The 56,196-nt window shown below is 69.5% G+C and carries 52 protein-coding genes (2 of these 52 only partly in view); 21 read left to right on the top strand and 31 right to left on the bottom strand.

Annotated elements, in window-relative coordinates; all coding sequences use genetic code 11:
* Positions 1-221, top strand: the 3' portion of a protein-coding gene (locus BKK79_RS29660; protein WP_084085325.1) for a carbon-nitrogen hydrolase family protein. The gene continues 616 nt to the left of window position 1, outside the view; only the last 221 of its 837 coding nucleotides appear in the window; the start codon falls outside the window, past its left edge; it ends in the stop codon at positions 219-221.
* A 66-nt stretch (positions 222-287) separates the two neighbouring features.
* On the opposite strand, the gene BKK79_RS29655 is transcribed toward BKK79_RS29660, so the two are convergent.
* Positions 288-686 carry a DUF488 domain-containing protein gene (locus BKK79_RS29655; RefSeq protein WP_071021387.1) on the bottom strand — a complete coding sequence of 133 codons (399 nt, stop codon included), beginning with the start codon at positions 684-686 and terminating at the stop codon, positions 288-290.
* A gap of 203 nt (positions 687-889) precedes the next feature.
* Here BKK79_RS29655 and BKK79_RS29650 point away from each other — a divergent pair, with 203 nt between their 5' ends.
* From BKK79_RS29650 to BKK79_RS29640, 3 genes are all read left to right on the top strand, one after another.
* A complete protein-coding gene (locus BKK79_RS29650) occupies positions 890-2,203 on the top strand; it encodes an MFS family transporter (RefSeq protein ID WP_071021389.1) in 1,314 nt (437 codons plus the stop codon).
* 133 nt (positions 2,204-2,336) lie between these two features.
* Positions 2,337-2,771, top strand: a complete 435-nt coding sequence (locus BKK79_RS29645; RefSeq protein WP_198173341.1) for a VOC family protein — start codon at positions 2,337-2,339, stop codon at positions 2,769-2,771.
* A gap of 168 nt (positions 2,772-2,939) precedes the next feature.
* A complete protein-coding gene (locus BKK79_RS29640; RefSeq protein ID WP_071021392.1) occupies positions 2,940-3,899 on the top strand; it encodes a tripartite tricarboxylate transporter substrate binding protein in 960 nt (319 codons plus the stop codon).
* Positions 3,900-3,921: 22 nt separating this feature from the next.
* Here the strand turns inward: BKK79_RS29640 and BKK79_RS29635 are convergent, their stop codons facing one another.
* Positions 3,922-5,730, bottom strand: a complete 1,809-nt coding sequence (locus BKK79_RS29635; RefSeq protein WP_071039596.1) for a SulP family inorganic anion transporter — start codon at positions 5,728-5,730, stop codon at positions 3,922-3,924.
* Positions 5,731-5,919: 189 nt separating this feature from the next.
* Positions 5,920-6,099, bottom strand: a complete 180-nt coding sequence (locus BKK79_RS29630) for a hypothetical protein (protein ID WP_071021398.1) — start codon at positions 6,097-6,099, stop codon at positions 5,920-5,922.
* 392 nt (positions 6,100-6,491) lie between these two features.
* Here BKK79_RS29630 and BKK79_RS29625 point away from each other — a divergent pair, with 392 nt between their 5' ends.
* Positions 6,492-7,115: a glutathione S-transferase family protein gene (locus BKK79_RS29625; RefSeq protein ID WP_071039595.1), complete on the top strand. Its 624-nt coding sequence runs from the start codon at positions 6,492-6,494 to the stop codon at positions 7,113-7,115.
* Positions 7,116-7,190: 75 nt separating this feature from the next.
* Here the strand turns inward: BKK79_RS29625 and BKK79_RS29620 are convergent, their stop codons facing one another.
* From BKK79_RS29620 to BKK79_RS29585, 8 genes are all read right to left on the bottom strand, one after another.
* Positions 7,191-7,910: a GntR family transcriptional regulator gene (locus BKK79_RS29620; protein WP_071021403.1), complete on the bottom strand. Its 720-nt coding sequence runs from the start codon at positions 7,908-7,910 to the stop codon at positions 7,191-7,193.
* A 118-nt stretch (positions 7,911-8,028) separates the two neighbouring features.
* Positions 8,029-8,751, bottom strand: coding sequence for a GntR family transcriptional regulator (locus tag BKK79_RS29615; protein WP_084085323.1), 723 nt, complete (start codon positions 8,749-8,751; stop codon positions 8,029-8,031).
* 94 nt (positions 8,752-8,845) lie between these two features.
* Complete coding sequence (locus BKK79_RS29610) at positions 8,846-9,856, bottom strand: 2Fe-2S iron-sulfur cluster-binding protein (protein WP_071021405.1); 1,011 nt, start codon at positions 9,854-9,856, stop codon at positions 8,846-8,848.
* A gap of 133 nt (positions 9,857-9,989) precedes the next feature.
* Positions 9,990-10,469, bottom strand: coding sequence for a GlcG/HbpS family heme-binding protein (locus BKK79_RS29605; RefSeq protein WP_071021408.1), 480 nt, complete (start codon positions 10,467-10,469; stop codon positions 9,990-9,992).
* Between the two features lie 47 nt (positions 10,470-10,516).
* Positions 10,517-11,977 (bottom strand): aldehyde dehydrogenase family protein, encoded by a 1,461-nt coding sequence (locus BKK79_RS29600; protein ID WP_071039594.1) that lies wholly within the window; start codon positions 11,975-11,977, stop codon positions 10,517-10,519.
* Positions 11,978-12,063: 86 nt separating this feature from the next.
* Positions 12,064-12,795, bottom strand: a complete 732-nt coding sequence (locus tag BKK79_RS29595; RefSeq protein ID WP_071021413.1) for a TenA family transcriptional regulator — start codon at positions 12,793-12,795, stop codon at positions 12,064-12,066.
* Between the two features lie 194 nt (positions 12,796-12,989).
* Positions 12,990-13,913 carry an ornithine cyclodeaminase family protein gene (locus BKK79_RS29590; RefSeq protein WP_071039593.1) on the bottom strand — a complete coding sequence of 308 codons (924 nt, stop codon included), beginning with the start codon at positions 13,911-13,913 and terminating at the stop codon, positions 12,990-12,992.
* 123 nt (positions 13,914-14,036) lie between these two features.
* Positions 14,037-14,792, bottom strand: coding sequence for a TSUP family transporter (locus BKK79_RS29585; RefSeq protein WP_071039592.1), 756 nt, complete (start codon positions 14,790-14,792; stop codon positions 14,037-14,039).
* 278 nt (positions 14,793-15,070) lie between these two features.
* On the opposite strand from BKK79_RS29585, the gene BKK79_RS29580 reads away from it, so the two are divergent.
* The 6 genes from BKK79_RS29580 to BKK79_RS29555 all read left to right on the top strand — a co-directional run bounded on the left by BKK79_RS29580 (position 15,071) and on the right by BKK79_RS29555 (position 20,737).
* Positions 15,071-16,606, top strand: coding sequence for a hypothetical protein (locus tag BKK79_RS29580; protein ID WP_071021420.1), 1,536 nt, complete (start codon positions 15,071-15,073; stop codon positions 16,604-16,606).
* A 73-nt stretch (positions 16,607-16,679) separates the two neighbouring features.
* Positions 16,680-17,012 (top strand): 2Fe-2S iron-sulfur cluster-binding protein, encoded by a 333-nt coding sequence (locus tag BKK79_RS29575; protein ID WP_071021426.1) that lies wholly within the window; start codon positions 16,680-16,682, stop codon positions 17,010-17,012.
* An 88-nt stretch (positions 17,013-17,100) separates the two neighbouring features.
* The gene (locus BKK79_RS29570) at positions 17,101-17,394 is read left to right on the top strand and encodes a ferredoxin (RefSeq protein ID WP_071039591.1); all 294 of its coding nucleotides are present in this window, start codon (positions 17,101-17,103) and stop codon (positions 17,392-17,394) included.
* A 36-nt stretch (positions 17,395-17,430) separates the two neighbouring features.
* Positions 17,431-17,733 (top strand): 2Fe-2S iron-sulfur cluster-binding protein, encoded by a 303-nt coding sequence (locus BKK79_RS29565; RefSeq protein WP_071021435.1) that lies wholly within the window; start codon positions 17,431-17,433, stop codon positions 17,731-17,733.
* A gap of 52 nt (positions 17,734-17,785) precedes the next feature.
* Positions 17,786-19,249, top strand: coding sequence for a gamma-glutamyltransferase family protein (locus BKK79_RS29560; protein WP_071021438.1), 1,464 nt, complete (start codon positions 17,786-17,788; stop codon positions 19,247-19,249).
* Between the two features lie 279 nt (positions 19,250-19,528).
* Positions 19,529-20,737, top strand: a complete 1,209-nt coding sequence (locus BKK79_RS29555) for a globin domain-containing protein (protein ID WP_071040439.1) — start codon at positions 19,529-19,531, stop codon at positions 20,735-20,737.
* Between the two features lie 232 nt (positions 20,738-20,969).
* Here BKK79_RS29555 and BKK79_RS41265 read toward each other — a convergent pair whose 3' ends face one another.
* The 3 genes from BKK79_RS41265 to BKK79_RS29545 all read right to left on the bottom strand — a co-directional run bounded on the left by BKK79_RS41265 (position 20,970) and on the right by BKK79_RS29545 (position 22,928).
* Positions 20,970-21,137: a hypothetical protein gene (locus tag BKK79_RS41265; RefSeq protein WP_167366694.1), complete on the bottom strand. Its 168-nt coding sequence runs from the start codon at positions 21,135-21,137 to the stop codon at positions 20,970-20,972.
* A gap of 536 nt (positions 21,138-21,673) precedes the next feature.
* Positions 21,674-22,093: a hypothetical protein gene (locus tag BKK79_RS29550; protein ID WP_071021441.1), complete on the bottom strand. Its 420-nt coding sequence runs from the start codon at positions 22,091-22,093 to the stop codon at positions 21,674-21,676.
* Between the two features lie 361 nt (positions 22,094-22,454).
* A complete protein-coding gene (locus tag BKK79_RS29545) occupies positions 22,455-22,928 on the bottom strand; it encodes an Lrp/AsnC family transcriptional regulator (RefSeq protein WP_071021446.1) in 474 nt (157 codons plus the stop codon).
* Between the two features lie 384 nt (positions 22,929-23,312).
* On the opposite strand from BKK79_RS29545, the gene hppD reads away from it, so the two are divergent.
* From hppD to BKK79_RS29530, 3 genes are all read left to right on the top strand, one after another.
* Complete coding sequence (gene hppD / locus BKK79_RS29540; RefSeq protein ID WP_071021449.1) at positions 23,313-24,392, top strand: 4-hydroxyphenylpyruvate dioxygenase; 1,080 nt, start codon at positions 23,313-23,315, stop codon at positions 24,390-24,392.
* Between the two features lie 204 nt (positions 24,393-24,596).
* Positions 24,597-25,988: an amino acid permease gene (locus BKK79_RS29535; protein WP_071021452.1), complete on the top strand. Its 1,392-nt coding sequence runs from the start codon at positions 24,597-24,599 to the stop codon at positions 25,986-25,988.
* Positions 25,989-26,176: 188 nt separating this feature from the next.
* A complete protein-coding gene (locus BKK79_RS29530) occupies positions 26,177-27,376 on the top strand; it encodes an amino acid aminotransferase (protein ID WP_071021454.1) in 1,200 nt (399 codons plus the stop codon).
* Between the two features lie 117 nt (positions 27,377-27,493).
* Here the strand turns inward: BKK79_RS29530 and BKK79_RS29525 are convergent, their stop codons facing one another.
* Entirely contained in the window at positions 27,494-27,838 is a 345-nt protein-coding gene (locus BKK79_RS29525) for a hypothetical protein (RefSeq protein WP_071021457.1), read from the bottom strand.
* Positions 27,839-28,090: 252 nt separating this feature from the next.
* Between BKK79_RS29525 and BKK79_RS29520 the strand changes: the two genes are divergently transcribed.
* Positions 28,091-29,176 carry an alpha/beta fold hydrolase gene (locus tag BKK79_RS29520; protein ID WP_071039590.1) on the top strand — a complete coding sequence of 362 codons (1,086 nt, stop codon included), beginning with the start codon at positions 28,091-28,093 and terminating at the stop codon, positions 29,174-29,176.
* 9 nt (positions 29,177-29,185) lie between these two features.
* On the opposite strand, the gene BKK79_RS29515 is transcribed toward BKK79_RS29520, so the two are convergent.
* The 3 genes from BKK79_RS29515 to BKK79_RS29505 all read right to left on the bottom strand — a co-directional run bounded on the left by BKK79_RS29515 (position 29,186) and on the right by BKK79_RS29505 (position 32,509).
* Complete coding sequence (locus BKK79_RS29515; RefSeq protein WP_071039589.1) at positions 29,186-30,103, bottom strand: DMT family transporter; 918 nt, start codon at positions 30,101-30,103, stop codon at positions 29,186-29,188.
* Between the two features lie 131 nt (positions 30,104-30,234).
* Positions 30,235-31,437, bottom strand: a complete 1,203-nt coding sequence (gene ampC, locus BKK79_RS29510; RefSeq protein ID WP_071039588.1) for a class C beta-lactamase — start codon at positions 31,435-31,437, stop codon at positions 30,235-30,237.
* Between the two features lie 151 nt (positions 31,438-31,588).
* On the bottom strand, positions 31,589-32,509 hold the full coding sequence (locus tag BKK79_RS29505) for a DMT family transporter (protein ID WP_071039587.1): 921 nt from the start codon (positions 32,507-32,509) through the stop codon (positions 31,589-31,591).
* Positions 32,510-32,578: 69 nt separating this feature from the next.
* Here BKK79_RS29505 and BKK79_RS29500 point away from each other — a divergent pair, with 69 nt between their 5' ends.
* The 3 genes from BKK79_RS29500 (at position 32,579) to BKK79_RS29490 (ending at position 35,291) form a co-directional block, all read left to right on the top strand.
* Positions 32,579-33,406 (top strand): AraC family transcriptional regulator, encoded by an 828-nt coding sequence (locus tag BKK79_RS29500; protein WP_071039586.1) that lies wholly within the window; start codon positions 32,579-32,581, stop codon positions 33,404-33,406.
* A 151-nt stretch (positions 33,407-33,557) separates the two neighbouring features.
* Entirely contained in the window at positions 33,558-34,253 is a 696-nt protein-coding gene (locus tag BKK79_RS29495; RefSeq protein ID WP_071039585.1) for a type 1 glutamine amidotransferase domain-containing protein, read from the top strand.
* A 120-nt stretch (positions 34,254-34,373) separates the two neighbouring features.
* Positions 34,374-35,291, top strand: a complete 918-nt coding sequence (locus BKK79_RS29490) for a cytochrome c (RefSeq protein WP_071039584.1) — start codon at positions 34,374-34,376, stop codon at positions 35,289-35,291.
* 168 nt (positions 35,292-35,459) lie between these two features.
* On the opposite strand, the gene BKK79_RS29485 is transcribed toward BKK79_RS29490, so the two are convergent.
* The 13 genes from BKK79_RS29485 to BKK79_RS29425 all read right to left on the bottom strand — a co-directional run bounded on the left by BKK79_RS29485 (position 35,460) and on the right by BKK79_RS29425 (position 50,370).
* Positions 35,460-37,718, bottom strand: a complete 2,259-nt coding sequence (locus tag BKK79_RS29485; RefSeq protein ID WP_071039583.1) for a phospholipase effector Tle1 domain-containing protein — start codon at positions 37,716-37,718, stop codon at positions 35,460-35,462.
* Entirely contained in the window at positions 37,715-38,077 is a 363-nt protein-coding gene (locus BKK79_RS42175; protein WP_335582924.1) for a DUF3304 domain-containing protein, read from the bottom strand. The genes BKK79_RS29485 and BKK79_RS42175 overlap by 4 nt, the downstream gene beginning before the upstream one ends.
* Positions 38,074-38,535 (bottom strand): hypothetical protein, encoded by a 462-nt coding sequence (locus BKK79_RS42170; protein ID WP_335582923.1) that lies wholly within the window; start codon positions 38,533-38,535, stop codon positions 38,074-38,076. The genes BKK79_RS42175 and BKK79_RS42170 overlap by 4 nt, the downstream gene beginning before the upstream one ends.
* Positions 38,532-39,353, bottom strand: coding sequence for a DUF3304 domain-containing protein (locus tag BKK79_RS29475; RefSeq protein WP_232346350.1), 822 nt, complete (start codon positions 39,351-39,353; stop codon positions 38,532-38,534). Before BKK79_RS29475 ends, BKK79_RS42170 begins: the two co-directional genes overlap by 4 nt.
* On the bottom strand, positions 39,350-40,639 hold the full coding sequence (locus BKK79_RS42165; RefSeq protein ID WP_335582922.1) for a DUF3304 domain-containing protein: 1,290 nt from the start codon (positions 40,637-40,639) through the stop codon (positions 39,350-39,352). Before BKK79_RS42165 ends, BKK79_RS29475 begins: the two co-directional genes overlap by 4 nt.
* 289 nt (positions 40,640-40,928) lie before the next feature.
* A complete protein-coding gene (locus BKK79_RS29460; RefSeq protein ID WP_071039582.1) occupies positions 40,929-41,756 on the bottom strand; it encodes a M55 family metallopeptidase in 828 nt (275 codons plus the stop codon).
* Positions 41,744-42,835 (bottom strand): DmpA family aminopeptidase, encoded by a 1,092-nt coding sequence (locus tag BKK79_RS29455; protein ID WP_071039581.1) that lies wholly within the window; start codon positions 42,833-42,835, stop codon positions 41,744-41,746. The genes BKK79_RS29460 and BKK79_RS29455 overlap by 13 nt, the downstream gene beginning before the upstream one ends.
* A gap of 10 nt (positions 42,836-42,845) precedes the next feature.
* On the bottom strand, positions 42,846-43,754 hold the full coding sequence (gsiD, locus tag BKK79_RS29450) for a glutathione ABC transporter permease GsiD (protein ID WP_071021483.1): 909 nt from the start codon (positions 43,752-43,754) through the stop codon (positions 42,846-42,848).
* Positions 43,755-43,766: 12 nt separating this feature from the next.
* On the bottom strand, positions 43,767-44,687 hold the full coding sequence (gene gsiC, locus BKK79_RS29445; protein ID WP_071039580.1) for a glutathione ABC transporter permease GsiC: 921 nt from the start codon (positions 44,685-44,687) through the stop codon (positions 43,767-43,769).
* Positions 44,688-44,874: 187 nt separating this feature from the next.
* Entirely contained in the window at positions 44,875-46,428 is a 1,554-nt protein-coding gene (gene gsiB, locus BKK79_RS29440; RefSeq protein WP_071021489.1) for a glutathione ABC transporter substrate-binding protein GsiB, read from the bottom strand.
* Between the two features lie 62 nt (positions 46,429-46,490).
* Positions 46,491-48,383: a dipeptide ABC transporter ATP-binding protein gene (locus BKK79_RS29435; protein WP_071039579.1), complete on the bottom strand. Its 1,893-nt coding sequence runs from the start codon at positions 48,381-48,383 to the stop codon at positions 46,491-46,493.
* 50 nt (positions 48,384-48,433) lie between these two features.
* Entirely contained in the window at positions 48,434-49,402 is a 969-nt protein-coding gene (locus tag BKK79_RS29430) for an isoaspartyl peptidase/L-asparaginase family protein (protein ID WP_071021494.1), read from the bottom strand.
* Positions 49,399-50,370 (bottom strand): MurR/RpiR family transcriptional regulator, encoded by a 972-nt coding sequence (locus BKK79_RS29425; protein WP_071021497.1) that lies wholly within the window; start codon positions 50,368-50,370, stop codon positions 49,399-49,401. The genes BKK79_RS29430 and BKK79_RS29425 overlap by 4 nt, the downstream gene beginning before the upstream one ends.
* A 928-nt stretch (positions 50,371-51,298) precedes the next feature.
* On the opposite strand from BKK79_RS29425, the gene pgaA reads away from it, so the two are divergent.
* The 3 genes in view from pgaA to pgaC are tightly spaced (at most 36 nt apart) and all read left to right on the top strand, a layout consistent with a single transcriptional unit that may run on beyond the window.
* Positions 51,299-53,320 carry a poly-beta-1,6 N-acetyl-D-glucosamine export porin PgaA gene (gene pgaA / locus BKK79_RS29420; RefSeq protein WP_232346349.1) on the top strand — a complete coding sequence of 674 codons (2,022 nt, stop codon included), beginning with the start codon at positions 51,299-51,301 and terminating at the stop codon, positions 53,318-53,320.
* An 18-nt stretch (positions 53,321-53,338) separates the two neighbouring features.
* Complete coding sequence (pgaB, locus tag BKK79_RS29415; protein WP_071039577.1) at positions 53,339-55,378, top strand: poly-beta-1,6-N-acetyl-D-glucosamine N-deacetylase PgaB; 2,040 nt, start codon at positions 53,339-53,341, stop codon at positions 55,376-55,378.
* A gap of 36 nt (positions 55,379-55,414) precedes the next feature.
* Positions 55,415-56,196, top strand: the 5' portion of a protein-coding gene (gene pgaC / locus BKK79_RS29410) for a poly-beta-1,6-N-acetyl-D-glucosamine synthase (RefSeq protein WP_071039576.1). It continues 535 nt past the right edge of the window; only the first 782 of its 1,317 coding nucleotides appear in the window; its start codon is at positions 55,415-55,417; its stop codon lies beyond the right edge, outside the window.

Raw genomic sequence — 56,196 nt, 5'->3', positions numbered from 1 at the left:
CCGCCGCGCAGATCGGCGGACCGGGGCCGGGCCTGCCCTGCCTGGGCCGCAGCATGATCATCGACCCCTGGGGCACGGTGCTGGCCTGCATGCCCGACACCACCGGCCACATCACGGCCGAACTGGACCCTGCCCGCGTGGCGCGCCTGCGCGGCGCGCTGCCGGCCTGGGATCACCGCCGCACCGATCTGTACTTCGGCGGCCTGCCCGAGCGCGGCTGAAGCCGCCGAAGCCAAGCGACGCCGGCCCCGCTGCGCGCGGCGAGGGACGGCACCGCCCGCACCGGCTCAGTCCACCAGCGCCGCCCCGCGCCCGGCCAGCAGCACACGCAGCACCGAGCGGTGGCAATGGGCCTCGTCCTCGCAATAGCAGCCGATGGCGACATCGCTGCGATGCGACAGCGCGGCCAGCAGATCGAGGTCGTGCGTGGGTCCCGGCTGCGCCATCTCGGCGCGGAACTGCCTGACGAAGCCGGCCCAGCCCTTCTCGTCGTGGTTGCGCTGGGCTTCCAGCGCCTGCTTCATCAGCTCCGCGCTGGGCGCCAGGTTCGGAAACCATACGTCGTACCAGTCCTGCGCCGCGAACTCGGTCTTGGGCACGCCGCGCGGCGGGCGCCGGACCGTGCCGATGCGCAGGCCCTCGCCGGGCGCGCGCGGCGTGCCCAGCCGTACGATGCGGATTGCCATGTCTTGCTCCTCCTGTCCCTGTCGATCGGATGGCGCGGCGCAACATCCGTTCCACCCGTTGCGCGCACCGCCCGCAGATTATGCCGTGCGGCGCACGCTATGCCTGCGCCATCGCGCCGATCGCCTCCTATAATCGACTGGAACCAGCGCCAACCGGCCTCTCGCCGTGGCGTGCGACGGCAAGACATTGCAGCGCGACCGACATGACCATCGCGGACAGCCAGACCAGCGCCCCCGGCCACTACAGCGCCGAGGAAGTGCGCAAACGTGTCTTCGCCATCGTGGCGGCCTCGTCGGGCAATCTCGTCGAGTGGTTCGACTTCTACGTCTACGCCTTCTGCGCGATCTACTTCGCGCACGCCTTCTTCCCCAAGGACGATCCCACCGTCCAGTTGCTCAACTCGGCCGGGGTGTTTGCCGCCGGCTTCCTGATGCGGCCGATCGGCGGCTGGATGTTCGGCCGCATCGCCGACCGCCACGGCCGCAAGATCGCGATGGTGATCTCGGTGACGATGATGTGCGGCGGCTCGCTGCTGATCGCCTGCCTGCCCACCTACGCCAGCATCGGCGTGATGGCGCCCGCGCTGCTGCTGGTCGCGCGCCTGATCCAGGGCCTCTCGGTCGGCGGCGAGTACGGCACCACCGCCACCTATATGAGCGAGGTGGCCCTGCGCGGCCGGCGCGGCTTCTTCTCCTCCTTCCAGTACGTCACGCTGATCGGCGGCCAGCTGCTGGCGGTGCTGGTGGTGGTGATCCTGCAGCAGTTCCTCGACGAGGCCGAGCTGAAGGACTGGGGCTGGCGCATTCCCTTCGCGGTCGGCGCGGCCACGGCGGTGGTGGCCTTGTTCCTGCGCCGCTCGCTGCACGAGACCACCACCGCGGCCACGCGCGAGAGCCGCGAGGCGGGATCGCTGGCGAGCCTGCTGCGCAACCACACGGCGGCCTTCCTCACCGTGCTCGGCTTCACCGCCGGCGGCTCGCTGATCTTCTACACCTTCACCACCTATATGCAGAAGTACCTGGTCAACTCGGCCGGCATGACCATCAAGTCCGCCAGCTATGTGATGACCGCCTGCCTGTTCTTCTACATGTGCATGCAGCCGCTGTTCGGCTCGCTGTCGGACCATATCGGCCGGCGCGCCAACATGCTGCTGTTCGGCGCGCTGGGCGCCATCTTCACCGTGCCGATCCTGACCTGGCTGCAGCAGGTGCACAATCCCTTCCTGGCCTTCATCGTGATCAGCGTGGCGCTGGCCATCGTCAGTTTCTATACCTCGATCAGCGGCATCGTGAAGGCGGAGATGTTCCCGCCCGAGGTGCGCGCGCTGGGCGTGGGACTGGCCTATGCGATCGCCAACGCCATCTTCGGCGGCTCGGCCGAGTATGTCGCGCTGGGGCTCAAGACAATCGGCCACGAGACCGCGTTCTTCTGGTACGTCACCGTGATGATGGTGGTCGCCTTCCTGGTGGCGCTGCGCCTGCCGCGCCAGGCCGCCTACCTGCACCACGAGCTCTGAGGCGCGCCCGGCGGGGCCGTCAGCGCGCGCCATGTCAAACGGCGCTTGAAACTCCTGCAAACCGCGGCGGCTTGATGCGCGCGCACGGCGCGCGCACGATGCCCGTGTACCACTACGCATCCCCGGAGCCGCCATGCCATCCGAAGCCAGCCCCAAGGTCGTGTTCGACCATCTCAACCTGATCAGCCACGACAGCGCGCAGACGCGGCGCTTCTTCTCCGAGGCGCTGGGTTTCGCGCCCGGCTGGCGCCCGCCCTTCCCCTTCCCCGGCGAGTGGCTCTACCGTGGCGACGACGCCTTCGTGCACGTGGTGGAGAGCGAGGACCCGCGCGCCGGCATTGCCACGCTCGGCCATATCGCCTTCCGCACCGACGAAGCGCCGGCGGCGCTGATCGCGCGGCTGCGCGCGCTGGGCTACGCGCCGGAAGTACGCCGCGTGCCCGAGCGCGGCGATACGCAGGTGTTCGTGCGCCTCCCCGGCGGACTGCTGGTGGAGATCGACAGCGACGCCGATCCGGCCCTGCGCGATGCCCCTGTATTCGGCAGCGGCGGCAGCGGCGAGCCCTGAACGGCTCCCTGCGGTGCCGGCACAGTCATGTCTTAGTTTCAGTACAATAACGGAGTCGCCCGCCCCGACCAACGCGCCACCGCGAGTGCGAAGGCGCGCCGCATCGATCGAGCGACCGCGCCGCCGGCAGTCCAGTCCGGCGGCGACGCCACCCCCGAGGAGACCGCATTGAAACCTGCCGCCCGCCTGTGCGCGGCGCTGCTGCTGAGTGCAGCCGCGCAAGCGCACGCCGCCTATCCCGACCACCCCATCAAGCTGATCGTGCCGTTCCCGCCGGGACAGGCCACCGACATCTTCGCGCGCGCGCTGGCCGAGCGGCTGGGCAAGCAGCTCGGCCAGTCGGTGGTGGTCGACAACCGCGCCGGCGCGGGCAGCAACCTCGGCATGGAACTGGCGGCGCGCGCCGCGCCGGACGGCTATACGCTGGTGATGGCGGGCAGCGCCATGGCCATCAACCAGACGCTGTACAAGAAGCTCGCCTACGATCCCCAGCACGATTTCGCCCCGGTCTCGGGCGTGTTCTCGGTGCCGCTGGTATTCCTGGCCACGCCGGCCTCGGGCATCACCTCGCTGCGCGACATGGTGGCCAAGGCCAAGGCGGCGCCGGGCAAGTACAGCTATGCCAGCGCCGGCATCGGCGGCACCCAGCACCTCTCGGCCGAGCTGCTGAAGGCGCAGGCCGGCATCTTCATGGTCCACATTCCCTACAAGGGCAGCGGCCCGGCGCAATCTGACTTCCTCGGCAACCAGATCCCGCTGATGGTGGATTCGGTCACGGCCGCGCTGCCGCTGATCCAGTCGCAGAAGGCCGTGCCGCTGGCCGTGACCTCGTCGCGGCGCGTGCCGCAGCTGCCGAACGTGCCGACGGTGCGCGAGCAGGGCTGGCCGGAATTCGACGCGGTGGGCTGGGCCGTGCTGATGGCCCCCAAGGGCGTGCCGGCGGCCATCCTCGGCCAGCTCAATGCCGAGACCGTCAAGGCCCTGCAGAGTCCCGAACTGAAGCGATTCATCGTCGAGCGCGGCTCCGAGCCGATGCCAATGAGCCCCGACGAGACCGGCCGCTTCGTCGCCAGCGAGATCCGCAAGTGGGGGCCGGTGGTGCGGCGCTCGGGCGCGTCGGCGGACTGAGCCTGGGCGGGCCGCGCCCTGCTCAGGCGGCCGTACCCGGCGTCGGGTCTTCCCGGTCCCGCGCCGGCGCAGCGCCATGCGCATCGTCGACGCCGTCGCCCGGCGCTGCGACAACAGCGCTGGGGCCGCCGCCATCACCAGCGGCGGGCTGCGCGGCCGCCACGCTCGCCTCGAAGGCGGCCAGTGCCGCCAGCCGGTTCGGGTAGTAGAGGATGCCGGTGCTTTCCGGCGCGATGCCGCGCCGGTCCAGCCACGCCAGCAGCTGGGCGGTGCGGCCGGCGATGACGAGCTGGATGCCGCGCTTGGCCAGCGCTTCCTGCAGGTCGCGGATCGCGAGCGCGCCGGTCAGGTCCAGCGAAGCGATCGAGACCGCGTCGATCACCACCCAGCGCGGCGCCTGGGCCTCCACCAGCGCCGCCACGCGCACGCTGAAATAGTCGGCGTTGAAGAAGGTCAGCGGCGACTCGAAGCGGTAGATCAGCAGGCCGGGCACGGCCTGCGCTTCCGGGTAGTGCGCCAGTTCATAGAGTCCTTCGTGCCCGGGAATGATGCCGAACAGCTGGTCCGACGGCCGCGCCATCTGCACCAGGAAGCGCAGCAGGGCAAGGGTCACCGCCACCAGGATGCCGGACATCACGCCGAACAGCACCACGCCGGCCAGGGTGACCAGCGCGATGGCGTGCTCGGCCCGGCTGAAGCGGCGCAGCGCCATCAGCCCGCCCAGGTCGATCAGGCCGAGCGCGGAGGCCACCAGGATCGCGCCCAGCGCGGCCACCGGCACCAGCGCCAGCACATCGCCGAGCACCAGCAGCACCAGCAGCATGGCCGCGGCCGCCACCACCGAGACCAGGCGCGTGCGCCCGCCCGCCCCTTCGTTGACGACCGTGCGCGAGCTGGAGCCGCTGATGGCGAAACCCTGGCTCAGCGCGCTGACCACGTCGGCCACGCCGATGGCGAGGAACTCGCGGTTGGCATCGACGCGGTAGCCGTTGCGCACGGCGAAACTGCGGCTGGTCAGCATGCCGCTGCTGAAGGAGATCAGCGCGAGGCCGGCGGCAGCCGGCACCAATGTGCCGAGCATCTCGTGCGGCAGCGACGGCGCGACCCAGCCGGGCAGCCCTGACGGCAGGGCCCCGACCATGGCGACACCGAGCGCCTTGGCGCGGAACATCAGGCTGCCGGCGACGGCGGCCACCAGCGCGCTCAGCGCCGCCGGGCCGCGCGGCCAGAAGGCCTTGACGGTCAGGTAAAGCGCGGCGGTGCCGACCGCCACGAAGAAGGTCGGCAGGTGCACCTGGCCGGCCTGGGCGGCCAGCGAGAGAATCTGGCTGATGGCATCGCGGCCGGCCAGTGCCAGGCCGGTCACCTTGCCGAACTGGCTGATGACGATGCTGACGGCCACGCCGTTGAGCAGGCCGGTCAGGATGGGAACGGAGAGGAAATCGGCGAGGAAGCCGAAGCGGAAGCGGCTGGCCACCATGCAGAAGATGCCGGTGAGCAGGGTCAGCGAGACCGCCAGCGCCTGGTAGTCCTCGCTGCCGGCCACGGCCAGCGGCATCAGGGTGGCGGCGATCATCGCCGAGGTGGCGGCGTCGGGACCGACGATCAGCTGGCGCGACGAGCCGAACAGCGCATAGGCCACCATCGGCAGCACCGAGCTGTACAGGCCGGCGGCCGGACTGAGGCCGGCCAACTGGGCATAGGCCACGCTGACCGGCAGCGAGACGGCGGCCACCGACAGGCCCGCGGAGAGGTCGGCACGCAGATGCTGCCGCGGGTACTTCGCCAGCTCTTCCAGGCCCGGCATCAGCCGGTAGAGCGCGGGATTCATGGGCACGGGCTACGCTTGCAGGTTAAGCCCGCCATCGCGCCCGGGGCCGTCAGGCCCGCTGCGCATGGCGCGGCACAAGCGTGCATTGTAGTCCCCGCGGGCGCCGCCGCCTGCCCGCCGGCGCCCGCTGATGGCCAGGATTTTTCCGAGCCAATCCGTCCGGCAGCGCCGGAATCCGCAGGAACGGAATCAGCAGGGACGGTGGCCTGCGTTGCGGCGGCCGAACAGGGCGCGTGCGAAACCGGTCACGTCGGCCAGGCGCAGCGGCAGCAGCGGCGTGGCATGGCGCACCGCATCGCGGCCGGCATAGTGTTCGAGGAGTTGCTGGCCGACGGGCGTACGCAGGTACTTGGCATCGACTTGGTGCATGGTTTTTCCCTATGGCGTTTCTTTATTGTTCACAGTATACATATTTTTGTGCATTGCGCCAAATCCGGGCATGCCCGTGCCCCGCCAGGGTGCGCAAGACAGCACCGGGGGCGGCACGCATCGATTGAGTTGAAGCCAGGAGGCCCACCACGGCGCCTTAACGGCTTATAAAGGCCAGGAAAGGCCAGAAAGGCGCGCTAGGCGCGTACCCTGCGGCCAGGAGCCGGCCTTGGTGCCTGGCCGCCGTGCTGCGCCGCATGGCCCGCCTTCGATCTCCGCCCTCCTGTCTCCTGCCCGCGGATTCCCATCAGATCGCATAAGGTATACAGTCCTGCAGCGAACGGCCCCTGGACTGGCGCCGCCGCCTATCCGCAACCGCTACCCGACGCGACATGACCCTGAAAATCTACGGCATCCCGGCCTCCCGCGCGATCCGCCCGCTGTGGGCGGCCGAGGAACTCGGCCTGGCCTACGAGAACATCCCGCTGCACTACGCCTCGCCGGAGGTCAAGGCGGCGCCCTACCTGGAGCTGAATCCCAACGGACTGGTGCCGACCATCGAGGATGACGGCCTGGTGCTGTTCGAATCGCTGGCCATCACGCTGCACCTGGCGCGCAAGCACGCCGCGGCCGGCCTGTGGCCGGCGGATGCCGATGCGCAATCGCTGGCGCTGCAGTGGACCTTGTGGGCGGCGACCTCGGTCGAGCCGCTGACCACGCAATGGACCCAGCACAGCCGCATGCTGCCGCCCGAGCGGCGCCGGCCCGAGCTGGCGGACGAGGCCCTGCAGGCGCTCGCCCGGCGCTTCGCGGTGCTGGAGGCGCAGCTGGCGCAACGGGACTACCTGCTGGGCAAGGAATTCAGTGTGGCCGACCTGAACCTGGCGGCGGTGCTGCACCGCTTCGCGGAGCTTGGCGGCGAGCGGTATGCGGCAGCCTGGGACTGGCACCGGCGCTGCCTGGCGCGCCCGGCCGCGCGCCGGGCCTTCGCCCTGCGCGAACAGCCGGCGCGCTGAGCGCGATCAACGCCATCGGCGCGCGCTGATGGCGTCCAGGCACGTTGCGCAAGACCTGCGCGGCGCACGCGCCGCTCAGGCAGCGCGCGTAGTGGTATCGCCGACGGACAGTTCGGCCGCCTTGGCGGCGCTGTAGACATGCCGCGCGGCCAGCAGGGCCGCCAGGTCGGCGTCGCCGGCGATCACGGCCTGCAGGATCTGCGCGTGCTCATCCCAGTTCTGGCGGGCGCGCACCAGGTTGGCCGGCGCGAACAGCGCGGCGGTGCGCTCGCGCAGCGAGCGCATCATTTCCTGCAGCACGCTGTTGGCGGCGATGGTGCCCAGCACTTCGTGGAAGCGCGAGTTGAGCGCCAGCAACTGGTCGCCGCGGCCCTGGGCGGCGGCTTCGGCGCCGTCGCGCAGCACCTGCTCCAGTTCGGCCAGCAGCGCAGGATCGCGCCGCTGCGCCGCCAGCTTGGCATTGAGGCCTTCCAGCGTGGCGCGCACTTCCACCATCTCGCGCGCCACGTCCGGCGACAGCTTGGCCACCGAAGCGCCGCGGCGCGGCTCGATCACCACCAGCCCCTCGGTCGCCAGCGAACGCAGCGCCTCGCGCACCGGAATGCGCGACACGCCGAGTTCGGAAGACAGCTTGTTCTCCACCAAGCGCTCGCCCGGCTCGTACTGCCCGTTGAGGATCCGCTCGCGCAGCTTGTCGGTGACGAGCGCGAACAGCGGCGAATGGCTCGCCCCGAGACTCACGACCGCAGGCTCGGAAACAGGCCCGGACTGGGCATTGGCGCGCTTTTCTGACATGAAGGAATGACCGGGGTTGGCAGGATGCTCCGCCGCCACCCGCCAACCGCCACGCGGCGGCGCGGCTCGGCAGGTTGGGAGACATTTGCCGGTATTGTATACCAGAGATGTCAAGACATCACCCCGGCGCCGCCCCGCCCGCGCCGGCGCCGCCCCGCGACATGGCGGCATGGGCACTGTAGACATGGCGGCTGGCCAGCAGCGCCGCCAGGTCGGCGTCGCCATCGATCACCGCCTGCAGGATGCGCGCATGCTCTTCCCAGTTCTGGCGCGCGCGCGCCGCGTCGACCGGCGCGAACATCAGGAAGGTGCGCTCGCGCAGCGAGCGCACCATCTCGCGCAGCACGCTGTTGGCGGCGGTGGAGGCCAGCAGTTCGTGGAAGCTGGCATTGAGCCGCAGCAGCGCTTCGGTACGGCCGTCGGCGGCGGCCAGGCGTCCTTCACGCTGCACCGCCTCGAGCCGGGCGCCCAGCGCCGGGTCGCGGCGCTGGGCCGCCAGGCGCGCATTGAGGCCCTCCAGCGTGGCGCGCACCTCGACCAGTTCGCGGCCGATGGCATCGGGCACGCGCGTCACCGAAGCACTGCGGCGCGGCGACAGCTCGACCAGCCCCTCGGTGGCCAGCGCGTGCAGCGCCTCGCGCACCGGCACGCGCGACACGCCCAGCTCCGCCGACAGCCGCCCTTCCACCAGCCGCGTGCCCTGGGTGTAGATGCCGGCGACGATGCGCCGGCGCAGCAGTTCCGCCACCTGCGCGAAGAGGGGAATGGTGCGCAATCCGGCATCGTCGTCCGGCTGCGCGTCCAGGCCGGTTGCGATGCTTGCCTCGCCGCGAGATGGCATGGCTGCCTCGTGTCGTGGTGATTCGAAGGTCAGGAATCCGCCGGCCGGTAGCTGGAATGCGAAGCGGCGCCCCGCGCGGGGCGCCGGCGCAGGCTCAGCCGCGCTGGAAGGTGAAGCTGTCCGCGTAGATATGGTCCGGACTGGCGCCGCGGGCGACGAAGGCCGCGCGCGCATCGCGGATCATCTCGGGCGAGCCGCACAGGTAGATGGCGTACTCGGAGAGCTCGCCCGACAGTTCGCCGAGGTCTTCCAGCACGGCCGACTGCACGTAGCCGCGCCGGCCCTGCCAGTCGTCCCGCGCGCGCGAGAGCACGGGTACGTAGCGGAAATCATAGAGGCGCTCGCCCCAGCCGCGGATCTCATCGTGCAGGTACAGGTCGGACGGCTCGCGCGCGCCCCAGTAGAGCGAGACCGGCGGACAGTCGCCGTCGTCCATCAGCGCCTCGAGGATGCTCTTGATCGGTGCCAGCCCGGTGCCCGTCGCCACCATCAGCAGCGGCCGGTAGTCCTTGGCCCGGTAGAAGAAGGCGCCGTGCGGCAGCTCCACCTGCAGCGCATCGCCCGGGCGCAGCTGCTGGAGGGCGCCATCGGTGAAGGTCCCGCCGGGAATGCGGCGCACGTGCAGGTCGACCACGCCGGCGCTGGGCACCGAGGCCATCGAGAAGCTGCGCGTGCGGCCGTCGCCGGTGAGGATCTTCAGGTACTGGCCGGGCCGGTAGTCGAGCAGGCCCGCCTCGGGCACCTCCAGCTTCAGGTAGTGCACATCGCGCGAAAGCGGGCGGGCTTCGCGCACCAGCGCGTGATGGGCCACCGGCGCGGCGCAGGCCTCGTCGTCGCGCGCGGTGCTGATGACGGCGTCGCCCTGCGGCAGGGCCTGGCAGGCCAGCGCGTAGCCGGCCGCCTCTTCGTCCGGCGCCAGCCCCATCGGCAACTCCTCGTAGGCCACGGTGCCTTCGACCAGCTTGATGCGGCAGGTGCCGCAACCGCCAAGCTGGCAGTCATGGGGCAGGCAGACGCCGGCGCGTGTGGCGCCCTGCAGCAGGGTTTCGCCGGGTTCGACGACAAACGACTCGTGCGTCTCCAGGATCTGGATGCGGTAGGACATGATGGACTCGGGCGGTTTCCTGCCGGTTCAGTTCAGGCAGATGCGGGCGATGCACCGCGCCGGCGATGCCCGGCGCGGCAGGTGGGTGATGGACTGGCGGACCAGCGGACCAGCGGACCAGCGGACTAGCGGACTAGCGCTTGATGTCGGCCTGCACCAGCACCTTGAGATCCTGCGGCGCCAGCAGTTCCTGCAGCGCCTGCAGGGCGGCCAGGCCGGCCTGCGTGTCCTGCTCGCCATTGCCGCCGCTCAGGCCGATGCCGCCGACCACTTCATCGTTGACCACGATGGGGAAGCCGCCGACGAAGACGGCGAACTTGCCTTCGAAGCTCCACTGGATGCCGAAGGCCTCGTTGCCCGGCAGGGCCGGGCCGTTGGGCGCCTGGTTGAACAGGTGCGTGGAGCGCTTGTGGCCGGCGGCGGTGAACGCCTTGTTCCAGGCGATCTGCGGGCCGGTGATGCGGGCGCCGTCCATGCGCTCCAGCGCCAGCGGATAGCCGCCCTCGTCGACCACGCAGATCGATTCGAGCACGCCGATCTGTTCCGACCTGGCGATGGCCGCGGCCACCATGTGGCGCGCTTCCTTCAGTTCCAGCTTGATGGCTTTCTTCACTGCGATTCTCCTGATGCTTGGGATGCGTGCTGCCGGCGGCGTGCCGGTCAGCAGCCGCGGTAGACCGTCTTGACCTGGGTGTAGAACTCGAGCCCGGTGCGCCCCGACTCGCGGAAGGTCGAGGTACTGGAGCGCTTGAGGCCGCCGAAGGGCGCGTTCACCAGGTTGCCGGTGGTGGTGCGGTTGATCTTCACGGTGCCGGCCTCGATGTCGGTGGCGAAGTGGTGGATGTAGCGCGGATCGGCCGTCACGATCGCCGCGGACAGCCCGTATTCGGTGTCGTTGGCCTTGGCGATGGCATCGGCGTAGCCGTTGAACTCGATGATGGCGATCACCGGCCCGAAGATCTCTTCGCGGGCGATGCGCATCGACTGCGTCACGTCGGTGAAGACCGCTGGCGACACGTAGTAACCCTGGTCGAAGCCGGGGCCGGTGAGCCGCTCGCCGCCGCACAGCAGCGTGGCCTCGGCCTTGCCGGTCTCGATGTAGGACAGCACGGTCTCGAGTTGCCTGCGCGTGGCCAGCGGGCCGAGGTCCATGCCCGGCGTCATGCCGCTGCCGATCTTGAGGGCCTGCACGCGCGCCAGCAGCTTCTGCGTGTACTGCGCCTTGACGGCCGCCGCCACCAGCACGCGGCTGGTGCCGGTACAGGCCTGGCCGCTGAGCGAGAAGCCGCCCTTGATGGTCAGGTCGACCGCCTTGTCGAGGTCGGCATCCTCCATCACGATCAGCGGGTTCTTGCCGCCCAGTTCCATCTGCGTGCGCGTGGTCAGCGGCACGGCGCGGTGGATCTGTTCGCCCGCGCGGGTCGAACCGGTGAAGGAGATCGCACGCACCGCCGGGTGCTCGGTGATGCCGGGTCCGATCTCGGCGGCGCTGCCGGTGACGAAGTTGAGCACGCCCTTGGGCAGCCCGGCCTGGACCAGCGCTTCGGCCAGGCGGTAGCCGGACAGCGGCGCATCCGAGGACGGCTTGAACACCACGGTGTTGCCGGCGATCAGCGCCGGCGCGATCTTGCGCGCGGGAATCGACACCGGGAAGTTCCACGGCGCGATCACGGTGACCACGCCGAGCGGCTCGCGCTGGCTGTAGACCACCATCTCGGGATCGTCGTTCGGATAGGTCTCGCCGGTGAAGGTCTGCCCTTCCACCGCATAGAAGCGCAGGGTCTGCGCCGAGCGCAGGACCTCGTCCTTGCTCAGCGAGAGCGCCTTGCCTTCCTCGCGCGTCAGTTCCTCGGCGATGCCGGCGGCATTGGCCTCGAGGTGATCGGCGGCGCGGTTCAGGATCGCGGCCCGCTTGCTCACCGGCGTGCGGCGCCAGGCATCGAAGGCGGCCGCGGCGGCGGCCACGGCGGCCTGGGCGTCCTCGGCGCAGGAGGCCTGGAAGCGGCCGACGATGTCCGCGACGTCAGCCGGATTGACGTTGTCGAAGGTCCGGCCGGAACGGCTCCTGGTCCATTCGCCGTCGATGTGGTTGAAGAACTCGTCTTGCTGTCCGACAGTCATGATGCAAACCCTGGAAATCGATGGGATCGGCGCCCCGCACCGGGCGGGGCGCCGTGCATGGCGGGCAGAGCCGCGCCGCGCGACACTCAGGCGGCCATCGCCAGCTCGGCCATCGACAGGTCCTTGGCGACGTAGTCGTGATAGAGCGCCGTGGTGTACAGCAGGCGCATCTGTGCGCCGATCTCGCAGATCTTCAGGCAGCGCTGCTGCAGTTCCGGCGTGTTGGCATGCTCCAGCACGATCTGGTAGCCGCGCTCGCCGTGGATCTCGTCGGAGACGATATGCAGGTCGAAGAACTCGACCTCTTCGTCGGTGAACTGGTACTTGTCGCGCAGCGTCGGCGTCTGCTTGCGATAGATCGACGGCACCTGCGACTCCAGCCCGACCACCAGGCCGGCCACCGCCACGATCGGGTCTTCGCGCATGGCCACGGCGTAGCACCACGACTGCAGGCCGCGCGTGGTGGGCGACATATTGTCAGGATCGACCACGCGCTCGCGCGTGGTGCCGCAGGCCTCGGCGAAGCGGATCAGCAGGTCGGTGTGGCGGTCGCCGCCGATCTCCTCTTCATACATATTGGCCAGCAGGAAGTCCTTGGCCTCGGTGTAGCGGTCGGGCGTGCGGGCGTAGATGTAGCCCAGGTAGTCCGCGAAGGGGCCGACGTAGTGATAGTGGTTCTCGGCCCAGCGCGCCAGGTGCGCGCGGCTCAGCTTGCCGCTCGCCCAGGCCACGCTGAACGGGGCCTTGTTGGCGCTCTTGCCCTTGATCGCTTCTTCCAGGGCGGTACGGAATGCTTCGCGGTTCATCAGTTCAGCCATGTCGGGGCTCCTTGTCTTGGCTTGGCTTCAGGTGGCTTTGGGACGGGTCAGCTCCGCTCGGGATCGCGTCGCTGTTTTTGGTATACTATATACATTCATCAGGGCGCTGCAAGCGTTTTCTGCGTTTCCATCGCTTGCATGGCTTCTGTCGCCCACGGGGAACGCCGCCGCGGCGCGGCGACGGGCAGGCACGGTCAGGCGTGGCCCGCCGCGCGGATCTTTTCCCAGGCAAAACCCGCCAGGGCGATGTCTTCCAGGCCCACGCCGACGGACTTGTAGACCACGATGTCGGTGTCGCCGCGCCGCGGGCGCACCTTGCCCAGCAGCACGTCGCCCAGTTCGACCACCTTGTCGGCCGGCAGCACGCCGGGGCCGGCCAGCACGATGTCGCCAGCCTCGCGCGTGGACTGCGGGCGCCACTCCACCACCACCGCCGCCGCGCGGCGCAGGGCCTCGTCGTCCAGCTCGCGCGTATGCGGCAGGCTGGAACCGATCGCGGCCACGAAGGCGCCCGGCTTGAGCGAAGCGCCCGGGAACAGCGGCGTGGTGGAGCGCGAGGCGGTCACCACGATGTCGGCCCGGGCCGCGGCCTCCTCCGCCTCGGCCAGTTCGACCGGAATGCCGCACCAGTCGGACAGCCGCGCCGGCAGGCCGGCGTCGGCGTGGGGATCGTTGACCAGGATGCGTTCGAGCGGCAGGGCCGCGCTGAGCTGCCGGGCATGGGCAACGCCCTGCGTGCCGGCGCCGAACAAGGCCAGCGTGGCGGCATCCGCCCGCGCCAGGTGGCGCGCGGCGACCACCGAGCAGGCAGCGGTGCGCAGGCGCGTGATGGCGCCGGCATCGAAGGAGGCCAGCGGGCGGCCGTCCTCGCTCGAGAAGATCAGGATGACGAAGGAAAACTGGCCGGCGATGGTCGTATAGACCTTGGCGCCGGCCACGCCGCGCTCGGGAATGACCGCGCCGAGCGTCGACAGCTTGACGCCGCCGGCTTCCGTACGGATCCGTTCCTGCATGGCCGCGCGGCCGTCGGCGAAACTGCGGAAGGCCTCCAGCATCACCTGCTGCGCTTCGGCTCCGCTGACGTGGCGGTCGATCATCTCATCTGAAATATGCTGCATGGCAACTCCGGTACTTGGCCGGCGGGGGGGCGCCTGGCGCTGGGGTTCGAACACGAAAAGGAAACGGGAAGATTGCGCCGGGGAAGGGGCTGCGGCACAGGCCGGCGCCGCGCCGGGCGGGGCTCAGCCCGGCCAGGCCAGCTTGGCCAGCACGCCCAGGGCGCCCGCCGCGCACAGCGCGAGCAACAGGCGCCGCACCGCCAGCGCCGACCACCGCCCCCTGAGGCGGTTGGACAGGGCGAAACCGGCCAGCAGGAAGGGCGACAGCGCCACGCCGAGTTGCACCTCGGCCGCGCCGAAGCGCCCCGCCACCGACAGCATGGCCAGCGACAGCGCGGCCCCGCCGCACAGGATGCAGCCGATGGTGGCGCGCATGCGCTCGGGCGCCACGTGCTGCATCACGATGGCAAAAGGCGGCGCCCCGGCCGAAGTGATGGTGCCCATGAAGCCGGAAGCGGCGCCGGCCACCGCCAGCGAGGCGGTCGAGGCGGCCACGCGCCAGCCCAGCAGGCTCATCGCCACGGCCAGCAGGATGGACACCGAGAACAGCACGGCGAGCGGCTCCGGGCGCAGGCTGCTGATCACCGCCACCGCCAGCAGGCCGCCACCGGCGCGCCCGCACAGGGCCGCGCCCGCCAGCGGCCAGGCGATGGCACGGAATTCGCGCAGCGCCGACAGCAGCGACACGCAGCCGCCCAGCGCCAGCAGCGGCCCCGGCACCAGTTGCGGGAAGAACAAGGCCCCGAGCGGCGCCGACAGCATGGCGAAGCCGATGCCGCCGATGCCCTGCAGGCAGGCGCCGGCGAAGATCAGGGCGCCCATCAGCGCGTAGTCCAGGGCGGACAGGCCCGCAGGCAGGTAAGGGAAGGTGCTGTGCATTGCTGCGTGTGGCCGGCTCGGCTCGCTTAATTTGGTATACAGTCTACACAAAAGAAGCGAAAGATCACAAGCCAAGGGAAGCCGGCGATGCCCGGCCGGCCCCAGATTGGCGCCCGCATTCCCAATAAATGCGCGGCTTCCCGTCAAACCGCACCAAAAATGGGTACGTAGAAATCCGGATCAGATTTCGCTTGTTTGAGTGCGAATCGGAATATAGTATACGAAAACGGCAAACGAGCCGCCCTCACATCACATACCTCAGCCCCAGGGGAATCGCCATGCAACAAGATGTCGTGATCGGTGCCGCGCACTGGATCTACCTACTAGGAGTCGCGGTCATCGTCCTGACCATGATCCTGCGCGCCAACGTGGTGGTACCCGCCATCACCGGCACCTTTCTGGTCATCTTCGCCCTGACCGGCAGCCCGATCCAGGCGCTGGGCGGAATCTTCTCGGCCAGCCTGGTGGCCGCCAAGGAGCTGTTCAACATCTTCCTGGTGATCGCCTTCATGACGGCGCTGCTCAACGCGCTGAAGACGCTGCGCTCGGACATCCGCATGGTCGAGCCCTTCCGCGTGGTGATGAAGAACGGACACTCTGCCTTCTTCATCCTGGCCGCCATCACCTACGTGATCTCGCTGTTCTTCTGGCCGACCCCGGCGGTGCCGCTGGTGTCGGCCATCCTGCTGCCGGCCGCCATCGCCGCCGGGCTGCCGCCGCTGGCGGGTGCCATGGCCATCGCCATCGCCGGCCAGGGCATGGCGCTGTCGTCCGACTATGTGATCGGCGTGGCGCCCGGCATCAGCGCCAAGGCCGCCGGCGCGGCGGTCAGCGCCGCCGTGGTGGCCGACCGCGCGCTGACGCTGTCGATCATCACCGGCGCCATCGCCCTGAGCCTGGCCTACCTGTCGATGCGCAAGCACATCGTGCCCGCCAGCGGCTTGCTGCTCGACCGCTGGCAGGCACGCGCGGGCGGGGCCCAGCCGGTGGACGGCGGCGGCACTTTCGACAAGGCCGAGCTGGCGCGCGGCACCAGCCACGAGGAACCGCTGGTGACCGAGCAGAACATCGCGGCCAGCCTGTCGATGGTGGAGCGCCGCCGCATCAAGTGGTCGAAGTGCTTCGCGCTGGTGACGCCGCTGGCCTTCCTCTGCGTGGTCGCCATCATGGTGATGCCCAAGCTCGGCTCCGACATTGCCGATCTCAAGGGCGGCGAGGCAGCCGCGCTGGTGGGCGGCGTGGCGGCGGTGCTGATGATGCTGGCCACGCTCGCCGCCGAAGGCCCGCGCAGGATGCTGGACGTCTGCCCCGAGCACATCACCGACGGCTTCGTGTTCGCCTTCAAGGCCATGGGTTCGGTGCTGCCGATCGCGGGCTTCTTCTTCGTCGGCGCCGGCGAGACCGCCGCGCAGATCCTCGGCCTGCCGCCGGGCAAGGCGCCCAGCCTGCTGTTCGAACTGATCCAGGCCTACCAGCACATGATTCCCGACAACCACGTGCTGGTCGCCTTCGGCGTGCTGCTGGTCGGCATGATCACCGGCATCGACGGCTCCGGCTTCGCCGGCCTGCCGCTGACCGGCACCCTGGCCGGCGCGCTGGGCCCGGTGGTCGGCTTCGATCCCGCCACGCTGGCGGCGGTCGGCCAGATGGGCGCGGTCTGGACCGGCGGCGGCACGCTGGTCGCCTGGTCCTCGCTGATCGCCGTGGCCGGTTTCGCCCGCGTGCCGGTGCTGGAGGCCGTGCGCGCCCTGCTGATTCCGGTGCTGATCGGCCTGGCCTGCTCCACCGCGGCGGCCATGCTGATCTGGTCCTGAACCGCCCCGATCCGGCGCATCGCCCGCCTCCCCGGACATCCCCAGCCATCCCGCAGCAAACAGAGCAGACGTCATGCCCAAGGTTCTCTTTCACAAGCACGGCCAGGTCTTCGCCGACGAGGTCAAGGACAACACCAACCTGGTGGTGCGCGCCGGCATCAAGCAGTTTCCCTACCCCAACCTGCGCTACGAGTGCGGCATGGGCAAGTGCTCCAAGTGCGCGTGCCGCGTGATCGCCGGCGGCGAACACCTGCCCGCCCCCAACTGGAAGGAGAAGAAGCAGCTCGGCGAGCGGCTCGAACAGGGCTACCGCCTGGCCTGCCAGCTCTGGATCTCGCACGACATCGAACTGGCCCAGGACGACGAGGCCAATGCCGCCGCGCCTGCCGCCGCGGCCGCCGCCTGAGGCGGCGCGAGCCGCCGCGCCAACCATTCTTCACCAGCCCGGCCGGGGCGCCCCGCCGCCCCTCCGCGCCTAGCCTGCACACCCGACCATGTATGTGATCCTGACCAGCAAACCCGGCCAATTCCGCACCGAGCCCGTCGACGGCGTGGTGCCGGTGGAAAGCTACGACTACCTCTTCTATGGCCGCCGCACCACGCATTTCGTCATCGCCGAGCTGCAACGCGAAACGAAGATCCGCGTGGTCGAGGAAACGCCGCCCGCGCTCGTCAACCACGTGCCGACCAAGTTTCTCGAGCGCTTCGACACGCTCGAGGCCGCGCGCGACGCGCTGCGCCGCCTGGCCAGCTTCGGCAGCATGGACCTGCAACTGGCGCAGGCCTGAGCCCCGCCGCCGCCCCCATCCGATACGGACTGAACGATGATCCAGATCACCTTCCTGAGCAACGACAACAAGGTCGTCACCGCTCCGCCCAACAGCAACCTGCTGCGCGTCTCGCTGCGCGAGAAAGGCGGCATTCCCTTCAAGTGCGGCGGCGGCCTGTGCGGCACCTGCAAGTGCAGGATCGAACAGGGCCTCGAGCACACCGACACGGTCAAGCCGAAGGAACACAAGCACCTCAGCGCCGAAGAACTGGCCGCCGGCTATCGCATGGCCTGCCAGACCTTCGTCAACGGCGACATCGGCGTGTCGTGGAAGGTCGTCGAGACGGTGTCGCGCTGACGCGGCCGCTCTATCCGTCCCATCCGCCCCGTCAGAGACAAGGGAGCATCGCATGAGCAATCCGCAAGCCGAAGGCGTGCGCGCCCAACGCTGCATGGTGGCGAGCGGCCACCCGCTGGCGGCGCAGGCCGCACTGCAGTGCCTGCGCGAGGGGGGCAGCGCGGTCGACGCCGCGCTGGCCGCCGACGCCATCCTCGGCGTGGTCGAACCGATGGCCACCAGCATCGGCGGCGACGTGCTGGCCATGGTGGTCGCGCCGGATGGCGAGGTCAGCAGCTACAACGGCACCGGACGCGCGCCGGCGGCCCTCGATCCGGCCCTGCTGGATGCCCTGCCCGGGCAGCGCATCCCGGAGCGCCACCCTTACTCCTGCACCACGCCCGGCGTGGTGCGCGGCTGGCACGACCTGCACCAACGCCATGGGCGGCTGCCCTGGCCGCGGCTGCTGGCCCCAGCCATCGCGCTGGCGCGCGACGGTTTCGCCGTGGCCCCGGTGGCGGCGCGCGAATGGGCGCTGTTCGACCGCGTGCTCCATGCCGACCCGGTTTGCGCCGCGCTCTACCGCGCGGGCCGTCCGCCCGCCGCCGGAGAGCGCTTCGCCAATCCCGGGCTGGCGCGCACGCTGCAGGCCATCGCCAGCGACGGGCCCGACGCCTTCTACCTCGGCGAGCCGGCACGCGCGGCGGCGCAGGCCTGCCAGGCGCTCGGCGGCGTGCTCGCGGCCGGCGACTTCGCCGAGCATCGCGGCGACTTCCGCGCGCCGGTGTCGACGCGCTTCCGTGGCCTGGAAGTGTTCGAATGCCCGCCCAACACGCATGGCGTCGCCATCCTGCACGCGCTCGATGCGCTGGAACCGCAGGCGCTCGCCGCCGACGATCCCGGCGCCGTGCTGCAGACCGTGCGCGCCATGGGCGAGGCCATGCGCCATGCCAGCCAGACCGTGGCCGACCCGGCCGGCAATACCGTCTGCACCGTCGTGGTCGACGCCGACGGCCTCGCCATCACGCTGATGAGCAGCATCTTCAAGCGCTTCGGCTCCGGCATCGCGGTGCCGGACTGCGGCTTCGTGCTGCAGAACCGCGGTTTCGGCTTCGCCGGCCCCGGCCACATCAACAGTGCCGCCCCGCGCAAGCGCCCTTACCACACGGTGGTGCCCGGCGCGGCCAGGCGCGACGGCCGCTTCCATGCCGGTTTCGGCGTGGTCGGCGGGCTGATGCAGCCGCAAGGCCAGTTGCAGCTGCTGGTGCGGCTGGCGGCCTGGCAGCAGCCGCTGCAGGCCGCCCTCGACGCGCCGCGCTGGCGCCTGGAGTCCGCCACGGCGCTGGCCATCGAGCACGGCATGCCCGAGGCCGTCACCCGCGCGCTGCGCGCAGCCGGCTATACCGATCCGGTCGGCGCCGGCGAACTGGGCGGCCGCAGCGACTTCGGCGGCGCCCAGGCGGTGCTGCGCGCCGCCGACGGCAGCCTGCTGGGCGCCTCCGACAAGCGCAAGGACGGCATCGCGCTGGGCGCCTGAGCCTGCTCCGCGCCGGCCAGTGCGGCCGCCGGGGCGCGGCCGGCATGTCCGCCGCGGTGGCCTGCCCGGCATCTCGCCGGCCCCGGGCCACAGCCGCGGGCGCGGCAATCTGTCGCACCGCGGATCCCGCGCTGCGGCTGGTTATTTATTGCATCAAAAATGCATCTTTCATAGAATCGGATCCAGCGTGACCGCCATCACTTCATCCGCGCGACACGCCACGGCCCCCGTGCCGGTCGTTCGCCATTTTTGTTGCATTTCGAATACATCAATTCAATCATGCTCTCCGCCCAAGCCCGTCCCCTGATCGATGCCAGCGTCCCCGTGCTGAAGGAACATGGCCTCGCCATCACCCAGACCTTCTACCGCAATATGTTCGCGGATCGCCCTGAACTGACCAACCTGTTCAACCTGGGCAACCAGGCCAGCGGCGCGCAGCAGCAATCCCTGGCATCGGCGGTGTTCGCCTATGCCGCCAACTACGACAACCATGCGGCCCTGGCGCCGGTCCTTACCCGCATCGCGCACAAGCATGCGGCCGTCGGCATCAAGCCCGCCCACTACCCCATCGTCGGCCGCCACCTGCTGGGCGCGATCGGCGAGGTGCTCGGCGCGGCCGCGACGCCGGAGCTGGTGGCGGCCTGGGACGAGGCCTACTGGCTGCTGGCGGGCGAATTGATCGCCGCCGAAGCGCGCCTGTACGAGCGCGCGCAGTCCGGCCCCGACCACCGCCAGCCGGTGCGCATCGTCGCCCGCGAGACGCAGGCCGAAGGCATCGTCTCGTTCACCCTGGCCGCCGCCGACGGCAGCGCGCTCGCCGCCTTCGAGCCGGGCCAGTACATCTCGGTGCAGGTGGAACTGTCGCCCGGCGTCTGCCAGCAGCGCCAGTACAGCCTGTCGGACGCGCCCAACGGCGGCCGCTGGCGTATCTCGGTCAAGCGCGAGACCGGCGACGCCGGCCGCCCGCAGGGCACCGTCTCCAACTGGCTGCATGACCATGCGGCCGTCGGCGACGTGCTGCTGGCCAGCCAGCCCTACGGCGACTTCACCGTGCCGGCCCAGGGCAGCGCGCCGGTGGTGCTGCTGTCGGCCGGCGTGGGCATCACGCCGATGATCTCCGCGCTGAACCGCCTGGCCGCATGCGCGCCGCAGCGCGACATCGTGTTCGCCCACGCCGCGCGCAACGCCGCGCAGGTGGCCCACCTCGGCGATATCGAGCGGGCCGGCGCGCGGCTCGGCAAGCTCGACCTGCGCTTCTTCCTCGAGTCGGGCGAGGACACCACGCTGGCCGAGCGCCCTGCCGCCGCCGGCCGCATGGCGGTGGACACCTTCCTCGATGCGCGCCACGACGCCGAGGCCGACTTCTACCTGTGCGGCCCGCTGCCCTTCATGCAGGCCCAGCGCGCCGCCCTGCTGGCACGCGGCGTGACGCCCTCGCGCATCCACCGCGAGGTGTTCGGCCCCGACCTGCTGGACCATATCCTCTGAGACAGGGGAAACGGTAGAACGCCGCCGCCGGCGCGGTTGGGCGCGCCGGTACGGATCCGGGCGAAACGGAAACAGAAGGAATGCCTCGCGCCGCCGCCCGGCCACGGGACGGCGGGCAGCGGGCGAAACAAATCAACGGCGCGCCGCGGCGCGCGCCATACCGCCTCGGAAGCACTCCTGCGGCCGATCGACCGAGCGGCTCAGCCGCTCAGCCGCGTACGACCGACCGCGCTCAGCCGACCACCCGGCCTGGCAGGATCGCGTACACCAGGACCAGGATGCCGACGATGGCTGGCGACGCGAACGTCAACATGCGGCTTTGTGTCTGGGCGCCCAGGAAAACATAGAGACACACCAGCAGGATGGCGGTGACGAATACGAGACCGTCGTAGCTTTGCATACCTGCCTCCTCTGTGGTTTTCTTATAGTGATGATTCAATTTAGGCGCTCGCGCGACAATATGTCACAGGGAGTTTTCCCTAATGCACATCCGGCGCACGCGAACTCCATCGCGCGGTGCCCGTCACATGGCACCGCGTCTTGCCGATTCTCCTTTTCGATCAAGCCCTTGCCGGGAATGCCGGGCGACGGCGGTGCGACCACAGGCGGGCTCCCACCGCGGCGCAGCGAATCCCCATGATTTTTATTGCGGCGCGAGATAAGCGCCGGGCCAGGTATTAGAAGGGTTGGCGAGGCAATCGCCAGGATGATTATTGCCCTGCACCGTGAATATCGTCCCGCGTGCTGGTGCGGCTGTGACGGCACCTGGCGTAATGACGGGGACAGGCGGCGGAGAGAGGGGAAAGCGGGGAATGAAAAAAGGCCGGCATGAATGCCGGCCAGTCAGCGGGGATGGGAGAGGAGGACATCCCCGTGCATCAGGAGCAGGAAAGCGGCGCTGGCGGCGATGCAGGGCCGCCGGCGCGAAAAACGGGGTCAGGCCAGCGCGCCGTCGGTGTAGGGGTCGAACTTGCCGGCCTTGGCGCCATCCGTGTACGGATCGAAGCGGCCGTGCGCGGGTTGGGACGACACCCCGCTGCGGTCGAGGCCGGCCAGGGTGCCGAAACCATCCACATAGGGCCCCTTCTTGCCGACGCGCGAACCATCCGTATAGGGATCGGCCTTGCCGACCTTGGCGCCGTCGGTGTAGGGATCGAAACGGCCGCGCTTGGCACCATCGGTGTAGACGCTGCGGCTGCCGTCGGCGCGGAACACATAACCATAGCGGTCACCGCTCACACCGCTGTCCCGGGGACCGGCGGCGTGTGCCTGGCCGGCGGCGGCGGCCGCGCTCAGCACGGCGGCGGCCAGCAGGAACTTGGCGGCGGCATTCAGGTTCAGGGTCTTGGTGCGCATGATCTTCTCCTTCGAATTCGGGATCCCGGCGGGATCGCTTGTCTGCGGCGCGGCACCTGGGTGCGGGCCCGGTTCGATCAGGTATCTATGACTAGATAGACGACCGATCCAAAAAAAACGGGACATGCCCGATGTCGCGCTGGATCCCGCCGCGTCGCCCCGCTCTTTCCGTTGCCAGGGATACGTCGCGATCCATGCACGAATGGTATCTACTGGTAGATAGATAGTCAAGAATTTTCTTATGGCTCGCCAGCATTCTTCCGAGGCATCCTGCCGCACCCCACGGCCCGCAAGCCGCTGCCGCCACATCATCCAGGTGCCCCGGCGCGGCGGCAGCGGCCGCCGGGGCGCCGGTCCCGCTTCAGCTTTCGAGCGGCATCGCGCTCGTGCACTTGATCTCATCCAGGCATACGCTTGACTTGACGCCGCTGACGCCGGGAATGCGCATCAGCGTATCGAGCAGGAAGTCCGACAGCGACTTGAGGTCGCGCGCCACCACTTTCAGCACGTAGTCGATGTCCCCGGTGACCGAGAAGCACTCCTGGATCTGCGCCAGCTCGGCCACCAGCCCCTTGAACTTGGAGAGGTCGCGGATATGGCCCCGCTCCATCGTCACATGGATGAAGGCGACCACGCCGAAGCCCAGCGCGGCCGAGTCCAGCCGGGTTTCATAGCGCTTGATGATGCCGGACTCCTCGAGGCGCCGGTGGCGCCGCAAGGTCTGCGCCGGCGACAGGCGGATGGCCTCGGCCAGCTCGAGGTTGGAGGCCCGGCCGTGCTCCTGCAGGACGCCCAGCAAGCGGCGGTCGATGCGGTCCAGCTCGGTAATCTGCAATTTCATCTCCTTGAAGTCTGTCTCGATGCAATTTCATGTCGCAATCTAGGGTTTCCCTGTGTGGCTTACGAAATCCTATTTTCCACGTCGGAATATACACTGCCCGTCATGCCTGCAGTGCGCGGCACGGGAATCGGCCTCGATTTCCCTGCGCTGGCACCGACGGGCGCGGCGTGGCGCAAGCGATACGGCATGCGGCACGCCTGCAATATTATTTCTCTGCCCCCGAGATCGTGCATGTCCCTACCTGACAGTACAGCAGCCCGTCTTGCCCGCTTGCGCGGCCTGCGCCTCGGGACTCCGACCCCGTTTTGCCGCCACCTGGGCGCGCCCGCGCGCGCCGACGGACGCGGATTCCCCCTCCCACTTCGCTGAGCAACCGCCATGGCCGATCTGTTTGAGAACCCGATGCAATTGATGGGCTTCGAATTCGTCGAATTCGCCTCGCCCACCCCCAATGTGCTGGAACCGCTGTTCGAGCAGATGGGCTTCAGCCTGGTGGCACGCCACCGCTCCAAGGACGTGCTGCTGTACCGCCAGGGCGACATCAACTTCATCATCAACCGCGAGCCCAAGAGCCAGGCCGCCTATTTTGCCGCCGAGCATGGTCCCAGCGCCTGCGGCATGGCCTTCCGCGTGAAGGACTCGCACAAGGCCTACGCCCGCGCGCTGGAACTCGGCGCCCAGCCGGTCGAGATCGCCACCGGCCCGATGGAACTGCGCCTGCCCGCCATCAAGGGCATCGGCGGCGCGCCGCTGTACCTGATCGACCGCTTCGAGGAAGGCAAGTCGATCTATGACATCGACTTCGAGTTCGTCGAAGGCGTGGACCGCCACCCGGCAGGTCACGGCCTGAAGCTGATCGACCACCTGACGCATAACGTCTACCGCGGCCGCATGGCCTATTGGGCCGGCTTCTACGAGAAGCTGTTCAACTTCCGCGAGATCCGCTACTTCGACATCTCGGGCGAGTACACCGGCCTGACCTCCAAGGCCATGACCGCGCCCGACGGCAAGATCCGCATCCCGCTGAACGAGGAATCGGCCAAGGGCAGCGGCCAGATCGAGGAATTCCTGATGGCCTTCAACGGCGAGGGCATCCAGCACATCGCCCTGCTGACGGAAAACCTGGTCGACGTCATCGACAAGCTGCAACTGGCCGGCGTGCCGCTGATGACGGCCCCCAACGATTTCTACTACCAGGGCCTGGAGAAGCGCCTGCCGGGCCACGGCCAGCCGGTCGACCAGCTGCAGGCGCGCGGCATCCTGCTGGACGGCACCACCGAAGGCGGCAAGCCGCGCCTGCTGCTGCAGATCTTCTCCAAGACCCTGCTCGGCCCGGTGTTCTTCGAGTTCATCGAGCGCCAGGGCGACTACCGCGACGGCTTCGGCGAAGGCAACTTCAAGGCCCTGTTCGAATCGCTGGAGCGCGACCAGATCGAGCGCGGCACCCTGAAGGTCTGAGCAACCGACCAGGCCGGCGCAGCACGCGGCGGCCCGGCAGCCCGCCGGCCCACAAGGCCGGCCGGGCCGCTGTCCCCTGCCGGCGGCAGCGCAGCCTGCTGCACGCCGCCGGCGCCCCCCCCAAGCAAGCGCCCGCGATCAAAGAGATCGATGACCAACAAGAGGCGCCCATCCGCATTCCATAAGAATGGGTAGAGGAAAGACATGAATCCCGACAATGAGAGCGGCACGCTCAAGCGCGGCCTGAAAAACCGCCATATCCAGCTGATCGCGCTGGGCGGCGCCATCGGCACCGGCCTGTTCCTGGGCATCGCCCAGACCATCAAGATGGCCGGACCGTCCGTGCTGCTCGGCTATGCCCTGGCAGGCATCGTGGCCTTCTTCATCATGCGCCAGCTCGGCGAGATGGTGGTGGACGAGCCGGTGGCCGGCTCCTTCAGCTACTTCGCCGACAAGTACTGCGGCCACTTCGCCGGCTTCATCTCCGGCTGGAACTACTGGGTGCTGTACATCCTGGTCAGCATGGCCGAGCTGTCGGCCGTGGGCATCTACGTGCAGTACTGGTTCCCGCACGTGCCGACCTGGATCTCGGCGCTGGCCTTCTTCCTGGTCATCAATGCCATCAACCTGTCGAGCGTGAAGTCCTTCGGCGAGATGGAGTTCTGGTTCTCGATCATCAAGGTGGCGGCCATCATCGGCATGATCGGCTTCGGCGGCTACCTGCTGGTGTCCGGCGCGGCCGGCCCGCAGGCCAGCGTCACCAACCTGTGGCAGCACGGCGGCTTCTTCCCCAACGGCCTGTCCGGCCTGGTGATGGCCATGGCCGTGATCATGTTCTCGTTCGGCGGCCTGGAACTGGTCGGCATCACCGCGGCAGAGGCCGACTCGCCGCAGACCACCATCCCCAAGGCCACCAACCAGGTCATCTACCGCATCCTGATCTTCTACGTGGGCGCGCTGGGCGTGCTGCTCTCGCTCTACCCGTGGGAAAAGGTGGTCACCGGCGGCAGCCCCTTCGTACTGATCTTCCACGCGCTCAACGCCGACATCGTCGCGCACGTGCTGAACCTGGTGGTGCTGACGGCAGCGCTGTCGGTCTACAACAGCGGCGTCTACTGCAACAGCCGCATGCTGTACGGCCTGGCCAAGCAGGGCAACGCACCGCAGGCGCTGCTGAAGGTCAATCGGCGCGGCATCCCGCTGGCGGCGCTGGGCGTCTCGGCCCTGGCCACGGCGCTGTGCGTGGTGATCAACTACTTCATGCCGGGCAAGGCTTTCGAGCTGCTGATGGGCCTGGTGGTGTCGGCGCTGCTGATCAACTGGGCGATGATCAGCATCATCCACCTCAAGTTCCGCCACGATAAGCGCCGCGCCGGCCAGCAGACCCTGTTCCGCAGCCTGGGCTATCCGTTCACCAACTACCTGTGCCTGGCCTTCCTGGGCGGCATCCTGGTGGTGATGTACCTGACTCCCGACCTGCGCATCTCGGTCTACCTGATCCCGGTCTGGCTGGGCGTGCTGGCGATCAGCTACCGCTTCCGCCAGAAGCGCCAGCCCGACGGCGCCGCGCTGGGCCGCGGCATCACCGCGCAATAAGCCGTGACACAGCCGGGCCCCTGTCGGCCCGGCTGCGGCCGGCCACCGCTGCGGCCACGGTCGCGGCCGCGGGCTGACCCGGCCGGCCATCTGTGGCATGCTCTCTCTTTTGGCCCGTCCGCAACCGCCGGACCGCCAGCCGCACCACCTCAAAGCTTCAACCCAAACCCAAGCACGCAGGAACTCCCATGTTCGAACACATCGAGGCCTTTCCGGGCGACCCCATCCTCTCGCTGAACGAGAGCTTCCAGCACGACCCGCGCACCGAGAAGGTCAACCTGAGCATCGGCATCTACTTCGACGACGAAGGCAAGCTGCCGGTGATGCAGGCCGTGCGCGAAGCCGAATCCGCGCTGCTGGCCGAGATCGGCCCGCGCCCCTACCTGCCGATGGCCGGCCTGGCCGGCTACCGCGACGCCGTGCAGGCCCTGGTGTTCGGCGAACAGTCCGAGGCGCGCGCCAAGGGCCGCATCGCCACGCTGCAGACGCTGGGCGGCTCGGGTGCGCTGCGCGTGGGCGCCGACTTCCTCAAGCGCTACTTCCCCAAGGCCCAGGTCTGGATCAGCGACCCGAGCTGGGAGAACCACCGCGTGGTGTTCGAGCGCGCCGGCTTCACGGTGCAGAGCTATCCCTACTACGACGACGCCACCGGCGGCCTGAAGTTCGACGCCATGCTGGCCGCGCTGCGCCAGGTGCCCAAGGGCGACGTCGTGCTGCTGCACGCCTGCTGCCACAACCCGACCGGCGTGGACCTCGACCAGGAACAATGGCGCCAGGTCATCGCGGTGCTGAAGGAACGCGGCCTGCTGGCCTTCGTCGACATGGCCTACCAGGGCTTCGGCGCCGGCCTGGACGACGATGCCTTCGCCATCCGCGAGATGGAACGCGAGGGCCTGTCCTTTCTGGTGGCCAACTCCTTCTCGAAGAACTTCTCGCTGTACGGCGAGCGCTGCGGCGGCCTGAGCGTGGTGTGCCAGAACGCCGACGAGGCTGGCCGCGTGCTCGGCCAGCTGACCGGCGCGGTGCGCGCCAACTACAGCAACCCGCCCACGCACGGCGCGCGCATCGTCAACAAGGTGCTGACCACGCCGGCGCTGCGCGCCCAGTGGCAGGCCGAACTGGCCGCCATGTGCGAGCGCATCGCGCGCATGCGCCAGGCCATCCATGACAGCCTGGTCGGCCACGTGAGCGGCGAAGCGCTGACGCGCTACGTCAAGCAGCGCGGCATGTTCACCTACACCGGCCTGAGCGCCGAGCAGGTCGACCGCCTGCGCGAAGAGTACGGCGTCTATGTGCTGCGCTCGGGCCGCATGTGCGTGGCGGGCCTGAACCAGCGCAATGTGTCGGTGGTCGCCAAGGCCATCGGCGAGGTGCTCGCCAAGGCCTGAGGCCACGGCACGGTGCCATGCCCAGGGCATGCGCACCGGCACCGGCGGGGCCGCGCGGCCCCGCCGTCTCCATCTCCCCGATTCCGCCCTATCCCGCAGAGGGACTGGCCGCCTGCCTCACAGGCCGCGCCAGGCGCCGCGCAGATAGTCCTGCGGCGCATCGCCGCGCCGGATCGCGCCCAGCAGATCTTCGATGAACCACGGCAGCACCAGCCGGGTTTCGCTGTCCGAGACACCGACCCGCAGAGTGCGGCCGCCGGTGCCAGCGGCCGCCTCCGCCGCCATGGCCTCGTCGCCCGCCGCGCACACCAGCGCGGCATCGTGGTCGCTGGCGGCGCCCAGCGGCGGCTGCAGCGCGAACGCTGCGCCCGATGCCGTGGCCAGCGCGAACGTCAGCGCGACCGCCAGCAGTTTCATCATCAACATGGCGCTCATGGTGGCAACCCGGTTGCTGGGATGCATGGTCTCTGTCCTCCTGGATATGAATACCAATACGGTGCATTGTCTTGCGATGGCGGCATGATAGGCAGGCCGCCGCCGGCGCGGTAGGACGAAGTTGTGTGCAATTGTGCGAATCTGTCCGCGCCGCCGTTCGCCTCACCTCGCCTCACCTCTCCGCCGCACAGTTGCGCACAGAATTCCTTCATCTGCTCACAGACCGCGTCCCGCCCGTCTCCTAGACTGCCGTCGGCTTCCCCCTCTGGAGATCGGACCATGATGCCTTACCCGCCGCCGGCCCCGCTGCGCCGGCGCTCGCTGCAGACCCTGGCCACCCTGCCCGCCGCCTGGCTCCTCGCATCGCTCTCCGCCTGCGGCGGCGGCGGCGGCGAAGACCAGCCTGCGGCGGCAGCGGTAAGCGACCGCCAGGTCACCGTGGCCCCCGGCGTGGCGCTGCATGTGCGCGACTGGAACCCCAGCCGGCCCGGACGTACCGTCGTACTGCTGGCCGGTCTGGGCGGCAATGCGCAGGGCTTCAACGGCCTGGCCGCCGCGCTGGCGCGGCGGGCACGGGTACTGGCGATCAGCCGGCGCGGCTACGGCCGCTCCGACAAGCCGCTGCCCGCTGCCGGCGGCGGCTATGATCCCGCGACCTTGGTGGCGGATCTCGACGCGGTCCTGCGCACGCTGCGCGTCGACGAGATCGTGCTGTGCGGCCACTCCATCGCAGGCAATGAGTTGACACTGTTCGCCGGCCGCTATCCGCACCGCGTGCGCGGCCTGGTCTATCTCGACACGAGCTACGACTACACGCGGCCGGTCCCCTGGCACGGCGAACCGCCGCCGGACAATCCGGCGCTGGAGGAGCCCGAGCCTGGTCCGGCGGACCAGGCCTCGCTGGCGGCGGCCACCGCCTTCGCCAGGCGCGTGTCGAAGCTGTGGTCCGCCGCCGCCGAAGCGCAGCTGCGCGACTCGCTCACGCTGTTGCCCGACGGCAGCGTGCGCCCGAACACTCCCGCCCCGGTCGCCGCAGCCATGGCCGACCAAGGCCACGCCTTCTCTCCCGACTACCGCGCGGTCGCTTCGCCAGCCCTCATCGTCGCTGCCGAGCCGGGCGCGATCCCCGATATGTTCCCCTGGCTATCCGCTACCACCAACGCCGCCACGCTGGCCGACGCACAGACCATGCTGGGCATCTTCCGCCAGGCACGCCGCATCGACGCCGGGCGCCTGGCCGCAGCGCTGCCGGGCAGCCGCGTCCTTTGGCTCGCGCATGCCAGCCATGCGAACTTCTTCGACGAATACCAAGGCGAAGTGGTCCGCGCGATCGAATCGATGCCCTGGTACGAGGCGGACCGCTAGTCCACTGAATCATTGAGAATGCCCTGACTCGTGGCCGGACACCCCTTCCGCAGCAGCGTGCCGGGGCCGTGCCGGCGCCGGCGCACGCAGGCCCGCCGCCACGATGGCGGCGACGATCACCGCCGCGCCGAGCAGCGTGCGCGCACCGGGCTGCTGCCCGAAACAGGCCCAGGCGAAGGCGATGGCATAGACCGGCTCGAGCGCGACCACCATGCCGACCGTGCGCGCCTTCAGCCAGCCCAGGGCGGTCACGAACAGAGAGTGCGCCAGCCCGGTGCAGAACACGCCCAGCACGGCCAGCCAGAACCATGAGGCAGCCGGCAGCGCGGGCAGCTCCCGCGCGGCGAAGGGCAGCGTGACCAGTGCCACCACCAAGTTCTGCCCGCATGCCACCTGCAGTGGATCCATGCCGGCGGCCGCGCGCCGGTTGGCCAGCGCCAGCAGGGCGAACGCCAGGCCGGATGCCACGCCCCAGGCCAGCCCGGCGGTGCCGCTGTCGGCCAGGTCGAGCGAGGGAGTCACCAGCACCAGCCCGGCCGTGACCAGGCCCAGCAGCAGCCACTCCGCCGCGCCGACGCGCTCGCGGAACAACAGGCTCTCCAGCAAGGTGATGAAGGCCGGGAAGCTGGCGAAGCCGAGCGTGGCAATGGCGATGCCGCCGACCTTCACCGCGACGAAGAAGGTCACCCAGTGGGCGGCCATCAGGCAGCCGGAGAACGCCAGCGCGCCGGCGCGCGGCAGCGTGAGCGCGCCGGACACCGCTTTCCCGCGCAGGCGCGCGGCCAGTGCCAGCACCACGGCGGCAAAGGCGGCCCGCCCCATGGTGATCGCCACCGCGCTGGCGTGGATCAGCTCGCCCAGCACGCCGACCAGGCCGAATAACAAGGCAACCAGGTGGACACAGGCGAGCGCGCGGCGATGGGTCATGCGGGGCAGGTCGGGTGGCAGGTCAGGTGGCAGGTCGGATGGCGACCCCGCGGTGACGCGGCGCGCGGGCGCCGCACCGCGCTATGATCGCATGCCTTGGCGGCGCCGCGCCCCTGCGCGCGCCCTTGCGCTCAGGGCGACGGCCGCAGGCATCCCGCCGCGCCGCCCAGTCGCGACAGGATGCGATAGGCCAGCCCGACCCGCGCGGCGCTCGGCGTATTGCGGTTGGCCAGCACCACCACCCCGAGGCGCTGCCCCGGCACGAACGCCACATAGTTGCCGAAGCCATTGGTGGAGCCGGTCTTGTTCACCAGCACGTCCTGCGCCGGCGCGCGCGGCGGCACCAGCTCGCGCACCGGCGTGCCGCGCAGGGCGTTGGCGGGATCGTTGCCCTGCTGCAGCGTCGCTTCCGCCACCGGGCAGGGGTACTGCTCCCAGACCAGGTCCTGCGTCATCGCGCCCACCTGGTAGTAAGCGGTGCGCGTGAGCGTGACGGCCTGCTGCAGCGGGCCGTCCAGCGGCACCGTGCCCAGGTTGGCCTGCACGAAGCGCAGCATGTCGCCGGCCGTGGCGCGCGCGCCATAGGCTGGCGCGGCAAGCAGGCCCGGGGCCATGCGGATCGGCCGGCCGTCCAGGGTATAGCCCTGGGCATAGTCCGCCATCCTGGCCGGCGGCACCTCCAGGAAGGTATCGGACAGGCCCAGCGCCGGCAGCAGCCGCGCCTGCATCGCGCTGGAGAAGTCCTCGCCCAGCGCCTTGGCCACGGCCATGCCCAGCGTGCCGATGCCCGGGTTGCCGTAGGTGCGCCAGGTACCGGGCGCGTGCTCCGGCTGCCAGCGCTTCAGGTAGTCCAGCCACTGCGCGTCGCTGCCGATACCGTCCGGCACCTGCAGCGGCAGCCCGCCCGGCGTGTGCGTGCCGAGATGCACCAGCCGCAGGCTGCCGAAGGCGCTGCCCCGCAGCGCCGGCAGGTAGCGCTCGACCGGGTCGGACAGCGACAGCCGGCCTTGCTGCTGTGCGTACTCGGCCAGCGTCGCCGTCAGCGTCTTGCTGACCGAACCCAGTTCGAACAAGGTGCGCGAGGAGACCGGCACTCTGCTCTCGCGCGAGGCGACGCCGTAGTAGAAAAGATGGGATTGGCCCGCCTGCGCCACGCCGACGGCCATGCCCGGGATACCGTACTCGCGCATGACCGGCAGCACCGCATCGTCCACCACCTGGCGCACGGTGGCAGGCACCGCGCCGGGAGCGGGCTCCGCCTGCGCCGCCGTGCCGGCCGCCGTACCCACCGCCACCAGGCAGGCGGCCAGCGTGGCCGCAGTCCATCTCTTCATCGCTTGTTCTCCATCAGCACCCGGCGCGTTCCAGGCAATGGCGCACAGCCTAGCGCAAGGCAGGGGACGGCGCAGCCGCGCGCGGCGTAACCGGCGTAACCAGGCATAAGCGGCGCAGGAACCTCAGCGGCGCAACCGCCGCGCCCCGCCCTCAGCCGCCGGCCGTCTCGCGCAGGTCGGCACGTGCGGCCGGCCAGCCGCGCCGCACCGTCTGCGCCAGCACCACGCCGGCCAGCGCGGCGCCGCCCCCCAGCAGGTGGTAGCCGTGCAGGCGCTCGCCGAACCAGCCGACGGCGATCGCCGCGGTGGCCACCGGCAGCAGGTTCATGAACATGCTGCAACGGTTCGGGCCCAGGTAGCGCACGCCCTGCATCCACAGGAACGGCAGCACCACCGAAGCGAGGGTGCCGGCATAGGCGATCAGCGGCAGGCTGGCGCGCGTCGGCAGCACGGCCTGGGCAGGCAGGCGCAGCACCAGCAGCGCCATCAGCAGCAGCGCGGCAAGCGCCTGCAGATAGGTCGACTGCCAGGCCGGCAGCCCGCTCTGCCAGCGCCGCAGCAGCACGCCGTAGAGGGCATAGGCCAGCGCGGCCGCCAGCATCAGCAGGTCGCCGGCGTGGGCGCCGCCGGCCAGCAGCGTGGCGGGCTCGCCGGCGCTGATCAGGTAGACCAGCCCGCCGAAGGACAGCACGCCGCCGCCCGCCATGCCGAGGGTCGGCGCCTCGCCCAGCAGCCACACCGACAGCAGCATGGTCAGCAGCGGCACCAGCGAGGTCATGATCGCCATATTGGTCGCGGTGGTGGTCTTGGCCGCCTCGTACGACAGGCACTGGAACAGCACCATGGCCAGGAAGCCGAGGAAGGCCAGCCTGGGCAGCTGCGGCGCGATGGCGGCGCGGTTGCGCCAGGCCGGCTTCAGCACGAACAGCGACATCAGCGCCACGGCCAGCACCAGGCGCCAGAAGGTGATGGCCTGCGGGTCGATGGCATGGGCGGACAGCTTCGACACCATGACGTTGCCTGCCCACAGCAGGATGGCGAACAAAGGAAAGAGAAGGGAAAGGTCGGGCATGGAATCGGGCTCCTGGCAGCAGTGAGATGCGATGATGCCGACGCCCGGAAGAGACCGTCTCCCGCTAGAATGACTCAAGCTATCGCAAAACGGTCACCCTTGTCCCGCGCCCCCTCCTCGATGATTCCGCTGCCCCCGCAAGACGTCCACGCCCGCCACGAGGACACGCCGATGCCGGTGGCCGCGCTGGCTGCCGACTACCCGCATGGCGCCCTGGTGGCGCTGCACCGCCATCGCCGCGCGCAGCTCCTCTACGCGGTCGAGGGCGTGATGCTGATCGAGGCGCAGGCGGGGCGCTGGGTGGTGCCGCCCACGCGCGCGGTATGGCTGGATGCGGATGTCGACCATACGGTGCGCATGAGCGGCAACGTCAAGATGCGCACGGTCTTCGTCGAGCCCGGCACGGTCGAGCACCTGCCGGAACGCAGCTGCGTGGTGGAAGTGCATCCCCTGCTGCGCGAACTGATCCTCGCCGCCGTCGAGATCCCGCTCGACTATGCGCCGGGCAGCCGGCACGAACTGCTGATGAAGCTGCTGCTGGCCGAGCTGGCGGCGATCCCGCGCCTGCCGCTCTACCTCGCCTGGCCGCGGCATGCCGGCCTGCGTGCCGTGTGCGAGGCGGTGCTGCGCAGCCCCGACGCACCCCACACCGTGGCGCAATGCGCGCGCACCCTGGGCGTGGCCGAGAAGACGCTGCACCGCCTGTTCCAGCGCGAGACCGGCATGACCTTCGGCCGCTGGCGCCAGCAGGCGCGGCTGTTCCTGGCGCTGGAGCAGCTCGCGCACGGCGAGAAGATCGTCAATGTAGCGCTCGACCACGGCTACGCCAGCCAGAGCGCTTTCGCCGCCATGTTCAAGCGGCACTTCGGCGTCGCCCCGTCCGCCTTCTACCGCTGACGCCGCCGCGCCGGCGCGGCCCTGGCCCGCTGGTGCCGCACTATAGTGGGTGCAAGCCACGCGCCGCGGCACCCTGCCCGCGCGCCGCCTCCGCCATTCCCTGCAATTCCGACATTGCCGACATTGCCGACATTGCCGCCAGGAGCCAGCCATGAGCCAGCGCATCTTGATGATCGTCACCTCGAACCACCGCATGGGCGCATACGACAAGCCGACCGGCCTGTGGGCCGAAGAACTGGCCACGCCCTGGTACGCGCTCGTCGATGCCGGCGTCGCCATCGAGCTGGCCTCCCCTGCCGGCGGCCCGGCGCCGATCGACCCGGGCAGCATCCAGCCCGAGGGCCGCAACGAGGCCGCGGTCGCGCGCTTCCTGGCCGACCCTGACCTGCGGGCCCGCGTCGCCGCCACCAGCAAGACCGCCGACCTGGACATGGCCGGCTTCGACGCGGTGTTCTTCCCCGGCGGCCACGGCACCATGTGGGACCTGCCCGGCGATGCCGGGGTCAAGCGCCTGGTCGAGCAGGCCGAGGCGGCCGGCAAGATCATCTCCTCGGTCTGCCACGGTGCCGCCGGCCTGGTCAGCGCGCGCCGCGCCGACGGACGGCCCCTGGTCGCGGACCGGACCGTGAACGCGTTCACCAACGCGGAAGAGATCGAGGTCGGGCTGCAGGAGGTGGTGCCCTTCCTGCTGGAGTCCCGCCTGCGCGAACTGGGCGGGCGCTTCGAATGCGCGCCGAACTGGCATCCCTTCGCCGTGCGAGACGGGAACCTGATCACCGGCCAGAACCCGCAATCATCGGAACGGGTGGCGCGCGAAGTCCTGCAGGCGCTCGGACTCGCCGCCTGAGCCCTGCTTGCAGGAAGGCCGGCCGGGCACTATGCTGCACGCGCCGGCGCCGCAGGACCTCCGCCTCCACCTGGGGGGCGGCCCGCGGTGCGCATCATGACATCCGGAGGAAGACGAGGCATGAACGCCTGGATCACGAGAACGCTCGGCCTGCTCGGCTGCGCCCTGGCCCTGCTGGGCAGCCCCGCCGGCGCCGCGGGCAAAGCGGTCAAGGCGCACGAAGCACACCAAGCGCACAAGGCACAGAGTGCCGCCACCGCAACCTTGACCATCGTCGCCGATACCCAGCGGCGCAGCTGGACGCGGCGGGAACTGCTGCGCGACCGCCGCCTGGCCAGCATCACGGTCGACGACGACAACCTGAAGCGCCGCATGACCGTGCGCGCCATCCCGCTGGCCGCGCTGCTGGAGGGCCTGCCGGTCGCGCCCGATGCCAGCGCGACCACTGCCGCCAGCGACGGCTACGTCTCGCACCTGCCGATGCGCCTGCTGCTGGCCGACGGCGCCGGCGAACCGCGCGCCTGGCTGGCGGTGGAAGATCCCGCCGCGCCCTGGCCCAGGCTCAAGGGACATGACATCGGCCCGTTCCGGCTGGTCTGGACCACGCCGACGCCGCAGGCGGCAGCGCAGGTCAACGAGAGCCTGTGGACCTACGCCATCGTGCGCATCGATCTCGCCGCGGCGCCGGCGGAACGCTTCGCCGCCATCCGCCCGGCGCCCGGGCTGCCTGCCGACGGCCCGGTACTGCGCGGCTTCGCCACCTTCCAGCGCGTCTGCTTCTCCTGCCACTCGCTCAACCGCGCCGGCGACGCCAACCTCGGCCCCGACCTCAACGTGCCCTACAACCCGGTCGAGTACCTGGGCGACGACAAGCTGGCCCGCCTGATCCGCAATCCGCAGGCGCTGCGCTGGTGGCCGAACTCGCGCATGTCCGCGATCGACGAGAAGACCCTGCCCGATGCCGACCTGCAGGACCTGCTGGCCTACCTGCACCACATGGCGGGCCGCAAGGCCCAGGCGGCGGCCCCGGCCAACTGAAGCATCGCGGCCGCGCCGCCCGGGGACTGAGTCGCACAACTAGTGTTTCTCCCCCTCCTTGTCGGCGACTTCGGCGGTGCTCTGAAGCGAAGCCGACGACGCGTCCTGGACACTGCCTGCTACCGCTGGCCCCGGGCCGTACGCGGCACGAAGCCGGCGGCGGCAGGGTCAGTCCCCCATCGCCATCTCGGCCGGGGTTGGCCTGGGCGCGGTGGTGATGCTCTTGACCATGGCATCGGTGCCGAAGCCCAGGTGGCGCACGCAGTGATCCTTGCCGATGAAGAAGGCGCGTCCCCATCCGTAGCCGCCCGGGGCGTATTCATGAAAGGAGGGCACGCGGAACCAGGCGCGGCTGTCGTGGATGTAGTCATCGAACAGGATGACGGCGGCCGGCTCTTGCCGGGCGAACCGGTCCACTACCTCGGCCGTGGTCCAGGCCTGCAACGGATCGAGCATTTCGCGCGGGGGCAGCACCAGCACGTCGAATTTCTCCGCATCGAAGTCCGCCAGCGCGGCGGTCTGCACGTACGCATCGCGCTGCACCAGCTGCACGCGCTCGCTGTCCGCATTGCGCTCTCTCCGCACGGACAAGCGGCGGCCCGAATTCTGGTACGTCGCATATGCGGCCAGGACAACACCGATCGGACTGACGAGATAGCTGCCCGCCGCGGGCGGGCGGACGGTGAAGGGCGATTGCTCGACGCCCAGCGCCGTTTGCCGGTCGGGGTGCAGGAAGCCGAGCAGCAAGCGGAATTCTTCCGCCGCCTCGCGCAGGTCGTGCTGGTCGTTGGTCACGGTTTCATCGGCGCCTTCGCCCGGCCGCGTCGGGCCCTTCTTCTTCGCCGCCTGCTGGTACAACTGCTCGCGGCGGCGGCGCAGCGCGTCCGCGGCCTGCTGGCTCTGCTTGTCCAGCGCTTGCGCCTCCTTCATCTGCGCCGCACGGTCGGCGGCGCTGACGTATCCGCCTGCGGCGCCGGCCAGCCCGAGATTCGTGCGGGCCGCGGCCAGCTCCGCGATGCGGCCCCGGAGCCTGCGGACTTCCGCATCGGATTCCATCTGCTTCTGGACACGCAGCTCCAGCTGGCGCGGCGTCAGTTCGTCTTCCTGCGCGGCCTTGAAGAAGGGCTGGTTGCAGACGTAGTCGCCGGTGTGCCAGCGCGCGCGCAAGGCGCGCCAGGCCAGGTTCTGCCGCATGCCGAAGCGCAAGGCATCCTCGACGCGCTCGATCGGGATGGTGCGGTCCAGCCAACGGTTGAAGGCGTCGATCAGCGGCTTGGCGAGGGCGAAGTCGTTTTGCATGGACCGGCTCGTCTTGATCTCGTCACCGACGCGCAGGGGCACGCCTTGCTTCAGGGCCTCGATGTACATATGGTGCAGCGGGATCTGGCTGAGCTTGTCGCCCTCGCCGCCGCGCGCCTTGCCCTGGTCGCCGGGGGGATAGCCACCGCCGATATCGGAATGCACGCCCGGATACGCGACCTCCAGCCGCTGGCCGGCGCCACCGGGATAGACGCTGCCCTCGCGGATGGTATCGAGGGGAAAGCTCATGCGCTGCTCATGGATGGAGAAGAAGTGCGCGCAGCGCTTCACCTCCTTGGGGATGTCCATCAGGCCGCTGTTCGACCAGGCGAAGTGGCCGTCGAAGGTGCTGATATCGAGCGCCGCGCGCACCGAATCGGGCGGTCCCACCGATGCCACGGTATCGAACAGGCCCATGAAGTTGACCTGGTAGGGGATCTCGCCGGCGATCCTGCCGCCGGGAGCCCAGTCCCGCATCAGCTTGCCGACGAAGGAACGGGCGGTGGCGGCGCCGCGCGAGAAGCCGAACACATTGATCCAGACCTGCTTGACCATCTTGTTGCGCTGGCAGTCGCGCTTGCGGTCCCGCTGCATGCCGGCCAGCCGCCTGTGCTTCATGTCGAAGAGGGTGGCGAAGGGGCGGTAGCCGTCGGCAGTGGCTCTGCACAGGCGGTCTGCTTCGTCGTCTTCAATCAACCTGTCGGCCTGTGGGCCGGCAATGGCGGCATAGATCGAATTGAGGACACGGGTATAACCCCACACGCAGCGCCGCCCATAGCCTTTGGCGAAGGCCTTGCCGATGGACGAGTACACCGATTCGCCGATCTCGGGGAACGGCGTGCCGACCCCCGGCATATAGTGTGGGTAGATGCCATTCTCGGGCTCTTCTCTTGCGGCCTTGAACAGGCGAGCCACGTTCGTGTGCGCCTGGCTCAACGAATCACGGAAGGGGTTCTTCTCGTCGTCGTTATTGTTGGTGCCGTCGAAGAAGAGGCTGATGTGCAGGGTCTGTTCGCAGCCGGCATCGTGATCGGCCACCTTGCCTTTGTGGGTGTCGTAGATCTTCTTCCCCATCGGCAGCAGCCCGCCATCCGGCATCTGGGTTGGCCAACGCAAGACGTGATTCATCGTTCGTTCTCCTGTTGCCTCAGTAGCGTCTTCTCCCGGTTGGCGACTTCGACGGCGTAGGCCTCGGCCTTCTTCCGTTCCGCTTCATGCCTTGCCTCCGCTTCGCGGTTGGCGGCCTCATCCAAGGTGCCGACCACGACGTAGGGATCGTCATCGCTCGGTCTGGTCCAGACATTGGTATAGCCCGCCTCAACGGAGCCCCGGACCATGACCTTGACGCGATCCCCCGGCAGGAAGATCGCCCACAAGCCGTAGGTGGCTCTTCCGTAGGGGGGAAGTTCGGCTTCGGCCTGATACCAGGAGCCATAGGTGACGCCGTCCGGAATCTTCTCCACCAGCCAACGGATCTTCACCTTCAACCCCGGTCGCCATTTCGCTGGGAAGGAGGCGCAGCAGGACTCCTTCCCCCCCCGGAAGGCGTGCGCTCCGGGGTGGCGGGAAAGATATTGGGGCCGCCGCCGGTGATGCCGTGATCGCCCGTGATGCCGAACGAGTCGATGTAGTAGGGGGTGTAGTTCAGACCGCTGACGCCCCCCCCGCGCATGGCATCGGGGTCGATGCTCTCCACCGAGTCTCTCGACTCCGTTCCGGTCCGGTCGTCGCAGCCGGCCAGCAGGCCAAGGCCTGCCAGCAGGACGGTTGCCAAAAGCCGCGCGGGCAGGCCGTGGCGTCCCGCCTGGGAGGGGCGGTACCGGGCCGCAGCACCGGCCGCATCGTGATCGGCCACCTTGCCTGGGTGGTCGTCATAGGTTTTCTTTCCCATCGGCGGCAACCCGCCGTCCGGCATCTGGGTCGGCCAACGCAGGACGTGATTCATCGTTCGTTCTCCTGTTGCCTTTGCATCTGCTTCTCCCTGTTGGCGACTTCGACGGCGTAGGCCTCGGCCTTCTTCCGTTCCGCTTCATGCCTTGCCTCCGCTTCGCGGTTGGCGGCCTCATCCAAGGTGCCGACCACGACGTAGGGATCGTCATCGCTCGGTCTGGTCCAGACATTGGTATAGCCCGCCTCTGGCGAACCCCAGACCATGACCTTGACGCGATCCTCCGGCAGGAAGATCGCCCACAAGCCATAGGTGGCTCTTCCGTAGGGGGGGAGTTCGGTTTCGGCCTGGTACCAGGAGCCATAGGTCACGCCATCTTGTTTCTTGTCTACCAGCCAACGGACGTTCACCTTCAACCCCGGGCGCCATTTCGCTGGGAAAGACGCGCAGCAGGACTCCTTCCCCCCCCCGGAAGGCGTGCGCTCCGGGGTGGCGGGAAAGATGTTGGGGCCGCCGCCGGTGATGCCGTGATCGCCCGTGATGCCGAACGAGTGGATGTAGTAGGGGGTGTAGTTCAGACCGCTGACGCCCCCCCCGCGCATGGCATCGGGATCGATGCTCTCCACCGAGTCTCTCGACTCCGTTCCGGCCCGGTCGTCGCAGCCGGCCAGCAGGCCAAGGCCTGCCAGCAGGACGGTTGCCATGAGCCGCGCGGGCAGGCCGTGGCGTCCCGCCTGGGAGGGGCGGTACCGGGCCGCAGCACCGGCCGCATCGTGATCGGCCACCTTGCCTGGGTGGTCGTCATAGGTTTTCTTTCCCATCGGCGGTAACCCGCCGTCCGGCATCTGGGTCGGCCAACGCAAGACGTGATTCATCGTTCGTTCTCCTGTTGCCTCAGTAGCTTCTTCTCCCGGTTGGCGACTTCGACGGCGTAGGCCTCCTTCCTTTGCCGTTGCACTTCACGCCTGGCCTCCGCTTCGCGGTTGGCGGCCTCATCCAAGGTGCCGGCTACCACGTAAGGATCATCGTCGGCGGGACGCACGGTCAGATCGTTGTGGCCGTTCGCATTGCCATCCTGAACCATGACCTTGATACGATCTTCCGGCAGGAACACCACAAAGAGTGCACCGGCCCTGGGCCCGTATTCCGCGATTTCCGCTTTCGCCTGGTACCAGGAGCCATAGGTGACGCCGTCCTGTTTCTTGTCTACCAGCCAACGGACGTTCACCTTCAACCCCGGGCGCCATTTCGCTGGGAACGAGGCGCAGCACATCTCCCCGTGCCCGCCGGATGGCATTTGGTCAGGAGTGGCGGGAAAGATATTGGGGCCGCCGCCGGTGATGCCGTGATCGCCCGTGATGCCGAACGAGTGGATGTAGTAGGGGGTGTAGTTCAGGCCTCGGACGCCTCCAGCCTGCATGGCATCGGGGTCGATGCTCTCCACCGACTCCCTCGACTCCGCGCCGGCCCGGTCGTCGCAGCCGGCCAGCAGGCCAAGGCCTGCCAGCAGGACGGCTGCCAAAAGCCGCGCGGGCAGGCCGTGGCGTCCAGCCTGGGAGGGGCGGTGCCGGGCCGCAGCACGGTACCAGGAGCCATAGGTGACGCCGTCCGGAATCTTCTCCACCAGCCAACGGACGTTCACCTTCAACCCCGGTCGCCATTTCGCTGGGAACGAGGCGCAATACATTTCTCCGCCCCCACCGGATGGCATGTTGTCCGGGGTGGCGGGAAAGATATTGGGGCCGCCGCCGGTGATGCCGTGATCGCCCGTGATGCCGAACGAGTGGATGTAGTAGGGGGTGTAGTTCAGGCCGCTGACGCCTCCAGCCTGCATGGCATCAGGGTCGAGGATCTCCGCCGACTCCTTCGACTCCGTTTCGCTCGAGACGGCCGGCCAGCAGGCCAAGGGCTGCCAGCCGACCATGTGAAAGGCGGCGCTGGCAGTGCCGCGCAGGGGCTTCTTGTCCAGGTTCGCCGCGGTGCCGAGTATCGGGCTGCGCTCGTCCGCTGTACGCAACTGCAGCTGATACTCGAACAGCGCATTCAGATGATCCGTGCCGCTCAGGCGGGAAAACACAAGCGTGGGCTGGCCTTGCAACTCCGGCAAAGCGGGGCTGGATACATTGACGTCGGGTGAGGAATATGCCAACCGATTGCCCATGCGGCGATCTCCCTTGTCGAATTGACATCATTCAACGGAAGATATTCGCGCACCGAGCGGACGCAAGATATTGGACGAATCCTATTCTTGATGGATCAATTTCGTCATAAAAATCGGAAGCCCGCCACTAGTCCACTGAATCATTGAAATGGGAGGGGAAAGACATGGCATGCGGGAATCAGCGCCAGGCGCAAAGCGCAGCCATCGCACGGCGATGGCGAGCCTTCGCAACGACGCGACGAGCCCGCATGCCATGGCAGGCACCGATCGATTTCAGCGATTCAACGGGCTAGCGCAGCATGAAAGACATCGCCGACAGGCAGTTGAGCATGCGCACCGCATCCTGGACCGAGCCGGCGGCGAACTCCAGCAGGTCGCCATCGAGGCGCTCCAGCGCCGGCCACTGGCAGAACAGGTCGGCATGGCCCGGCGTCTGCGTCTGCAGGCGGCAACGCAGCGGCGTGGCCAGGATCAGGCGCCCCGCGCCGGACGCCTCGATGGCGGCGCGCACGGCCGTCTCGGCGGCGCCGGCGATCGCCGCGCGCGCCGCGCCCGGCGCCAGCGAGGTACCGCTGGCGAAGCCGCCGGCACGCTTGGTCTCGACATAGCGCACCCACGGCATCAGCCTGCGCGTCTCCTCGATGAACACGTCGTCGCCGCTGGCCATCAGCACCGGCACGCCGAACTCGCCGGCCAGCGCGCCGTAGAGCCCCGCCTCGCCGAGTTCCAGCCCATCGAGCCAGACGCGCGCGAAGGCGCCGCTGTTGATGGTGTGCGCCAGCACCCCGCGGCCCTGCGCGCGCCCGTGGTAACCCACCAGGAAGACGCCATCGCAGCCCTGCTCCACCCCGGCCATCATGCCGAGGTAGCGCGGCTTGCCCAGCACCAGCCGCGCGCGCGGGTCGAGCTGGTCGGGCAGCAGGTTGCGGAAGCCGCCATGCGAGTCGTTGACGAGGACTTCCGTGGCGCCGCCGGCGAAGGCGCCCTGCACCGCGGCATTGGCCTCGCCCGTCATCCAGGCGCGGGCGCGCTCGTACTCGCCATTGCCGGCGCGGGTCTGCTCGGCGTGGAACACGCCGGCCACGCCCTCGATATCGGTCGAGATCAGGATGCGCATGCGGACTCCCACGCTTCGCTCGCCAGGCCCGGCAGCAGTTCGCACAGCGCCTGGCGGCGATGCCCGTCGCGGCCGCTCACGCCTTGCGCCCGCCACAGTGCGTGGACGATGGCCTGCTCGACACAGTCGGCGGCGGCGCGGAACAGGGGATCGAGCCGCGTCTCGTGCAGCATCGGCAGCGCGGGCATCGGCGCCGCGGCCAGGTGCGGCACGGTGTAGGCGGTGGAAAAGGCCAGCGCGATGTCGCCGGAGCCGTGGCCGAACACGGAACCGGTGCGCGCCAGCCCGGCGCCGGCGCGCAGCGACAGGCGGCGCAGCTGGCGCGCATCCAGCGGCGCGTCGGTGGCGATGAGCATGATGATCGAGCCCTTCTCCGGCTCCGGCTCCGCCGCGGCTTCCGCGCCCGGCAAGGCCTGCGCCGAGGCCAGCGCGCCCAGCAGTTGCCGGCCCAGGCGCCGGCCCGCCACCGTCAGCGCGTCCGGCGTGCCGAAGTTCGCCAGCACCAGCGCGCCGACCACGTGGCCTGCCGCCAGCCGCGAGGCGCTGCCGATACCGCCCTTGACGCCGAAGGCCGACATGCCGCGCCCGGCGCCGACCGCGCCCTGGGCGAAGCCGGTCCCTGCCGCGGCCAGCGCGGCATCGTAGTGCGAGGCCTGCAGCGCCATCGCCTGGATATCGTTCAGGTAGCCGTCGTTGCACTCGAACACGAGCGGATTGAGCGTGGGCCAGGCGCGCCCGATCTCGGGACTGGCGGCGATGGCGGCGCGGATCTGCGCCTGCGACACCGCGCCGACGCTGAAGGTATTGGTCAGCGCGATCGGCGTTTCCAGCACGCCGAGCTCCTCCACCTGCACCAGGCCGACGCTCTTGCCGAAGCCGTTGAGCACGCTCGCGGCGGCCGGCACCTTGTCGGTGTAGAGATTGCCGCCGTGCGGCAGCACCACCGTCACGCCGGTCTGGCAGGCGCCGTCGGCCAGCGTGGCGTGGCCCACCGCCACGCCTGCCACGTCGGTGATGGCGTCGCGCGGCCCGGCCGGCAGGTCGCCGATATGAGGCACAGCACAGCGGGGAAAAACCATGCGGGTCACCTCAGCGGCGGTCGATCTTCGGGTCCAGCGCGTCGCGCAGGCCGTCGCCGAGCAGGTTGAAGGCCAGCACCGTCAGGAAGATCGCCAGGCTGGGGAAGATCGCCACGTGCGGCGCCGTGACCATGTCGGCGCGCGCCTCGTTGAGCATCGCGCCCCACTCCGGCGTGGGCGGCTGCGCGCCGAGGCCGAGGAAGGACAGGCTGGCCGCCGTGATGATCGAGGTGCCGATGCGCATCGAGAAGTAGACCACGATGGACGACACCGTGCCCGGCAGGATGTGGCGCACCAGGATGGTCCAGTCGGAAGCGCCGATGCTGCGCGCCGCCTCCACGTAGGTGAGCCGCTTGAGCATCAGCGTATTGCCGCGCACCAGGCGGGCGAAGGCGGGGATGCTGAAGATGGCCACGGCGAAGATCACGTTGACCATGCCGTTGCCGAGGATGGCCACCACGCCGATCGCCAGCAGGATGCCCGGGAAGGCGAACAGCACGTCGGAGATGCGCATCACGATGCGGTCCCACCAACCCTCGTAGTAACCCGCCAGCAGGCCGAAGGCGGTCCCGATCACCGCGCCGATGATGACCGACAGGAAGCCGGCGGCGAGCGAGATGCGGGTGCCGGCCAGGATGCGGCTGAAGATGTCGCGGCCGAGCGAGTCGACGCCCATCCAGTGCGCGGCCGAGGGGCCGGCATTGAGCGCGTCGTAGTCGAAGAAATTCTCCGGATCGTAGGGCACGATGTGCGGCGCCAGGATGGCCACCAGCACCAGCAGCAGCACGAACACGCCGGCGCCCAGCGCCAGATGCTGCTTGCGGAACTTGCGCCAGAACTCCGACCAGGGCGTGCGCACGCCCTCGGGCGTGGCGGTGCCGGCACCGTTGCCGGCGGCGGGCGTGGAAAGCTCAGTCATGCCGGCCTCCTCTTACTTGTAGCGGATGGCGGGATTGATCACCGTGTAGAGGATGTCCACCACCAGGTTGATCAGGATGAATTCCAGCGAGAACAGCAGCACCTCGGCCTGGATCACGGGGTAGTCGCGCATTTCGACGGCGTCCACCAGCAAGCGGCCGAGGCCGGGCCAGTTGAACACCTTCTCGACCACGATGGAGCCGCCCAGCAGGAAGCCGAACTGCAGGCCCATCATGGTGACCACGGGAATCATGGCGTTGCGCAGGGCGTGCTTGGCCACCACCACGCTCTCGCGCACGCCCTTGGCGCGCGCGGTGCGCACGAAGTCCTCGTGCAGCACCTCGACGAAGGAGGCCCGCGTGAAGCGCGCCATCACGGCGGCGACCGCCGCGCCCAGCGTCAGCGAGGGCAGGATGTAGTGCTTCCAGCTGTCGGCGCCGATCGAGGGCAGCCAGCCGAGCTGGACCGAGAACACCTCCATCAGCAGCATGCCCAGGGCGAAGGCCGGGAAGGAGATGCCGGACACGGCCAGCGTCATGCCGAGCCGGTCCGGCCAGCGGTTGCGCCAGACCGCGGAGCAGACGCCGATCACCATGCCGAACACCACGGCCCAGGCCATCGAGGCCAGGGTCAGGTAGAGCGTCGGCAGGAAGCGGTCGCCGATCTCCTCGCTGACCGGGCGCTTGGTGCGCAGCGAGGTGCCGAACTCACCGCGCACCGCGTTCGAGAAGAAGCGCACGAACTGCTCGGGCAGCGGCCGGTCCAGCCCCAGGTCCTTGCGCACCAGTTCCACCGTGCCCGCGTCGGCCTCGGGGCCGGCGGCGAGCCGCGCGGGATCCCCGGGCAGCAGGTGGACGAACAGGAACACCAGCACCGCCACGATCAGCAGGGTGGGGATGACGCCCAGGAATCGTTTGAGAAAGTAGTTCAGCATGACGCACCAACAACGCACCAACAACAACGGAATGGGACCGCCGGCCGCCCGTCCATGACCCCGCAACCCGGACGGGCGGCCGCTCGCGGCTGACTGCTCGACGCGGCGGAGCGTGGCGGCATGCGCCGCGCCCGCCGTGTCCTGCGGGACACCGCGCGTACCCGGCCGGGGTACGCGCGCGACGTCCTTACTGCTTGATGTCGATGTCGTCGAAGTTGAACGAACCGTCGGGCATCACGTAGGCACCGCTCAGGCGCTTGGCGCGCGCGAACAGCACCTTCTCGGTCACCAGGAAGGCCCACGGTGCATCCTTCCAGATGCGCTCCTGCGCGTCCTTGTACAGGCGCGCCTTCTCGCCGCGGTCGGTGGTGCGCAGCGCGCCGGCGATGTCGGCGTCGACGTGGTCGTTCTTGTAGTAGGCGGTATTCAGCAGCTTGGGCGGCATCGACTCCGAGGCCAGCAGCGGACGCAGGGCCCAGTCCGACTCGCCGGTCGACGACGACCAGCCGACGTAGTACATGCGCACGCCCGCCTCTTCCGGCTTCTGCACGCTCTCGACCCGCTCCACGCGCTGGCCGGCTTCCAGCGCCTGCACCTGGGCCTTGATGCCGACCTGCTGCAGCTGCTGCTGCACGAACTGGATCACCTTCTGCGCGGTGGTGTGGTTGTAGGCCGACCACAGCGTGGTCTCGAAGCCGTTCGGATAGCCGGCCTCCTTGAGCAGCTCGCGCGCCTTGGCCGGGTCATACGGCCACGGACCCAGCTTCTCGGCATAGTCCACGCCCGGCGGCACCACGCCCACCGACGGCACCGCGTAGCCGTTGAAGGCCACCTTGGCCAGCGCTTCCTTGTTGATGGCGTAGTTGATCGCCTGGCGCACCTTCGGGTCGTTGAACGGCTTGACCATGGTGTTGAAGGTGACGTAGCGCTGGATGATCGAGGGCGCGTCGATCAGGTCGACCTTGGGACTGGCCTTGAGCACCGCGGCCTGCTCGAAGGGAATGCTGAAGGCGAAGTCCGCCTCGCCGGTCTGCATGATGGCCGAGCGCGTGTTGTTGTCGACCACCGGACGCCAGGTGATGGAATCGATCTTCGGATAGCCGGTCTTCCAGTAGCCGGCGAACTTCCGGCCCTTGAGGAAGTCGGGCTGTTTCCACTCGACGAACTCGAAGGGGCCGGTGCCGACCGGGTGGAAGGCGATCTCCTTGCCGTACTTCTTCAGCGCGGCCGGCGAGATCATCACCGCCGAGGGGTGGGCCAGCACGTTGATGAAGGGCGAGAACGGCTCCTTCAGCGTCACGCGCACGGTGCCGGCGTCGACCACCTCGGTCTTGGCCACGCGGTTGAACAGCGTATAGCGCTTGAGCTTGTTGGCCGGGTCGGTGACGCGGTCCAGGTTGGCCTTGACCGCGGCGGCGTCGAAGGCGGTGCCGTCGTGGAACTTGACGCCCTTGCGCAGCTTGATGGTATAGACCAGGCCGTCCTTGCTGACGTCGTAGCTCTCGGCCAGCACGTTGACCAGCTTCATGTCCTTGTCGAAGCCGAACAGGCCCTGGTAGAAGGACTTGCAGGCGGCCTGCGACAGCGTGTCGTTGGCGTCGTAGGGGTCGAGCGTGGTGAAGGTGGAATAGACCGCCATCACCGCGTCCTTGGCGGCGAAGGCGGGCGTCGCCGGCAGGCCGAGGGCGGTGGCGGCGAAGGCGCCGGCAGCGAGGCCGGGAGTGAATCTGCGCAGGTTCATGAGCATTGCTCCTTGAAAAACCATGGGTGCGGGTGGATCGGGACGATCCGCTTCAACCCGCTTCAATACAGGCCGCCGACGGCGTGCCGCGCCACGAAGTGCGCGTGCGCGCCGCTGCCGCCGACATGCACCAGCGGCCTCACCTCCGGCTCGTCGCCGATGGCGCGGATCGGGCTGGGAATCTCGTCCGACAGCGGCTCGCGCTTGAGGTGGCGGCGCGCCGGGTCGGCGATCGGCACCGCCGACATCAGCTTCTTCGTGTACGGGTGCTGCGGGTTCTCGAAGATGGCCCGGCGCGGGCCGATCTCGACGATCTGCCCCAGGTACATCACCGCCACGCGGTGGCTGACGCGCTCCACCACCGCCATGTCGTGCGAGATGAAGAGGAAGGCCACGCCGAACTCGCGCTGCAGGTCCAGCATCAGGTTGACGATCTGCGCCTGGATCGAGACATCGAGCGCCGACACCGACTCGTCGGCGATCACCACCTTCGGGTTGAGCGCCAGCGCGCGCGCGATGCAGATGCGCTGGCGCTGGCCGCCCGAGAACTCGTGCGGATAGCGCGCCGCGTGCGCCGGCGTCAGGCCCACCTTCTCCAGCAGCCAGGCCACGCTCTGCTCGGCCTCCTTGCCGCTGGCCGCCTTGTGCACCAGCAGCGGCTCCATGATCGAGTAGCCGACCGGCACGCGCGGGTCGAGCGAGGCGAACGGATCCTGGAAGATGAACTGGATATTGCGGCGCAGGCTCTGCAGCGCCGCGCCCTGCAACTGGCCGATGTTCTGCCCGGCGAACTCGATGGTGCCGCGCTGCGACGCCACCAGCCGCAGCAGCGAGCGCCCCGTGGTGGACTTGCCGCAGCCCGACTCGCCCACCAGCGCCAGCGTCTCGCCCGGGTAGAGGTCGAAGCTGACCTGCTCCACCGCGTGCACGCGGCGCTGCACGCGGCCGAACAGGCCGCCGGGCACGTCGAAGCGCGTCACCAGGTCGCGCACGCGCAGGATGGGCGCGGCATCGGCCGGCACCGTGTCCTGCGGCGCTTCGTCCACCGGCTGCGCCTCGGCGCCGGACTGCACCAGCGGAAAGCGCGCCGGCAGGTCCTTGCCCGCCATCGCGCCCAACCTCGGCACGGCCGACAGCAGCGCGCGCGTGTAGGGATGGGCCGGCGCGCGGAACACCTCGCCGGCACTGCCCTCTTCCACCTTCTCGCCGCGGTACATCACCAGCACGCGGTCTGCCACCTCGGCCACCACGCCCATATCGTGGGTGATGAAGACCACGCCCATCTGCATCTCGGCCTGCAGGCTGCGGATCAGCTGCAGGATCTCGGCCTGGATGGTGACGTCGAGCGCGGTGGTCGGCTCGTCGGCGATCAGCAGCGCCGGCTTGCACGACAGCGCCATGGCGATCATCACGCGCTGGCGCATGCCGCCGGACAACTGGTGGGGGAAGCGGTCGAGCACGCGGCGCGCTTCCGGGATACGCACCAGCTCCAGCATGCGCAGCGCTTCGGCGCGCGCCGCGGCGCGGCTCTTGCCCTGGTGCAGCCGGATCGATTCCGCCACCTGCTCGCCGACCGGGAACACCGGGTTCAGCGAAGTCATCGGCTCCTGGAAGATCATCGCCACGTCGGCGCCGCGCACGCCGCGCAAGGTCGCGGCGCCGGCCCGCGCCAGGTCGATCACCTCGCCGCCGCGCCGGCGCAGCGCCATGCTGCCGCCGGCGATGGTGCCGCCGCCATGCTCGACCAGGCGCATCAGCGCCAGCGAGGTCACCGATTTGCCGGAGCCGGACTCGCCGACCACCGCCAGCGTCTCGCCGCGGTCGACGTGGAAGGACAGGTTGCGCACCGCCTCGACGGTACGCTCCGAGGTGACGAAGCGCACCGTCAGGTCGTCCACCGAGACGACCCGCTGCGGCGGCAGCACCAGCTGGGATGGAGTGGAATGGCTAGCCACGGCGGCTCTCCTTGCAATGCGGCTGGCGCGGCGGCCGGAACGGCACGGCCTCAGCCATAGATCGATACCTCGACGGGCCCGTCCACGCGCGCGCTGCCGCGGTACATCCCTTCGGTGTTGAACGGCAGCGCGACGTTGCCCGCGCGGTCCACGGCGATCAGGCCGCCGCGCCCCCGGATGGCGGGCAGCTTCTCCATCACCACGCGCCGCGCCGCCTCCTGCAGCGACAGGCCCGCGTAGCGCATCTGCGCCACCACGTCGTGCGCGGCCACGGCGCGGATGAACATCTCGCCGGTGCCGGTGCAGGACACCGCGGCGACGTCGTCGGCATAGCAGCCGGCGCCGATCAGCGGGCTGTCGCCGACGCGTCCCACCAGCTTGTTGGTCACGCCCCCGGTGGAAGTCGCCGCCGCCAGGTTGCCGTGCCGGTCGCAGGCGACCGCGCCGACGGTGCCGAACTTGCTGTCCGGGTCGATCGGCTCGGCCCCGGCCTGCTCCTGCGCCACCAGCGTGGCGGCATCGTGGTCCAGCAGCATGCCGGCCGCGGCGCGCGCGCGCTGCCACTGCTCGGTGCGCGCCGCGGTGTAGTAGAACCCGGGCGGCACGCACTCCAGGCCCTGGGCCGCGGCGAAGGCCTCGGCGCCCTCGCCGGCGAACAGCACGTGCTCGCTGTGCTCGAGTACCGCGCGCGCCGCCAGGACCGGATTGCGCAGGCGCTGCACGCAGGCCACCGCGCCGGCGCGCAGCGTGGCGCCGTCCATCACGGCGGCATCCAGCTCATAGGTGCCGGCACGGGTCAGCACGGCGCCCTTGCCGGCATTGAAGAGCGGGCACTCCTCCAGCAGGCGCACGGCCTCGGTGACGGCATCGAGCGCGCTGCCGCCGCCGGCCAGGATGCGCTGGCCGGCCTGCAGCACGTGCTCCAGCGCGGCGCTGTACTCGCGTTCGCGGGCGGCGTCCATGGCGGCCCGCGTGATGGTGCCGGCGCCGCCGTGAATGGCGATGACTGCTTGCTTCATGACGATTTGCGGGATCTGGCGTTGTTGACGGGGCGGCGCGGCGGCACGTCCGGCGCCTCGCGCCGGGCCTCGGCCACGCGCGGCGCCTCGGGAGTGCGCAAGGCCGGCGTACCGTGCAGCCAGGGCAGCAGGAATTCGGTCATCTCGGCGGCGCGCTGCACCGAATGCGCCGAGCGGTGCGCCACCGCATCGCACAGCGCTTCGATCAGCGCGGTCACGACGGCATCGGCATTGGCCGACAGGCGGCTGCCGGCGCTGGCATAGAGCGCGATATCGGCCAATGGCGCCAGCGGCGAGAGCGGCCCGTCGGTCAGCGCCAGCAGCCTGACGCCGCGCGCCTTGATCCGCTCGGCCAGCAGCACGGTATCCGAAACGTAGCGCGGGAAGGCGATGCCGATCACCAGGTCGCCCGCTTCGAGCTTGAACAACTGGCGCGCGGCATGCGAGGCACCGGCGGCGGTCGACACCGACGACACCGTGCGGCAGTGCAGTTCGAGTCCGTGCTGCAGCAGCCCCGCCAGGAAGCCGCTGGCGCCGAAGCCGATGATGTAGACGCGGTGCGCCGCCAGGATCGCCTCCACCGCGCGCTCGCAGGCGTCCGCATCGAGGCCGCGGCGCGTGGCCTCGAGGTTGCGGGCGGCATCGTCGAGCGATGCCGCCATCGCCTCGGCCGCGGTGGCCGGGCGCTCCAGCTCGTCGCGCAGGCGCTCCACCGGCGCCAGCGTGGCCTCGAAGCCGCGCACCAGCTCCGCGCGGAACTGCGGATAGCCCTCGAAGCCGAGCGCATGGGCGAAGCGGTTGGCCGTCGCCACCGAAACCTGCACCGCGGCGGCGAGCTCGTCGATGCGCATGGTCGCCGCGCGGAACGGATTGTCCAGCACGTAGTGGGCCATGCGCTGGTGGGCGGGCGTCAACGCCGGCAGGCTGCGGGCAATGCGCTCGGCGATGGTCTGGCTGGCCTGGGTCATTGGCGGATGCCTCGGCCTGGTGCAGCGCCACGGCCGCCGCGGCGACCCTGCGCGAAGATGGGGCAGGTGTGCATGAAAATGGGATTTCTTGCTAGCTGATTCAATGTAAATGAATTTACACGCAAAGACCGGGCCAGCGATAGTGAGGAAGACCCCACCGAGGGAAATCCCTGAGAGCGTGCCTGGCGGACGGGGAGGACGAAGAACGGGCCGTTCGCGCCGGCCGGCGCAGTTCCGGGCGGCGGCGGGGCGGCGGGAGGCGGGAGCGCGCGCCTGCAAGGCGGGCGGGACGTGGATGCCGCGCGGCCGCAACGTGGCCGAAGGTGGGATGAGATGCCGAACCGCCAGCGGCGAACCATCGGTGCAGGAGCCGCCGCGTGGCAGCAAGCTGCCACGCGCCTTGTGCCGCACAAGCCAGCTAGAAGGATGAGTCCTCATCCAAATCTCCCCCGCGCGCCCTAGATCCTCTGGCCACTGCCGCTACCCGCCCGGATCGACCAAGATTCCATGGCACAAGCCCGCTTTTGGAAACCCGGGAGACGACGCGGCAAAAAAGCGCGCCCCGGCGACCCAGGGCACTTTGAATCGAAGCAGGACGGCCGTCCGTGCCGCCGCAGCGCCTTGTACCGCGGCGGCACGCCGGTCCTTGGATGGGGAAAGTGCGCGGCCGGCCGGCGCTCTGCCGGATGGCCGCCAAGTCAGGTCGCGTTCTTTGCGTTTCGGGTTACCGAGAATGGCACGGCGGCATGGCACCGTTCTTCCGGCGCCATGCGACGGCGATCGCGCTCGCCGGCGAAGTCCCGTTGCCCGAGAAAAGACCATGTGGTGCATGGCCGGCAAAGACGCCCCAGGGAGACGAGCTGCGGCTCTTCTACCGACCACTCCGGGGGGGGTCACCGTGAAATCATCCCAGCCGAATCGCAGGCGCTTGCGGAGCACGCTCAAGACGACGGCGGTGCTGCTAGCCCTGTTCGCGCGTGATCATGGCGGAGCCCAGGCCGCCGGCGCCGAGCGCGCGGCGCCAGCGGCGCGGCCCTCCCAGGCAGCGCCCGCCAGCCCGCCCGAGTCGCCGCAGGCCCTGCGCCAGCGCCTCTTCGCCCTGGCCGAGGACGGCTCGCCGCAACTGGCACTGGAGCAGGCCACGGCGCGGCCCGAGGTGTTCTCGCGCGCCGACCTGCTGCAGCTCGAGCACCTGGTCGTCGCGCAGGAGATCCGCTGGGCGCGGCAACAGGCCGGCGCCTCCAACGCCCCCGACCGGCTGGCGGCCGCCGACCACGCACTGGCCGGCGCCGACGCGCTGCTCGAGCGCATCCCGCCCGACGAGTCCTACCAGGCCTTGCGGCGCACGGCCCAGGCCGACCGCCTCACCGCCCTGGCGGTGCGCGGGCGCATGGCCGAGGCCAGCGCGCTGTACGAGCAGATCGCGCCGCCAGCCGGCGAGCCGCTGCCGGCCGCCGCCTACGTCGCCGCCGGCGACGCCTATGCCTACCGGGACAAGCCCGACCTCGCGGCGCACGCCTACGAGCTGGCCCTGCAATCGCCGCGCGAACCCATCGCCGAAACCACCGAGCCCTACGCCCTGACCCGCGTCAGCGTGCAGGAAAGCCTGTTCTTCGCCTACCTCGACCAGGGCCGCTACGAGACCGCGCATGCGCTGGTGACCAGCATGCTGCGCACCACCCCCGCGCAGGACGCGCTGTCGGTGGATATCGACAAGACCAATCCGGACTACGGCACCGTCATGAAGCTGCAGGCGCAGTACCTGCTGTACACCAACCACGTCGACGAGGGCGTGCGCGCGCTCGACGCGCTGCGCAGGGATGCGCCGTTCGACCCGACCCTGCTGACGGCCCGCGCCGATGGCGCGCTGGTGCAGGAGCGGCCGCACGGCGCGCAGGAGCTCTACCAGCAGGTCCACAACGACCACCCCGAGGACATCGCCAGCCTCGCCGGCATCGGCGAAACCTCACTGCAGCGCTACCAGTTCGAGCAGGCGCGCACCGTTGCCACCACCTTCGGCGCCGGCTTCCCCGACAACAACGCGGTGCGGCTGTTCGAGCGCGACTACCGCATCTACGAACGGCCCCAGCTGATCATCGAGGCGGGCGGCGAGCGCGGCAACGCGGCGCTGGCCGACCAGGCCTGGGCCATCGATACGCACCTGTACTCGTCGCCGCTCGCGCTGTACTGGCGCGTGTTCGCGCACCAGTTCTCGGGGCGCGCCGACACCGGCAACGGCAACAGCGTCAGCCGCGTGCGCAACGGCGCGGGCGTCGACTACCGGCGCGACGGCTGGGAAGCCAGCGCCGAAGTGCACCAGTCCACCGGCGGCGAGGGGCGCACCGGCGGCACCGGCACGCTGGCCTACCAGCCCGACGACCATTGGCGCTTCAGCCTGGGCTTCGACTCGGACGCCAACGACCTGCCCTGGAAGGCCTACCAGGCCGGCGTCACCGGGCGCACCGGCACCGCCAGCGCGCGCTATTCGCAGGACGACCGGCGCTACTTCAACCTGTCCTACGCCCTCTCGCGCTACAGCGACACCAACCTGAACCAGCAATGGCTCGGCACCGTCTACCAGCGCCTGCTCAATACGCCGCGCCACCAGGTCTCGCTCTGGCTCGACGTCGGCACCGACAGCAACACGCTCGCCGGCACCGCCTACTTCAACCCGCGCCGCGACTACATCGCCCAGGTGCGCTCGATGTACCAGTGGACGCCCTGGCGCTACGCCGACAGGTCCTTCAGCCAGCGCGTCTACGTGAGCGCGGGCGGCTACCACCAGGACGGCTTCGGCGACAGCATGCTGTGGGAGGCCCGCCTGGAGCACTACTGGCAGCTCGGGCGCAAGGCCTCGCTGACCTACGGCATCGGCATCGGCAGCCGCCGCTACGACGCCGCGCGCGAGACCAGCAAGCTGATCTACCTCACCCTCAACGTGCCACTCTGAGCCAGCCGCCAAGCCATCATGCACAAGCTCGATCGCCGCTCCTTCCTTGGCCTTGCCGGCGCGCTGTCGGTGAGCCAGGCCGCCCACGCCGGCTTAGCCCTGTCGCTGCTGCCGCAGCAGGATGCCGATGACGGCCTGACCTTCCGCGTGCTTGCCATCCACGACATCCGCGACGACCTGCGCGCCGATGTGGCGACGGTGGCCGACACCTGCGCCATCAGCACCGCCATGCTCAACAACATCTTCGCCTGGATCCGGGCCAACGACTTCCGCCCGGTCAGCGTCGAGCAGATCATCGCCGCGCGCAACGGCGGCGCGCCGCTGCCGCCCCGCGCCGTGCTGCTGAGCTTCGACGATGCCTACGCCAGCCAGTACACCAAGGCCTTCCCGCTGCTCAAGCAGTACGGCTACCCGGCCCTGATCGCGGTGGTATCGCGCTGGACCGACACGCCGCGCGGGCAGCCGGTGCGCATCGGCTACAAGTCGCTCATGGCGCCGGGCTATTTCATGCGCTGGGAACACCTGCGCGAGATGGCCGACTCCGGGCTGGTCGAGATCGCCTCGCATACGCACGACATGCACCACGGCGCGGTGGCCAACCCGCAGGGCAACGAACTGCCGGCAGCCAGCGCCCATCTCTACTTCCCCGAGCTCGGGCGCTACGAGAACGACGACGAGTACCAGCGCCGCACCACCGCCGACCTGCAGCGCTGCTCGGACCTGATCCAGGCCAACACCGGCGTCGCGCCACGCGCGATGGTATGGCCCTACGGCACCTACAACTCCGCCCTGATCGGCGCCTCGCGCCAGCTCGGCATGCGTGTCCACTTCACGCTCGACGAGGGCCCCAACACGCCCGACGTGCCGCTCACCAGGATCCGCCGCCAGCTGGTCTCCTACGACTGGGACGCGGGCGTCATGCTGGCGCAGTTCCGCCGGCAGTCGGCCTATCGCGGCGACAGCCATCCGATCGAGCGGGTGGTCGACGTGGCGCTGGACGATGTCTACGATGCCGATCCCGCACGCCAGGAGGCCCGCCTGTCGCACCTGCTGGACCGTATCAAGGCGCTCGAGCCCAAGTCGGTCTTCCTCAAGGCCTACCACGATCCGGACGGCAGCGGCAGCGCCCGCGCGCTGTACTTCCCCAACCGCCACCTGCCGATGCGCGCCGACCTGTTCTCGCGCACGGCCTGGCAACTGATCACGCGCACCGGGGTGCAGGTCTACGCGGCGCTGCCGCTGCTGGCGTTCCGGCTGCCGGCCGGCCATGCGGCCGCCGCGCGCCTGGTCACCGCGGCACCCGGGGCCGACGGCACGCCGGCCGCCGCGCGCGGCATGCCGCGCCTGAGCCCCTTCGACGCCCGGGCGCGAGCCACCATCCGCGATATCTACTACGACCTGGCGCGCTACGCCAGCTTCAACGGCATCGTGTTCGGCGCCGACGCCTGTCTCGGCGAGTCCGAGGATGCCGGCGACGCGGCGCTGGCCGCCTACGCCGACTGGGGCCTGCCGCCCAGCGTGGCGGCGATCCGCGCCGATCCCGAGCTGCGGCGGCGCTGGTCGGAAGGCAAGCTGCACCACCTGGGCGACCTCACCCGGGATCTCGCCGCCATCGTCACCGACTACCAGGGCGGCAGCGTGCTGACCGTGCGCACCCTCCGCGCCGACGCCGTGCTGGAGCCGGACGGCGTCGCTCGGCTGGCGCAGGACCTCGATGCCTTCGCCGCCGCCTACGACTTCGTCAAGCTGCCGGCCAGCGAGGACTCCGGCGCGCCCCCGTCGACGGCGTGGCTGGACGGCCTGGCGCGCGCGGTGGCGGCCCATCCGCTCGCGCTGCGCAAGACCATCTTTTCGCTGCAGGCGCTGGACGGCCGCACCGGCACACCGATCGCCAGCAGCGCGCTGCGCGCACAGATGCAGCGCCTGCGCGCGGCCGGCGCCAGGCATCTCGGCTACAGCCCCGACCAGTTCATGGCCGACCAGCCGGACCTGGCGGTGCTGCGCGATGTCATGTCGATGCAGAACCTGGTGCGGCCGCGTACCGGCATGAAGGTATAGCGGCGGCGCAGGGCAAGGCTACAGGCGGGGAAAACCATGAAGAACGTAGCAAGCGTGATCTCGAACTTCGTCTTCTACTATCCATTGCTGATGTCCTACCTCTGGATGATGGGCGGACTGCTGCACTACTTCCTGGTCGAGCACAAGGAGCGCGGCAAGGCCCGCGCCGACGCGCTGCCCGACTGCCCCAAGGTCTCGGTGATCGTGCCCTGCTACAACGAGGCCGACAACGTGCGCGAAGTGATGGCCAGCCTGGCCCGGCTGCGCTACCCGAACTACAACATCATCGCCGTCAACGACGGCAGCAGCGACGCCACCGGCGAGATCCTCAACGAACTGACCGACCAGTATCCGCAGCTGCTGGTGATCCACCAGAGCCACAACGAAGGCAAGGCGATCGGCCTGACCACGGCGGCCATGCTGACCGATGCCGAGTACCTGCTGTGCATCGACGGCGATTCCCTGCTCGACCGCGAGACCATCGGCTGGATGCTGCGCCACTTCCTGCGCGACCCCGACGTCGCCGGCGTCACCGGCAACCCGCGCATCCGTACGCGCACCTCGCTGCTCGGGCGCATGCAGGTCGGCGAGTTCTCCTCCATCGTCGGCCTGATCAAGCGCACACAGGAGATGTACGGGCGCCTGCTGACCGTGTCCGGCGTGATCTGCATGTTCCGCAAGAGCGCGCTGCGCAGCGTCGGCTACTGGAGCCCGGACATGCTGACCGAGGACATCGACATCAGCTGGAAGCTCCAGGTCAGTGGCTGGCGCATCCATTTCGAGCCGCATGCGCTGAGCTGGATCCTGATGCCCGAGAC

Origin of the sequence: Cupriavidus sp. USMAA2-4 (assembly GCF_001854305.1) — a bacterium.
In the GTDB taxonomy this organism is placed as follows: domain Bacteria; phylum Pseudomonadota; class Gammaproteobacteria; order Burkholderiales; family Burkholderiaceae; genus Cupriavidus; species Cupriavidus malaysiensis.
Note: the sequence above shows the minus strand (reverse complement) of the source record. Positions and strands in the feature narration are given on the sequence as shown.

What these genes read in the sequence shown, in the direction of transcription:
- BKK79_RS29655 (WP_071021387.1), bottom strand. Translation starts at nt 686, where the DNA reads ATGGCAATCCGCATCGTACGGCTGGGCACGCCGCGCGCGCCCGGCGAG.
- BKK79_RS29650 (WP_071021389.1), top strand. Translation starts at nt 890, where the DNA reads ATGACCATCGCGGACAGCCAGACCAGCGCCCCCGGCCACTACAGCGCC.
- BKK79_RS29645 (WP_198173341.1), top strand. Translation starts at nt 2,337, where the DNA reads ATGCCATCCGAAGCCAGCCCCAAGGTCGTGTTCGACCATCTCAACCTG.
- BKK79_RS29635 (WP_071039596.1), bottom strand. Translation starts at nt 5,730, where the DNA reads ATGAATCCCGCGCTCTACCGGCTGATGCCGGGCCTGGAAGAGCTGGCG.
- BKK79_RS29630 (WP_071021398.1), bottom strand. Translation starts at nt 6,099, where the DNA reads ATGCACCAAGTCGATGCCAAGTACCTGCGTACGCCCGTCGGCCAGCAA.
- BKK79_RS29625 (WP_071039595.1), top strand. Translation starts at nt 6,492, where the DNA reads ATGACCCTGAAAATCTACGGCATCCCGGCCTCCCGCGCGATCCGCCCG.
- BKK79_RS29620 (WP_071021403.1), bottom strand. Translation starts at nt 7,910, where the DNA reads ATGTCAGAAAAGCGCGCCAATGCCCAGTCCGGGCCTGTTTCCGAGCCT.
- BKK79_RS29615 (WP_084085323.1), bottom strand. Translation starts at nt 8,751, where the DNA reads ATGCCATCTCGCGGCGAGGCAAGCATCGCAACCGGCCTGGACGCGCAG.
- BKK79_RS29610 (WP_071021405.1), bottom strand. Translation starts at nt 9,856, where the DNA reads ATGTCCTACCGCATCCAGATCCTGGAGACGCACGAGTCGTTTGTCGTC.
- BKK79_RS29600 (WP_071039594.1), bottom strand. Translation starts at nt 11,977, where the DNA reads ATGACTGTCGGACAGCAAGACGAGTTCTTCAACCACATCGACGGCGAA.
- BKK79_RS29595 (WP_071021413.1), bottom strand. Translation starts at nt 12,795, where the DNA reads ATGGCTGAACTGATGAACCGCGAAGCATTCCGTACCGCCCTGGAAGAA.
- BKK79_RS29590 (WP_071039593.1), bottom strand. Translation starts at nt 13,913, where the DNA reads ATGCAGCATATTTCAGATGAGATGATCGACCGCCACGTCAGCGGAGCC.
- BKK79_RS29585 (WP_071039592.1), bottom strand. Translation starts at nt 14,792, where the DNA reads ATGCACAGCACCTTCCCTTACCTGCCTGCGGGCCTGTCCGCCCTGGAC.
- BKK79_RS29580 (WP_071021420.1), top strand. Translation starts at nt 15,071, where the DNA reads ATGCAACAAGATGTCGTGATCGGTGCCGCGCACTGGATCTACCTACTA.
- BKK79_RS29575 (WP_071021426.1), top strand. Translation starts at nt 16,680, where the DNA reads ATGCCCAAGGTTCTCTTTCACAAGCACGGCCAGGTCTTCGCCGACGAG.
- BKK79_RS29570 (WP_071039591.1), top strand. Translation starts at nt 17,101, where the DNA reads ATGTATGTGATCCTGACCAGCAAACCCGGCCAATTCCGCACCGAGCCC.
- BKK79_RS29565 (WP_071021435.1), top strand. Translation starts at nt 17,431, where the DNA reads ATGATCCAGATCACCTTCCTGAGCAACGACAACAAGGTCGTCACCGCT.
- BKK79_RS29560 (WP_071021438.1), top strand. Translation starts at nt 17,786, where the DNA reads ATGAGCAATCCGCAAGCCGAAGGCGTGCGCGCCCAACGCTGCATGGTG.
- BKK79_RS29555 (WP_071040439.1), top strand. Translation starts at nt 19,529, where the DNA reads ATGCTCTCCGCCCAAGCCCGTCCCCTGATCGATGCCAGCGTCCCCGTG.
- BKK79_RS41265 (WP_167366694.1), bottom strand. Translation starts at nt 21,137, where the DNA reads ATGCAAAGCTACGACGGTCTCGTATTCGTCACCGCCATCCTGCTGGTG.
- BKK79_RS29550 (WP_071021441.1), bottom strand. Translation starts at nt 22,093, where the DNA reads ATGCGCACCAAGACCCTGAACCTGAATGCCGCCGCCAAGTTCCTGCTG.
- hppD (WP_071021449.1), top strand. Translation starts at nt 23,313, where the DNA reads ATGGCCGATCTGTTTGAGAACCCGATGCAATTGATGGGCTTCGAATTC.
- BKK79_RS29535 (WP_071021452.1), top strand. Translation starts at nt 24,597, where the DNA reads ATGAATCCCGACAATGAGAGCGGCACGCTCAAGCGCGGCCTGAAAAAC.
- BKK79_RS29530 (WP_071021454.1), top strand. Translation starts at nt 26,177, where the DNA reads ATGTTCGAACACATCGAGGCCTTTCCGGGCGACCCCATCCTCTCGCTG.
- BKK79_RS29525 (WP_071021457.1), bottom strand. Translation starts at nt 27,838, where the DNA reads ATGCATCCCAGCAACCGGGTTGCCACCATGAGCGCCATGTTGATGATG.
- BKK79_RS29520 (WP_071039590.1), top strand. Translation starts at nt 28,091, where the DNA reads ATGATGCCTTACCCGCCGCCGGCCCCGCTGCGCCGGCGCTCGCTGCAG.
- BKK79_RS29515 (WP_071039589.1), bottom strand. Translation starts at nt 30,103, where the DNA reads ATGACCCATCGCCGCGCGCTCGCCTGTGTCCACCTGGTTGCCTTGTTA.
- ampC (WP_071039588.1), bottom strand. Translation starts at nt 31,437, where the DNA reads ATGAAGAGATGGACTGCGGCCACGCTGGCCGCCTGCCTGGTGGCGGTG.
- BKK79_RS29505 (WP_071039587.1), bottom strand. Translation starts at nt 32,509, where the DNA reads ATGCCCGACCTTTCCCTTCTCTTTCCTTTGTTCGCCATCCTGCTGTGG.
- BKK79_RS29500 (WP_071039586.1), top strand. Translation starts at nt 32,579, where the DNA reads ATGACTCAAGCTATCGCAAAACGGTCACCCTTGTCCCGCGCCCCCTCC.
- BKK79_RS29495 (WP_071039585.1), top strand. Translation starts at nt 33,558, where the DNA reads ATGAGCCAGCGCATCTTGATGATCGTCACCTCGAACCACCGCATGGGC.
- BKK79_RS29490 (WP_071039584.1), top strand. Translation starts at nt 34,374, where the DNA reads ATGAACGCCTGGATCACGAGAACGCTCGGCCTGCTCGGCTGCGCCCTG.
- BKK79_RS29485 (WP_071039583.1), bottom strand. Translation starts at nt 37,718, where the DNA reads ATGAATCACGTCTTGCGTTGGCCAACCCAGATGCCGGATGGCGGGCTG.
- BKK79_RS42170 (WP_335582923.1), bottom strand. Translation starts at nt 38,535, where the DNA reads ATGAATCACGTCCTGCGTTGGCCGACCCAGATGCCGGACGGCGGGTTG.
- BKK79_RS29475 (WP_232346350.1), bottom strand. Translation starts at nt 39,353, where the DNA reads ATGAATCACGTCTTGCGTTGGCCGACCCAGATGCCGGACGGCGGGTTA.
- BKK79_RS42165 (WP_335582922.1), bottom strand. Translation starts at nt 40,639, where the DNA reads ATGGGCAATCGGTTGGCATATTCCTCACCCGACGTCAATGTATCCAGC.
- BKK79_RS29460 (WP_071039582.1), bottom strand. Translation starts at nt 41,756, where the DNA reads ATGCGCATCCTGATCTCGACCGATATCGAGGGCGTGGCCGGCGTGTTC.
- BKK79_RS29455 (WP_071039581.1), bottom strand. Translation starts at nt 42,835, where the DNA reads ATGGTTTTTCCCCGCTGTGCTGTGCCTCATATCGGCGACCTGCCGGCC.
- gsiD (WP_071021483.1), bottom strand. Translation starts at nt 43,754, where the DNA reads ATGACTGAGCTTTCCACGCCCGCCGCCGGCAACGGTGCCGGCACCGCC.
- gsiC (WP_071039580.1), bottom strand. Translation starts at nt 44,687, where the DNA reads ATGCTGAACTACTTTCTCAAACGATTCCTGGGCGTCATCCCCACCCTG.
- gsiB (WP_071021489.1), bottom strand. Translation starts at nt 46,428, where the DNA reads ATGAACCTGCGCAGATTCACTCCCGGCCTCGCTGCCGGCGCCTTCGCC.
- BKK79_RS29430 (WP_071021494.1), bottom strand. Translation starts at nt 49,402, where the DNA reads ATGAAGCAAGCAGTCATCGCCATTCACGGCGGCGCCGGCACCATCACG.
- BKK79_RS29425 (WP_071021497.1), bottom strand. Translation starts at nt 50,370, where the DNA reads ATGACCCAGGCCAGCCAGACCATCGCCGAGCGCATTGCCCGCAGCCTG.
- pgaB (WP_071039577.1), top strand. Translation starts at nt 53,339, where the DNA reads ATGCACAAGCTCGATCGCCGCTCCTTCCTTGGCCTTGCCGGCGCGCTG.